Source organism: Mesorhizobium sp. WSM4989, assembly GCF_029625795.1.
Lineage (GTDB): Bacteria > Pseudomonadota > Alphaproteobacteria > Rhizobiales > Rhizobiaceae > Mesorhizobium.
In genome coordinates this window covers 687,300-742,044 of the sequence record NZ_JARTVN010000002.1, presented here as the reverse complement: position 1 = coordinate 742,044, position 54,745 = coordinate 687,300, and the positions used below count along the sequence as shown (strand labels likewise).

The following is a 54,745-nucleotide window of genomic DNA, read 5'->3' as shown; positions in this document are numbered from 1 at the left end:
GGGTCGACGCCGATGTCGCGGAACCGGTCGAGGATGTCGGCATGCATGTATTCCAGGGTGAAGAATACGGCGCGACTGCCCTGCTTCATGGCCGCCACGGCGAGTTCGAGGCTCATCAGCGTCTTGCCCTGACCCGGCCGGGCCGCCACGAGGACCATGTCGCCGGGTATCAGTTGCGCCAGCAGCCTCCCGGCGGGTGCGGCCTCGGCGGCTTTCGCCGCAAGCAGGCTCCAGCTGCCAAAGCCTTCCTTGAAGGCCATGCGGTCAAGCGCCTCATGAAGGGGAACATTTTCCTTGCGCGACAGCAACCTCGCCTGGCGCTTCAGATGATAGACGGGTGCGGAAAGCCGCATCGAAAAACCTCCTATTGCGAGCAGTCTTCGCAATCCCTCCTTATGCCGATGCTCGAACAGTCGGTTTAGCGATCGAATGCCCTGCATGAACAATGCTTTCCCAACGGAGGGAGGAGGCGTGGGCGCGCCGGAATCAGATAGTAGCCAACTTCTTGCCTGTCGAAAATCGCAGATGCGCCAGCTTCGGCAGAGCGCACTAGACAAGAAGTGTTTCGCCCATCGACGCTATGCTCTTATGATTGGCGCAGGTGATTCACCACAAGCGATACCAGTTCGAGGGGGGATTAATCCGGTGCGGTTGATATCTGTTCCGCTTGGTGCCGCCGTCCTCTTCGTCCTCGCCGCTCTGACGGCATCGGTCGGCTCGTTCGCGGCGTTGCGCCCATCGAACATTCCGGACTGGCTGCAGCGCCATGTCGGCGACAACGAAGGTCAGATCTCGCAGGTCGTGCTGGAGCGGGCGCGCGCCCTCTACCAGAAGAAGGTCAGTGAAGGTTCGGTCAGCAACCCCTGCTACTTCGCCATGGATGCAACGCGGCCCGGCGACCTGGGCAACAGTGTGCTTGGTCAACGCTACTATATCATCTGCGAGGCCAAGCAGCTCTTTCGAGCGGTTTCTTCGGGCCATGGCGGCGGCCGCAATCTCAAAGGCGTTGCCGATTTCTCCAATGGCAGGCGTTGCGCGAAAAACTTCGGCAACGCGATGGATTCGGAGCTGACGGCAGGCGGAGCCTACATGACCGCCGAGACCAAGACGTCCTTCAAGGGCTATTATCGCGTCGGTGCGCAGAACGCGGTGTTCATGCGTACCTTCATCCAGTTCGATGGCGAAGGCGAAGCGGCCAACGCCAGGCAGCGCGTGATCGGCGGCCATCCGGCAGCCTTGCTCAGGGGCATGTGCCTGCGCAAAGATCCGAACAGCTCCTACGCCGACCATGACGGCTTCGTCCCGTTCGGCAGGCTGGTGAATTATGCCGGCGGCCGCAGCAATGGCTGCACCAGCTGGTCGCCGGCCGATGCCGAGCAGATCATCCCGTTGGTGAAGAACAACCCGACCACGCTCTACATCTATCCTGAATCGCGCGACATCGCCGCTGTGGCGCGCGCCAAGGCCGCCGGCCAAGCGCTGTCGGCTGCGGGCGTCTATTGGAACGCTTCCTGCCTGAAGGAAATCGGCTCTCCGAAGTTCTGGCCGAAGAAGACCCTCGAGCCGATCATCGCGCAGTACAAGAAAGACCATCCGGCGCCGCCGCCGCAGCCGGCGCCGATCTGCAAGAACTGAGCCGGTCTTCTACTGGAGCAGCCCCTTGATGATGGCGCTCGCCTTGGCGAAATCCATCTGGCCGGCATATTTCTGCTTCAGCGCGCCGATCACCTTGCCCATGTCCTTCTGGCTGGCGGCACCCGTCGCCGCGATCGCCTCGCGCGCCGCCGCCGTGATCGCCACATCGTCGAGCTGTGCCGGCAGGAACTCGCGGATGATCTCCATCTCGCCGCGCTCCTGCGCCGCCAGTTCCGGCCGCTTGCCGTCCTCGAAGGCTTTGGCCGATTCCTCGCGCTGCTTCACCATCTTGGAAAGGATCTGCAGGATCTCTTCCTCGCTCGCCGCCGGCTTGCCCGCGCCGCGATTGGCGATGTCGCGGTCGTGGATGGCGGCCTGGATCAGCCTGAGCGTCGGCAGCCGATGCTTGTCCTGCGCCTTCATCGCGCTCTTCATGGATTCGGCGATTTTCTCGCGCATGATGCTTCTCCTTCGATCGCGGCGGACAATAGCTTCGCCGGACGCTCAAGGCAAATCCAGGCAAACCGTTGATTTTGCTCGGCGAAATAAAACGATTCCGCTCGGAGGAAGCGTCATTGACCGCTTTGCCGCCATCCCCTATGTACTGAGCCTCGCATGAACTGAAACTTTGGTTGCGCGCAGGCTCGCTAGTTCGCCGCCGCGCGTCGTTTGCTGTGCGGGCCGTCCCTCCAACGGAATGGTCCGGAAGCAGCCTCTAGGAGTGCCGCCATGGCCACGACCGCCCCCTGGACCACCGAAAAGCCGACCGCCCTTCTGGTGCTCGCCGACGGCACGGTGATCGAAGGCCGCGGCCTCGGCGCCACGGGATCGGCGGTCGCCGAAGTCTGCTTCAACACCGCCCTGACCGGCTACGAAGAGATCCTTACCGACCCCTCCTATGCCGGCCAGATCGTCACCTTCACCTTCCCGCATATCGGCAATGTCGGCACCAACAGCGAGGATATCGAGGATTTGCATCCAGCTGCCCGCGCGGGTGCTGTCGGCGCGATTTTCAGGGCCAATGTCACCGACCCCTCCAACTACCGGGCGGCCGGGCATCTCGACCAATGGTTGAAGAGGCGCGGCATCGTCGCGCTTTCGGGAATCGACACTCGCGCTCTCACCGTGCTGATCCGCGAGAAAGGCATGCCCAACGCCGTGATCGCCCATGCACCGGATGGCGTTTTCGACCTCGACGACCTGAAGCGGCGCGCCGCCGCCTGGTCGGGCCTTATCGGGCTGGACCTCGCCAAGGAGGTCACCTCGGGCCAATCCTCGGTCTGGCGCGAGACGCCTTGGGCCTGGAACAAAGGCTTCGGCGAGCAGGACGAGTCGTCGCTGCATGTCGTGGCCATCGATTATGGCGTCAAGCGAAACATACTGCGCCTGCTTGCGGGCCTCGGCGCCAAGGTCACCGTCGTGCCGGCAAAAACCGGCGCGGAAGAGATCCTGGCCATGCAGCCGGACGGCATCTTCCTGTCCAACGGTCCCGGCGACCCGGAAGCGACGGGCAAATATGCCGTGCCGGTCATCCAGGACCTGCTGAAAAGCGATCTCCCGGTGTTCGGCATCTGCCTCGGCCACCAGATGCTGGCGCTGGCGCTCGGCGGCAAGACCGAGAAGATGCATCAGGGCCATCACGGCGCCAACCATCCGGTGAAGGACCACACAACCGGCAAGGTCGAGATCGTCTCGATGAACCATGGCTTCGCCGTCGACGCCGACTCGCTGCCCGAAGGCGTCGAGGAAACCCACGTCTCGCTGTTCGACGGCTCGAATTGCGGCATCGCGCTGACCGGCCGGCCGGTGTTCTCGGTCCAGCACCATCCCGAGGCCTCGCCCGGGCCGCAGGATTCGCACTATCTCTTCCGCCGCTTCGTCAATCTCATTCGCGAGCGGCGCGGCGCGCCGGCCCTGGCCGAGCGCGCCTAGCTCAAAGCGCAACCCACTCCAAGGCGTATTGAGATTCGGGCCAGGCCGGGCCGGAGTCGAAGACGGGCGCGAAGCGACCACACTGGGCGGGGTCCGAGAACCGGAGCGGACCGTACTTTTGGGTCGTGCGCACTGGAAGCGCAGGAAGCCGTCATTTAACAGGCCGGCATCACCCGACTATCAACACGCCTTAAGCCGCGTCGGTCACCGCTTCCTGCGCGTGCATGCGCTCGACCTCCTTCGGTGTCGGCTTGGCGACCTTCGTCACGAAGACGATCACCGCCAATGTGAGGAAAACCGCGCCGAGCACATAGGGCGCGCCGCCGAATTCAATCGGCGCGCTTGGGCCGGTGAACCAGGAAAAGATCGCGTATAAAGCAGCGGCGTGATGATCGAGGTGATCGAGAAGATCGAGGTCATCGCGCCCTGCAATTCGCCTTGCGCCGAAGGCGGCACCTTGGCCGCCGCAAGGCTCCTCAATGGCGGGTCGGCGAGTGCTTCCAGGCAGCCGGCGACGATCACCGCGTAGATCATCCAGCCCTGCGTCGCAAACGCGTAGCCAAAGGCGCTGAGCGCGGTGAAGGTCAGGCCGATCGCGGCGGTCCTCCATTCGCCGAGCTTCGGGATGACGCGCGGCAGCACCGTCGCCATGACGATCGCGCCGCAAAGGCCGAAGGCGCCGAGCGAGAAGCCGATCTGCTGCTCATTCCAGCCATAACGGTAGCTTGAAACGAAAGACCAGACCGCCGGATACATCATGTGGCCGAGCGTCATCAGGAAAAAGACCAGCCCGATCCAGCCAATGCCGGGATAGTTGCGCATCTGGATCAGCGTGCCTACCGGATTGGCGCGTTTCCATTCGAAGCGGCGACGATGCTGCTCGTCCAGCGTCTCCGGCAGCAAGAACATCGCGATGAGGAAGTTCACGAAGGCGAGCCCGGCGGCGAAATAGAACGGCACGCGCGGCCCGAACGTGCCGAGCAGTCCGCCGAGCACCGGGCCGATGACGAAGCCGACGCCGAAGGCAATACCGAGCAGGCCGAAATTCTTGGCCCTGTTCTCGTCGTTCGAGATGTCGGCGATGAAGGCCGACGTCGTCGAATAGCTGGCGCCGGAAATGCCGGCGAGCACGCGTCCGATGAACAGCATCGGATAGGACCAGGCGATGGCGCAGATCAGATTGTCGATGGAGAAGGTGAGCACCGAGGCAAGCAGGATCGGCCGCCGCCCGAAACGGTCGCTTAAGCCGCCGATGACAGGCGCGAAGAAGAACTGCATCGCCGCATAGACGAAGAACAGCCAGCCGCCCTCGATAGCCGCCTCGCTTACGCCGGCGCCGGTCAGCTCCTGCAGATAGGCCGGCAGCACCGGCATGATGATGCCGAAGCCGATGACGTCGAGCAGCAGCGTCGTGAAAACGAGCGCAAGGCCCCGCTTGGCGGTCTTGGGGTCGATCATGGTGACAAGCTCCTCGGCCGCCTTGGACGGGAGGCTCTTATAGGCGAGCCAGCCGGCCGGAACAATAAGCGAACGACCGCAACTGCCTCATCCTGACATCAGTTCCCGGCAGCCCGCCGCGGTGCCGCAGCCCTGCGTCGCCGCTCAGACCGGATTGTTGAATGTATCGCAGTCCGAAAGCTTGCCGCTCTTGTAGCCGCGCGCCAGCCAGGTCTGCCGCTGCGCCGACGTGCCGTGGTTGAAGCTTTCCGGAACCACATAGCCCTGCATTTTTTTCTGCAGCGTGTCGTCGCCGATCTGCTTGGCGGCATTCAGCGCGCTTTCCATGTCGCCCTGCTCCAGAATGCCCTTCTGCGCGGTATAGTGCGCCCAGACACCGGCGAAGCAGTCTGCCTGAAGCTCGACCCGGACCGACATCTGATTGGCCTCGGCCTCGCCCATGCCCTGCCGCATCTGGTTGAATTTCGACATGATGCCGGTGAGGTTCTGCACGTGATGGCCGACCTCATGCGCGATCACGTAGGCGCGGGCGAATTCACCCGAGGCGCCGAACTGCTGGTCGAGCTGCTGGAAGAAGGTCATGTCGAGATAGACCTTGTGATCGCCCGGGCAATAGAACGGTCCCGCCGCCGAAGAGGCAAAGCCGCAGGCCGACCGGATCTGGCTGCTGAACAGCACCAGTTTCGGGTCCTCGTAGGTGAGGCCATTGGCCTTGAAGATACCGCTCCATGTGTCCTCGGTCTCGGCGAGCACGGTCGCCACGAACTGTTTCATCTCGTCCGAGGCGGGCGCGCCGCTGTCCGGCGAACTGCTGTCTTCGGTAATCTGGCCGCCGCCGCCCGGCACAAGGCCACCACCTTCACCCAGGATCTGCGATGGATCGAAGCCGAAATACCATCCGGCGAGAACCACCAGAATGACCAAGATGATGCTGCCGCCGCCGCCCGCTCGCCCCCCGATCGGAACGCGGAACTGCCGCGGACCGCCACCGCCGAACCCGCCGCCGCTGTCGCTGCGCTCGTCCTCGATATTGTCGCTCTGACGGCGGCCTCTCCAAAGCATGGCAACTTCCTCGCAATGCAGATGTTCTGGAAGGTCCGGCCGAAGACCGCCCCCTTCAGACAATTATCGCAACGGTCACGCCGAGTCACAGCATTTTTGCTGACCAAAAGACCGCGCGTCCGGCTCCAGATGGGAGGAGAATTCAGAGCTTTTGTTTCGACCGGTTTCGGCCTCGGTCTTTGCGCTCGTCACGAGCCGCCGCCTGTCTCAACCCGTTGGCCGCTTGCTAGCCCTTCGTGGTCCGTGCCTGTTCAACGCCCGTCGCTTCCTCCCTTCCACGCGATCATCGCGCAACGTCAGGAGCAACGTGCGTACCGTTCGGCGGTTCCAGCGACTCGTCGGTCGGGAAGTTTAACGCTGGCGGGGCTCAGCGTGTCGTCATCGCCCTGCGAAATGCATCCAGCGTCTCGGCGCTGACATGGTGCTCGATGCCCTCGGCATCGATCCGTGCCGTCTCGGGGCTGACACCGAGCGAGCGCAGGAAGGCTTCGACAGTCTCGTGACGGATGCGGCTCTCCTGCGCCACCTTGCGACCGGCGTCCGTGAGAAACACCCCGCGATAGGGTTTCCTGGACACCAGCCCGTCGGCGCAGAGCCGTGTCAGCATTTTTGCCACGGTGGGTTGCGCGACGCCAAGCCTGGCCGCGATATCGACCTGACGGGCCTCGTTTCCGTCCTCGATCAGATCGGCGATCAGCTCGACATAGTCCTCGACAAGCGCGCTGCGGCGCGCTTCGCGGGTCTGCCTGAACCCTTCCGAATGGATTTCGGCATCAGGAAGCGGCTTTTCGCGTCGAACTGGTCTGTTCCTCAGCGCCAATACGCGCTCCTTCATGGCTGAATCGGCTCCGCACTCATAGCACGGACCGTAGTGCTCTGGCCGTTTATTTGCATTCCCGGGTCGGCGCAACCCGGCGTTTGCTGCTGCACGCGGCGCCTGTCGGCTTGCATCACAAGAGCTTGAACAATGAAGTATAGCCTGTTGCATAATGTTCAGCCTTAGCATACATAGTGGCGATCCTCGATACCCTTCCAGCGGACCCCCCGATGTCAGAAGCAGTGTCCCGTCCCTCGTGGCAATTTGCCCGCTCCGATGAGACTGAGCAGCCCAGTCTGCGCGAGGTCAATGCCTCGATCAGGGTGCCCGACACCGGTCTCTGGTTCCGCCGCCTGTTCGCCTTCATGGGTCCCGGCTATATGGTCTCGGTCGGCTATATGGACCCGGGCAACTGGGCGACAGACCTCGCCGGCGGCGCCCAGTTCGGCTACACGCTGCTTTTCATCATCATGCTGTCGAACCTGATGGCGATCCTGTTGCAGGCGCTGGCCGCCCGCCTCGGCATCGCCACCGGCCGCGACCTCGCGCAGGCCTGCCGCGCCTATTATCCGCGTCCGGTAAATTTCCTGCTCTGGATCGCCTGCGAACTGGCGATCATCGCCTGCGACCTCGCCGAGGTGATCGGCACGGCGATTGCGCTGCAGCTCCTGTTCGGCATCCCGCTGATCGGCGGCGCCGTCCTCACCGCGCTGGACGCCTTCCTTGTGCTGCTGCTCATGAACAGGGGCTTCCGTTATCTCGAGGCGTTCGTCGTCGCGCTCCTGATCATCATCTTTGGCTGCTTCGCCATCCAGATCTTCGTCGCCGCCCCGCCCGCAGGCACAATCCTGCATTCGATGTTCGTGCCGTCGTCCGAGATCGTCACCAACCCGACGATGCTCTACATCGCCATCGGCATCATCGGCGCCACCGTGATGCCGCACAATCTCTACCTGCACTCCTCGATCGTGCAGACCCGCGCCTATGACCGCACCGATGCCGGCAAGCGCGACGCCATCAAATGGGCGACCACGGACTCGACCATCGCGCTGATCCTGGCGCTGTTCGTCAACGCGTCCATCCTGATCGTCGCGGCCGTGGCCTTCCACGGCACCGGGCACCAGGATGTCGCCGAGATCGGTCAGGCTTTCGAATTGCTGTCGCCGCTGTTGGGCTTGAGCATCGCCTCGATCCTGTTCGCGGTCGCGCTGCTCGCGTCCGGGCTCAACTCGACGGTCACCGCCACGCTCGCCGGCCAGATCGTGATGGAAGGCTTCCTGCGTCTGCGAATTCCGCAATGGGCGCGCCGCCTGCTGACGCGCGGCCTTGCCATCGTCCCCGTCGTGATCGTCACCGCGCTTTACGGCGAAAAGGGCACGGCCCAGCTCCTGGTCTTCAGCCAGGTCATCCTGTCGATGCAGTTGCCCTTCGCCGTTGTGCCGCTGGTGCAGTTCGTCTCGGATAAGAAGAAGATGGGCAGTTTCGCCATCTCGCGCGGCGTCGCCGCACTCGCCTGGGTAGTCGCGGCGATCATCCTGGTGCTCAACTTCAAGCTGCTCTTCGACACATTTGCCGGCTGAGTTCGAGCCGCGACATCCCGGCCGGCCGCGCTATCTTCTGAAAGCATGACCGTTTCGGACGACGCCCGAAAATTCTACGCCAAACTGATGGCCGCGCATGCGCGCTCCGCCGATCCCCGCATCGAGGAGGCGTTCGCCTCCGTGCCGCGCGAGGCCTTTCTCGGCCCTGGACCTTGGACAGTCTTTGCCGGCGACGGAGCGTTCAAAACCCCGACTGCCGATCCAAGCTACATCTACCAGAACGTGCTGGTGGTGCTCGATGCCGACAAGGGCATCAACAACGGCGAACCGATTCTGCACGCCATGTGGATCGGCAAGGTCGAACCGAAACCCGGCGAAGCCGTCACCCATATCGGCGCCGGTACCGGCTACTATACCGCGCTGCTGGCAAGGCTGGTCGAGCCCAGTGGCAGCGTCACCGCCTTCGAGATCGAAGCGGATCTCGCCGCGCAAGCCAAGGTGAACCTCGCGGCCTATGGCAATGTCGAGGTCGTTGCCGGCGACGCTGTCGCCGGCCCGCTACCGCCCTCCGACATCATCTATGTCAATGCTGCCGTCATTGCCCCGCCCCCTGCGTGGCTGAGGGCGCTCAGGCCCGGCGGCCGGCTGATCTTCCCCTGGCGGCCGGCGCAGCGTATCGGCCTCGCCGTGCTGGTCACCCGCATGCAGGCGGGGTTCGCCTGCCGGCCCTTCATGGGTTCCTGGTTCATCCCTTGCGTCGGCGCCTCCCTCGCCGGCCCGGAGGCAAGAGTGCCAACCCGCGAACGCGCCAGCCGCACGCGCTCGATCTGGCTGACCGAAGACAAGGCGCCCGATCGAACCGCCACCGCCGTGTTCGGCGATGTCTGGTTCTCGTCCCGCGCCATGCGCGCCGACAGCGAACGATAGAAATCTGCGGAAGCCTGTGTCGGAACGCAGGCTTGTCGCCCGTCCTTAGGACGAAATCCGGCCGCGACGGCGCGGATCACGAAAAGGGAGAAGACAGATGCGCAAGATCATCGCCGCCACATTCGTCAGCCTCGACGGCGTCATGCAGGCGCCAGGCGGCCCGGAAGAAGACCCGGTCGGCGGCTTTCAATTCGGCGGCTGGACCTTCCATTACTTTGACGAGGTGGCGGGCGAGGCAATGGACGAATTGTTCTCCAAGCCCTTCGCCCTGCTGCTCGGTCGCAGAACCTATGACATCTTCGCCGCGTACTGGCCGTATCAGAAAGATCCGATCGCAGATGCCTTCAACCCGGCGACCAAATATGTCGCGACGCATCGGCCGGATAGCCTGACCTGGCAGAACACGCAGCCGCTTGGACCAGACGTCGTTGCCAGGCTCAGGCAGCTCAAGCAGGAAGACGGACCCGATCTGCTCATCCAGGGTTCGGGCAATCTGATCCAGACCCTGCTCGCCAATGGGCTGATCGACGAGATCCGGTTGATGATCTTCCCGCTGTTGCTGGGCAAGGGAAAGCGCCTGTTCGGCGATGACGCGATGCCCGCCGCCTTCAAGCTCATCAAGTCGCAAACCACCAGCACGGGTGTCATTATGGCGACCTATGAACGTGGCGGCGACGTCAAGACCGGATCTTTTGCGACAGAGCAGCCTTCCGAAGCCGAGCTCGAACGGCGCAAGAACTGGAAGTAGCGCCAAGGTTCCTCGCCCCCAAAGCGGGGGCGAGGAACGAAAAGTGTCGCTCACGCTGCCCGGCGATGCCGCGCCAGACCCTCGCGGATATGAGTGGCGAATGCCTCTGCCGTCCGCGTCACTGCATGCTTCGGCAGGTGCAGGTTGACGGAAAAATTCGGCAGCGCCGGTAAGTCGGCGTCGGACAGGATGTCGAGGTCGGCCGGAACCGTCGAGGCGAGCCAGGTGGTCACCGCAAGGTCCGACCGTACCGTTGCGGTCGTTGCGTCGATGTTGCCGTTCTCGAACACGGTGCGCCAATCGAGCCCGTGCGTGCCGAGCGCCGCCAGCACCGCGGGACGGAAGGCGCAGCTATCCGCGACCATGGAGACCGGCAAAGGCAGCTTCAAGCGCGCCGAGCCGCCTCTGGCACCGACCCAGACCAGCCGGTCGACCAGTAGGCACTCGCCGGCCGTCGGACCGGCCCGCTCCTCGATGACGGCAAGGTCGATCGTCCCTGCCGCCAGCGCCGCCGCGAGTTCCGGCGAAGAGGCGCAGACCAGCGAAATCTCCACCTGCGGATAGGCTTCAGCGTAGGTTTTCAAAACAGGTTGCAGCAATGTGCCGACAAGATCGTAGGGCACGCCGATCCGCACCCCGCCGGCGACCGCCTTGCCGCTTATCTCCGCCAGGATCTCGTCATTGAGCCGCAAGAGACGCCGGCCCTTGTCGAGCAGCCGTTCGCCCGAACGCGTCAGTCTCAAGCCGCGGCGGTCGCGCTCGAACAACATCTGGCCAAGGATCTCCTCCAGCCGCTTGATCTGCTGGCTGACGGCGCCCTGGGTCAGATTGAGGGCGTTGGCCGCGGCCGTCATGCTGGCTTTGTCGGCCGTCGTCACGAAGGTGCGGACAAGTGTGGTGTCGAGATCGCGGAACATCGCTGCATTATAATCACTAATGCAGACCATATCCAACATTGCATTTACTGATAGCGCCCAGCGCCTAACATGCAGGCTCCTTCCACCGTGGAGGCTTTGGATGTCCGAAACCATCATCCCCCTTGTCCTGTTCGCGTTGATCTCGACCTCGACGCCCGGCATCGCCACGACGCTGTCGACGGCATCCGGGGCGCAGTTCGGCTTTCGCCGATCGGTGCCGCTGATGGCCGGCAGCGCCGCGGGACTGGCGTCAGTAGCGGCGGCGGGTGCTGCCGGCCTGGCCGGGCTGATCGCCGCCGTCCCCTCGCTCCAGCTTGCGATGAAGATCGCCGGCTCGCTCTATCTGATCTGGCTGGCGATCAGGATCGGCCGCAGCGGCCCGCCCAAGCTCGACGTGAGCATGGCTAGGCCGAACAGCTTCTTCGGCGGCGCCGGGATTCAGTGGATGAATCCCAAGGGTTGGGCAATGGGCCTGGGTGCGGCCGCTTCCTTCGCGGCGCTTGCCGACGGCCCCTTGCAGTTGGCATTGCTGCTCGGCGCCGTGTTCGGCCTTGCCGCGGCCGTCTCGCTGTCGCTCTGGTGCGTAGCCGGCACGCTGCTGGCACGTTTGCTCCGAACCGAGCGGCAATGGCGCGCGCTCAACATCGTGCTTGGCCTGCTGCTGGCCGCCTCCATCCTGCAGATGTGGCGGCCAGCCTGAGACCGGCAAGTCCTTCAGGTTTGCGAAGTCTATTCCGCCGGCATGGCGACCGGGCGGGCGAGCGCGCGACCCGCGAGCACCACACCCAACCCGACGATCGGGAATACAGCCGCGACCAGACCGAGATCGGCCGGCGCGCCGAAGCGCAGCACCGCACCGCCGACCACCGCGCCAAGGGCGACCCCGAAATAGAGCGCCGAGGCGTTGAGCGAGAGCACGATCGGGGCGGCATCGGGCGCTATTTTGATGATCCGGCTCGCCTGCGCCGGCGGGAAGGCCCAGCCGACGATGCCCCACGGCACCATCATGCCCATCAGCGCCGGCCCGGCGATCGAATGCGGCAGGAAGGTCGGGATCAGCGACAAGGTGACGAGCATCGCCGCGCTCAGCCCCAGCGACCAGCAAACCGTGCGCGCCGCGCCGAAACGGTCCGCCGCCTGGCCGCCGGCGATGTTGCCGATGACGGCGCCAACGCCGAAGGCAAGCAGCATGCCGGGAAGCGCCAGCGGGCTGAGGCCGCCGCCCTCGATCGCCAGAGGCGCGATGAAGGCAAAGACGGTGAAGGCGCCGACCAGCGCCAGCGTGGTCGTGACCAGGATCGGCAACACGCCGGGACGGACCGCCGCCGCCAGCCGCGCCTTGAGCGGCAACCTGGTGCCGACAATGCCGCGCGGCAGCCGCCACCACAGGATCGCGCCGGCAAGCGCGCCGAGGCCGGCAATGGCAAAGAAGGTGCCGCGCCAGCCGGCAATCGCCGCCACCAGCGCGCCGAGCGGTGCGCCGACCGCGACCGCCACCGTGGTGCCGCCGACCACGACCGCGATGGCGCGGGCCCTGTGATGGTCGTCGACCAGCGCCACGGCGGTGCCTTGCGCAGTTGCCGCGAACAGGCCGGACGACAGCGCCATGACGATGCGTGCGATGAGCAGCAATTCGAAGGACGAGCTTAGCGCCGCGACGATATTGCCGATGACGAAGAACACCAGCGTCCACAGGATGACGCGCCGCCGGTCCCACTCGCCGGTCAGCGTCGCCAGGATCGGCGCGCCGATCGCATAGGCGAGCGCGAAGGCGGTGATCAGCGAGCCGGCGAGCGGAACGGAGATGCCGGCATCCGCGGCGATATCGGGAAGAAGGCTGGAGATGACGAAGCCTTCGGTCGAGATCGCAAACGATCCGAGCGCAAGCCAGAAGATCCGCTTGTCCATGGGATATGTCCTTTGTTCAAAAGTTATTGAACAATTGGACATGAAGGGGCATGATGTCAACGGAACTTGGGCAAATTAGCGGAACCCTGCTGACAGCTCTGTGTCAGGACGGCGTAGAAACCGGGAAGCTGCGCAACCAAGCAAGAAGCGGAGACGCGTTGAAGTTGGTGCCGTTTGCGCTTAATTCTCAACCATGACCTTGCCTCATCCGACCGCCGATCAGATCAGCCTGCCGATCGTGCTTGCCGTGCTCGGCGACCCGACCCGGCTGGCAATCGTGCGCTTTCTCGCCAGCAAGGAAGGCGTGCCGATGAACTGCGGCAAGTTCCTCGACCTCGCCTCCAAGACCAATCTCAGCTACCACCTCGCCAAGCTGCGCGAGGCTGGCGTGACGCGCACCGAAGCGGTCGGCACCAGCCGGCTGATCACCCTGCGCCGCGACGACCTCGACAGGCGCTTCCCCGGCCTGCTCGACAGCGTGATCGCGGCCGCCGGCGAGGACAAGGCGCTTCCAGCGGTCGGCACCGCCGATGCGGAGATCGACGCCTGATGCGCATTGCCGTTCTGGCCGATATCCATGGCAACGTGCTGGCCCTCCAGCCTGCCGGATCGCGTTGTGCGGCAATAGCCATCGCAGCGAGCTCATCCGCATTCCCGCCGGCGCATGTCTCTGAGCAGGACAGCCGGCATGCGCGCTACGGCATCGTCGAGATGGATGCCTCCCGGCCGCTCCGAGGCGATCGCCATCGCCTACGACCATGAAGCTGCCGCAAAGCAGGCCGAACAAGCGGACGACTGGAATGGGCGCACGCGCCGCGGACCGGATTTATAAAGATTGAGCGAAGCTCATATCCATGATTGAGCGAAGCTCATAATCTGATTGAGCGGAAACGCCAGGATTGCAGTGCATTAAGGATGAAGCGTAAAGTCACGCTCCGATCGACATTGCTGATCGCCGCTCCTTTGCTGCTGGCCGCCGTGCCGGCTTTGGCCCAGGACGCGCCAGCCACGATCATTTCAATCATCGGCGGCCTTGCGCCGGACGATCTCCTCAACATCCGCGCCACCGCTTCACCAGATGGAAAGGTCGCGGCGCGCCTGCCCAACGGCGCAGCCGTGAAGAATTACGGCTGCAAGACCGTCAATAACTATCCCTGGTGCAAGGTCGAGGACACGCAGGACGCGCATATCGTCGGATGGGCGCCGGCCCGCTATCTCAGCCCCAACAACCCGGCCCCGGCGCCCGAGGATGCAGCCGTGCCGGCAACTGACGCCGGCCCGCCACAGGAAGCGAACGCGCCCGAGCCCTCTGAAGAACCGCAGCCGGACATCGCCGCGCGCCTGGGTCGCAGCGAGCCGGCCGATCCGCCATCCGCGGCCGATATCAGCGCCGTCGCCATGCAGGATGCCTACGCCCTCGCCTTCGCCGCCTCGGTGATCACGGAGTCCGACACCCCTGCCCCAGACGCCGCCGACGGCATCCCCTGCGCGCGCCGGATCGGCCAGCCGATGACCCGCTGCCTGATCAGCGTCGCACATGAGGCCGGCGACAGCGTCGTGACCGTGACCTGGCCGGACGGCGGCACGCGCATCATCCACTTCCATGACGGCAAGCCGGCCGGCTCGGACTCCTCCGACGAATTCCGCTTCACCCGCGAAGGCAGCCTGAACATGATCCGCATCGGCGTTTCGGAGCGCTTTGAGATCACGGATCAGCTGGCCCTGGGGAAGCGATAGGCTGAAGACGCCGGCGGGACAGCGCCCCCCTCTGTCCTGCCGGACATCTCCCCACTTGGGCCCACTTGGGGGGAGATCGGCTGTTTTGGCGCCTCGCTTTTTCTTCACCGTCGAAAATTGGCGAAAGCAGTCGTGACGTCCAATCTCCCCCCTCGTGGGGGAGATGCCCGGCAGGGCAGAGGGGGGCGCGAAGGAATGAGACGCCTGGTTTGTTCCGTCACGCCAACCCGCAAACCCTCATTTTCGGGGTTACATCCGCCAAAACTCTTCCCTATAAGGCCCTCCTAGCCTGATACCAGAATCGCAAGCACAACCGGCCGGGTCCTCCCCGCCCGGTTTTTCGTGCAAGCCGCTCGCCGAACGGAATCCATAGACCATGCCAAGACGCACCGACATCAAGTCGATCCTGATCATCGGGGCCGGCCCCATCGTCATCGGCCAGGCATGCGAGTTCGACTATTCCGGCACCCAGGCCTGCAAGGCGCTGAAGGAAGAGGGTTTCCGCGTCATCCTGGTCAACTCCAACCCGGCCACGATCATGACCGATCCGGAGCTGGCAGACGCCACCTATATCGAACCGATCACGCCGGAAGTGGTGGCGAAGATCATCGCCAAGGAGCGCCCCGACGCGCTGCTGCCCACCATGGGCGGCCAGACGGCGCTCAACACCGCGCTGTCGCTGCGCCGCATGGGCGTGCTCGACCGCTACAATGTCGAGATGATCGGCGCCGATGCGCATGCCATCGACAAGGCCGAGGACCGCGCGCTGTTCCGCCAGGCGATGAGCAAGATCGGGCTGGAGACGCCGCGCTCGATGCTGGCCAACGCCACAGAAGTCAAGGACGCCGACCGCAAGATCCACGAGGCCGAGCGCGCCGCGCTCAAAGCCGAGAACCCCGAAAACCTCGATGCCGCGCTCGATGCTTTGGAGACGCGCTGGAATCTCGGCGAAGGCGACCGCAAGCAGCGCTATATCAGCCACGCCATGGCGATCGCGGCGCAAGCGCTCGACCATGTCGGCCTGCCGGCGATTATCCGCCCCTCCTTCACCATGGGCGGCACCGGCGGCGGCATCGCCTACAACCGCGCCGAATTCTACGACATCGTTCAGTCCGGCCTCGACGCCTCGCCCACCACGGAGGTGCTGATCGAGGAGAGCGTGCTCGGCTGGAAGGAGTATGAGATGGAAGTGGTCCGCGACAAGGCGGACAACTGCATCATCATCTGCTCGATCGAGAACCTCGACCCGATGGGCGTGCACACCGGCGATTCCATCACCGTCGCGCCGGCCCTGACCCTGACCGACAAAGAGTATCAGATGATGCGCAACGCCTCGATCGCGGTGCTGCGCGAGATCGGCGTCGAGACGGGCGGCTCCAACGTCCAGTTCGCCGTCAATCCGGCCGACGGCCGCCTCGTGGTCATCGAGATGAACCCGCGCGTCTCGCGCTCGTCCGCGCTCGCCTCGAAGGCGACCGGCTTCCCGATTGCCAAGGTCGCGGCAAAGCTTGCCGTCGGCTACACGCTGGACGAGCTGGAGAACGACATCACCGGCGGCGCGACGCCGGCCTCGTTCGAGCCCTCGATCGACTATGTGGTGACCAAGATCCCGCGCTTCGCCTTCGAGAAATTCCCGGGCGCCGAGCCGGTGCTGACCACCGCCATGAAGTCGGTGGGCGAGGTGATGGCCATCGGCCGCAGCTTCCAGGAATCGCTGCAGAAGGCGCTGCGCGGACTGGAAACCGGCCTCACCGGCCTCGACGAGATCGAGATCCCCGGCCTTGGCTCGGCAGACCACGTCGACGACCGCAACGCCATCCGCGCCGCGCTCGGCACGCCGACCCCCGATCGGCTGCGCATGGTGGCGCAGGCGATCCGCATGGGCACCTCGCTCGAAGACGTGCACGCCATGTGCAAGATCGACCCGTGGTTCCTCGAGCAGATCGCCGGCATCATCGCCATGGAAGAGCGCATCCGCGAGCACGGCCTGCCGCAGGACGCGGCGAACCTGCGCATGCTGAAGGCGATGGGCTTTTCCGACGCACGCCTGGCGTCGCTGACCAGGACCGACGCGGAAGTGATTCAAAAGACCAGGCAAAAACTCGGCGTTCACCCGGTCTATAAGCGCATCGACACCTGCGCCGCCGAGTTCGCCTCGCCGACCGCCTATATGTATTCGACCTATGAGACGCCCTTCGCCGGCGAGCTCGCCAACGAGGCGCGCGTCTCGTCGCGCAAGAAGGTCGTCATCCTCGGCGGCGGCCCGAACCGCATCGGCCAGGGCATCGAGTTCGACTATTGCTGCTGCCATGCCGCCTTTGCGCTGCGCGACGCCGGCTTCGAGGCGATCATGGTCAACTGCAACCCGGAGACCGTGTCGACCGACTACGACACGTCCGACCGGCTCTATTTCGATCCGCTGACGCCGGAGGACGTGCTGGAGATCCTGCGCGCCGAGCAGGCCTCCGGGGAACTGGTCGGCGTCATCGTCCAATTCGGCGGCCAGACACCGCTGAAGCTGGCCGACGCGCTGGAGAAGGCCGGCATCCCGATCCTCGGCACTTCGCCCGACATGATCGATCTTGCCGAAGACCGCGACCGCTTTCAGAAGCTGTTGCACAAGCTCGGGCTCACCCAGCCGAAGAACGGCATTGCCTATTCGGTCGAGCAGGCGCGCCTCGTCGCTGCCGAGCTCGGCTTTCCGCTGGTGGTGCGCCCGTCCTATGTGCTCGGCGGCCGCGCCATGCAGATCATCTACAACGAAGGCATGCTGCAGACCTATCTGCTCGACACCGTGCCCGGCCTGGTGCCGGAGGACATCAAGCAGAAATACCCGGCCGACAAGACCGGCCAGATCAACACGCTGCTCGGCAAGAACCCGCTTTTGTTCGACACTTATCTCACCGGCGCCACCGAGGTCGATGTCGACTGCCTCTGCGACGGCAAGGAGACCTTCGTCTCCGGCATCCTGGAGCACATCGAGGAGGCCGGCATCCATTCGGGCGACAGCGCCTGCTCGCTGCCGGTATATTCGCTGCAGCCGGAGCTCGTCGACGAGCTGGAACGCCAGACCGCCGCACTTGCCCGGGCGCTCAATGTCGGCGGCCTGATGAACGTGCAATACGCCATCAAGGACGGCACGGTCTATGTGCTTGAGGTGAATCCCCGCGCCTCGCGCACCGTGCCCTTCGTCGCCAAGACCATCGGCCGTCCCATTACGAAAATCGCCGCCCGCATCATGGCCGGCGAGACGCTGGAAAACGCCTTCGCGAATTACGGCGCCATGCCTGACGCGCGCAATCCCGGCCATATCGCGGTCAAGGAAGCCGTCTTCCCCTTCGCCCGCTTCCCCGGCGTCGACATATTGCTCGGGCCGGAAATGCGCTCGACCGGCGAGGTGATGGGCCTCGACCGCGACTTTGCGCTGGCCTTCGCCAAGAGCCAGCTAGGGGCGGGTGTTGATCTCCCCCGCGCGGGCACGCTGTTCGTCTCGGTGCGCGACGAAGACAAGAAGGGGATTCTGCCCGCCGTAAAACGCCTCGCCGAGCAGGGCTTCAAGGTGCTTGCCACTTCCGGCACCGCCCGCTTCCTCGCCGAGAACGGCGTGACGGCGGAAAAGATCAACAAGGTACTCGAAGGCCGCCCCCACATCGAGGACGCCATCCGCAATCGCCAGGTCCAGATCGTCTTCAACACCACCGACGGCCAGAAAGCCGTGTCGGACTCGAAGTCGCTCCGCCGCGCGACGCTGATGCAGAAGGTGCCGTATTACACCACGCTGTCGGGTGCTGCGGCCGTGGCCGAAGCAATCGCGGCGCTGCGGGCGGGAAACCTCGAGGTTCGGCCGTTGCAGGAGTATTTTGGGTAAGGCTATTGGCGCTACGAAGCGCACCAGCCACGGTGCAATCTCTGTCTAATGAACCGTCTTGCCAATCTTCGGCGGCAGGCGACAAGGCAACGCTCATTCGGGCGGCCCATTCCAGCGATTGGCTGACTATTAATGAACCGTTGCCGCAACCGCTGGCCTATCGACTGAGCGCCCGTTTCGCCTGCTTAGGATTGCGCCGTAGAGCGCGACTTCGTGCCCTTTCATCTCAGGGCATTGGTACCGGCACCGATTAGCAACTTCGGAACTCTGCTTCCCCGCATTCTGCTCGTAGACTAAAAATCTGCGATGGATGAGATGTCCGCAGACGAAATCGACCTGCGCTGCCCGCAGACAGTCGCCGAAAACGCCGCCAAGGGGCTGCGCCTGCGCAAGCAGTTCGGCCGCGGCGGCACCGAGATCGGCATCGCGAGGGCGACGGAGCTGAAGAACCGTAAGAACCTTTCACCCTCGACCATCCGCCGCATTGTCAGCTATTTCGCCCGCCATGAGGTCGACAAGCGCGGCAAGAACTACGGCAACGAGGAAAATCCCTCTGCCGGCTACATCGCCTGGCTGCTGTGGGGCGGCGACGAAGGCCGCGCCTGGGCGCTGGAGATGAAGAAGAAAGTCGGCAACGCGCCGGACATCTGAGCAGCAGCCGGCTCTTCGTGGAACTGCTTCACAAAAACCCTATGAACCGCCCGGCGAAAAGCACGCAGGTCCACAGGCCGAGCGAAATCACGGCCAGGACGGCCGCGATGCCCCCGGCCGACTCGGCCACCCCGCTCGTGCGGGTCAAGCGCGTGAAGGCGAGGAAATTGGCCCCCGCCAGCAGGATCAGTGTTATCTTGGCAACGAAGATCGGCATCGCCGCATAGGTGCCCGCCTTTACCGAAAACAGCAGCGCCCCGGTGATGATCGCGCCGCCAAACGCCCCAAGGGCTACGCGGCGCAGCAGCGCGACGAACGGCGCGTGGGGCAGCGAGCGGAAGGCGCCAAGGACGCTGAAATCCATGAGGCCGACGCTGGTGAGCAGCGCGCCGACCGCCATGATGTGCAGCGCATTCACGATCGGATAGGCGACGAAGGAGGCTTTCAGCCCGCGCACCAAGGCAAGCTGCTCGATGCCGGCCAGAAACTCCGCCATCTAGGCCGGCGGCAGTCGGTCGGGATAGACGTCGTAGCGCTTGCCGCCGACGATGATGCGCACCGCCTTCATGCGCTTTTCCGCCTCCTCGCGCGAGCGATGGCCGATCGCGGTCACCGCGTCGCCGACCTTGGCGACCTCCTCGGTGAAGCCGGCGGCGATGGTGCGGGCCGGCGGCGCCATCTCCACCCGCCACACCTCCCCCTTCGCATCGACGTCCAGCGTCGCATGCGGATTGCCGATATAGATCGCCGCGATCTTGCCCTTGAGCTCGAAGAAGTCGTCCTGCGTCCACGACCAGCCGTGATGGGCATAGGCGGCAGTGCCGGCAGCAAACATCAACGCCGCCGTCAGCACGACGCCCTGCATATCGTTCAACGGTGACTTCATCGCCCGTCTCCTCCACTCCTCCTGCCAGGTCGAAAGTAGGCTACGGCCCGGCCAGGTCAAATCACATCGGAGCTTCGGCCCGGCATGGCACGAATTTCGGGTCCGCGGCGTCCACACCACGATCAGGCCTTGCTACAGGCCTTCATGCTCCCCATTTTCGCTTCTCCAGGCCGCTCTTCGCATGCATCGGAGGCGGTCGAACTCACGTCCGAGCGAGGCAAACCATGAGCAGCATGAGGGACCGTCAGGAAGGCTTCGAAAAGAAATTCGCAATGGACGAGGAGACGAAGTTCAAGGCCGTGGCGCGCCGGAACAAGCTGCTCGGCCTGTGGGCCGCCGAAAAGCTCGGCAAATCCGGCGTGGATGCCGACGCCTATGCGAAAGAGGTGGTGCGCGCGGATTTCGAGGAAGCGGGCGACAACGACGTGTTCCGCAAGGTCCGTGCCGACTTCGACGCGGCGGGCGTCGCCCAGTCGGATGCCCAGATTCGCCAGGCCATGGACGAGTTGCTGGCAACGGCGGTCGAGCAGATCAAGGCGAGCTGAGGATCCGCTCGGGGGCAGAAACCACCCTCACCCGTGATACGCCACCGCCAGTTCCTTCACATGCTTCTCGTGCATTTTCAGCACCGGCAGAGTCTTCTTGGCGAACTCCTTCAGCGCCGGGTCGTCGCCGGAGTTGGCATAGGTGCTGAACAGCGCGACCGCGTCCCTGTGCGCATCCATCTGCATCTTGATATACTTCCGGTCGAACTCTGTGCCGCTCGCCTGCTTCAGCTCGCCTAGCATCTGCTGTTCCTTAGGCCCCAGAGCGGGGCCGGCAGGCTTGATAGAAGCCGTCGTCTGGCCCTGGCTCATCGCCGCCTTGAAATCCTCCCCGGCCTTGATGTGGTCCCTGACCATCTCGTCGGCAAAAGCCTTGACTTCGTCCGACTGCGACTTCTCCTCGGCCAGCCTGCTCGCCTGGATTTCGAACTCGTTGGCATTGGGTACGGTGGTGACGAAAGTCTGCGTGTCGACCTTGTTGTCTGTCGCCATTGGCGCGACATCGTTGCTGTCGCTCGACTGAGCAAGGGTGGCCGGCGCGCCGGCAAGGAGCGCCATGGCGGCCGCGGTCAGAAGCGTTTTCATCTGGAATCTCCGATCAGCCCCTTGCACTTCCAACGCGAAATGGCGCTGCCGGTTGCGTTGAGGGCGTGAAGGAGGCCGTGTTGAGTCAGGGTCAGGCCGAGCCGAGGATGGTCGTACCGAGAATACCGGAGCGTGCTTGAAGTACGTGAACACCGAAGCGCAGGACACCGCCATTCGCAGCCCGGCATCACCTGAACATCAGCACGGCCTATCCCTTCACGCCGCCGGCGGTTAGGCCGGAAACGATCTTGCGTTGGAAGATCAGCACCAGCACCACCAGCGGCACCGTGACGATCACCGAAGCGGCCATGATGTTGCCCCAGGGGATCTCGAACTGCGAGTTGCCGGAAAGCAGCGCGATCGCCACCGGCACCGTGCGCTGCGCGTTGTTGGAGGTGAAGGTCAGCGCAAACAGGAACTCGTTCCATGCGCCGATGAAGGCGAGCAGCCCTGTCGTCGCCAATGCCGGCCACATCAGCGGCAGGAAGACGCGAGTGACGATGATCCATGGCGTCGCGCCGTCGAGGATCGCCGCTTCCTCGATTTCGACCGGCAGGTCGCGCACGAAGGCGGTGAGCACCCAGACGGTGAACGGCAGCGTGAAGATCATGTAGGAGAAGATCAGTGCGATGAGCGAATTGTAGAGGCCGAAGGCCCGGATGATCTCGAACAGGCCGGCCAGCACCGCGACCTGCGGAAACATCGACACCGACAATATGGCAAGCATCAGCGCCGAACGGCCGCGGAACCGGACGCGTGCCAGCGCGTAGGCGGATGTCACGCCGAGCAGCAGCGAGATGAGCACGACGGCGCCCGAGACGACCAAGGAATTCAAGAGATTGCGCAGGAAAGGACCTTCGACCAGCACGTTCCTGTAGTTGGCGAGGCTTAACGCCTGCGGCCAAAGGCTCGCCTCGAACAACTCGGTGCCGGATTTCAGGCTGGTGACGACGGCGTAATAGAGCGGAAACACCGCGACGAAGACGATTGCCCCCACCAGGAGGAAGAAGCCTAAACGCTTCAACATCGCCATCTCAGCGGCCTCCTTCCAGCTCTATCCGGCCGATGCGGATGTAGGAAATGGTGAGCAGCGCGACGATCAGGAAAAGCAGCGTCGAGGCGGCCGAGCCATAGGCGAACTTGTCGAACTCGAACAGGTTCTCGCGCACGAACACCGACATCGATTTGGTGTGCACATTGTTGGGCGTCAGCACGTAGATCAGGTCGAAGATGCGTAGCGCGTCGAGCGCGCGGAAGATCACCGCAACCATGACCGCCGGGCGGATGAGCGGCAAGGTCACCTTCCAGAAGATCTGCCACGGATTGGCGCCGTCGAGCCTGGCGACCTCGACAACATCGCGCGGCAGCATCTGCAGCGCGGCGAGGAAAAGCAGCGCCATGAACGGCGTCGTCTTCCAGATGTCGACGATCAGCACCGCGATCATCGCCGTGTCGGCGCTCGCGGTCCAGGCGATTTTCGCGTCGATCAGGCCGAGATTGAGCAGCACCGCATTGATGATGCCGAACTGGTCGTTGAGCATCCACTGCCACATCTTGGCCGAGACGATGGTCGGGATCGCCCATGGAATGAGGATCGCCGCCCTGACGAAGCCGCGGCCTCTGAAATCGGCGTTGAGAACGAGCGCCACGATCATGCCGAGGACCGTTTCGCAGCTCACCGACACCACGGCGAAGAGCAGCGTGTTCCACACGGCGCGCCACCAGACCGGATCGGCGAGTAGCCCGTCATAGAGCACGCGGCCGCTCGGCATGCTGAGCATCGAGAAATAATTGTCGAAGCCGACCCATTGGCGGGCGTCGAGATCGGCCAATGAGGCGTCGGTGAAGCTGTAGTAGAAGGTGCGCAGGAGCGGCCAGCCGGCGACGGCGGCAAGGACCAGAAGCATCGGCGCCAGAAACAGCCAGGCCGAGCGCACGCGTTGCCGCATCAGGCGCGAGCGGCTCACAGGCATCGCCCTCACCAGCCCTTGCCCTTCAGCCTGGTCAGCCTGGCTTCGAGATCGGCCAGATTGTCGGCGGCGCTGCCGTCGCCCGACATGGTGTTGTGGACGGCCGTCCAGAACTGGCTCGAGGCTTCGTTGTACTTGATTTTGGCGACCGCCGAAGGGCGCGGCGCCGCGTTCAGAAATATCTGCTTCCATCGCGGGACGATCGGCTGTTCCCTGGCGATATCGGGATCGTCATAGAGCGCCTTGATGGTGGGCAGGTTGGACGTCCTCAGCGTCCGATATTTCTGCATCTCGGGCGAGGCGATGAACTTCACCAGATCGATCGCCGCGTCCTGGTGCTTGGAATATTTGGAAACCGCGAGGTTCCAGCCGCCGAGCGTTGCCGTCGGCCGGGCGTCTTCGCCGGTTCCTGCCGGCAGCGGCGCCACATCGAACTTGCCCTTGATCGGTGAGGTCTCGCTGTTGCCGAGCGCATAGGCATAGGGCCAGTTGCGCATGAAGACGGCATTGCCGGTCTGCCAGACGCCGCGCGATTCCTCTTCCTGGTAAGCGAGCACGCCCGGCGGCGCAATGGTGCCGATCCAGCCCTTGACCATGTCGAGCGCGGCCGCGGCTTGTCGATTGTTGATGGAGACCGTGCCGTTGGGCTCGATGATCTGGCCGCCGCCATTCGACCTCACCCATTCGAGCGCGTCGCAGGTCAGCCCCTCATAGGCGTTGCCCTGGAAGACGAAACCCCACAGGTCCTTGTTGCCGGCGGTGCGCTCCTTGTCCATGACGAGCTTGGCGGTGTCGGCCAGTTCCTGCCAGGTGGTCGGCACCTTGGCGCCATATTTGTCGAGCAGATCCTTGCGGTAATAGAGTGCCGGCGCGTCGGTGAAGATCGGCAGCGCCACCAGCTTTCCGTTCACGGTCTGCGACTGGATGATCGACGGGAAGTGCTCGGCCACGATATCCCTGGTCGCCGCAGTGAGATCGACGAGTTGGCTGGCAAGCTGCGGCGCCCAGATCACGTCGGTCTGGTAGACGTCGATGTCGCTGTTTCCCGCCGCGAGCCACAATCTGAACTGACCGAACTGGTCGGTGCCCGACGGCGGTATCACCACGATGTCGACCTTGTTGCCGCTCTGCTTCTGGTAGCGGTCGAGTATCTCGCGCAAGACCTTGATGCCGTTGCCCGTGTCGCCCGACACGATCGACAGCTCGACCGCGCGAGCCGGCGCCACCGCGAGCATCGCGCCGACGGCAAGTGCGAGGAATGCGCGGTAAAATTTCATGCTGGTGGGCCTCGCCTCGGAACCGTCCACGCGGACCTTGCCGCGTCGGCTGATGATGACCCTCCGCCCGCATTGAATGCGGAGCGACGCTTCGGAGTTCCCGACATGGCCATCGGGGACGGTCCGGGAGCGGACTGACCCCAGTCACTCAGTTAAGGGAGATCTCGCGATTGGCCGCAGGCCCAAAGCGGGCGGGCTCCGAAACCCGCCGCCCCGGAGCCCGCCTTGGAGTGGCTGACGCATGCCGGCACAGCCTCTCCGACGCCTTGCCAGCGTCGATCCGCCGATCGGCCGCCCTGCACCACGACGCATTAGCATGTCCTAACGTCAGCTTGTGTGAAGCGGTTCACAATGCGCCCTGCATTCGGTTGTGTCGCTGAAGGCGAATGCTGCGAAGCGCCTAGCCTTCCCAGGCCACCGGAACCATGCCGAGCCGCTCGTAAAGCCTGAAGGCTGCGGGGTTCTTCACCGTGTTGGTCTTAAGGTCGACATGGGCTGCACCCCTGTCGCGGAAAGTCAGGAACACGTGCCGCATCAGCGCCTCGCCGATGCCGTGCCTTCGCGAGTCCGGATGAACCGCCAGATCCTTGACGAAGCCCGACGCCCAGCAAAGCGCGGCGCCCGCCAGCAGCCCCTTGCCGTCGATGACGAGGAAACAGAGGTCCGGACCGAACTCGGCATCGCCTGAGATGCGCGACCACCATTCGTCGAACCGACCTTCGGCGCCGTCGTCGAGCGCCTCTTCCAGCAGTGCGTGCAGGGCCTGCGCATCCCTGTGCTCGAACGGGCGCATGACGAAGCCTTCCGGCCAATGCGGCGCGGTCAGCGCATCGTCGAGAAGCTTGCGAAGGCGGACATCGTCTGGAGTCGGCGGCCGGCGGCTGTCAGTGTCACGCATGCAACTGCCCCAAAGACCGATGGGACGCGCCTCGTTGCCGGCGCTCAGGCGCCTGGCTGCAGGCGGCGGCGGTCGACGCCGAGACCCGTTTGATCGAGCAGGCCCTTGCGCTTGGCGTCGTAATAATAGCCCGTCTGATAGAGCTGGTCGGCCCGCTTGGCATTGCCGCCCGAGACCAGCCAGGCGCCGCGCAGGTATTTGACAGCGTATTTGAGATTGGTTTCGGCGTCGAACAGGCCGGCTGCCGGCCCGTCATAGCCCATGCCGCGTGCGGTCGCGTGCTTGATCTGCATCAGTCCCCAATGACCGTGATTATAGGCCTTCGGATTGAAGGTGCTCTCGCGGTTGACGACATGGCGCACCAGATCGACCGGCACTTCGTAGATCGCCGAATATTTCTCGATCAGCCGCTCGATCTCGGCGCGCGGACCTGTGGCATGCTGTTCGGGCTGGCCCGGTTGGGCAAGCAGCGCCGGGTTCTGCGGCATCACATAGGCGACCTGCTGCACGCCCGGCATGGGAGCCACCTTCGCTGATTGGCCGGTGACCGGCATGGCAACAGCGGCGCTCTTGTAGGCGGCGGCCTGCTTGAGCGCACCGGGGCCGGTCGGCGATGCGCCGGCCAGCAGCACCGGCGGCGGCGGAAACTGCCCGGCGACGGGTGTCGAGCCGGCGAACGCGGCAGGTTGCGCCGGCGGCGGAAGGGCGGCGCCGGGTTGCGCCGGCGGCGGCAACGGCGCGCCAGCCGTCGTCGCGCCAGGCGCCGTCGCCCCAGGTGCCGTCGCCAGGGCCACGGCATCGCCGGTCAGCGCCGCCGTTTGCACCTGAGCGAGGCCGGAAGGCTCCGGCAGCACAGCAACGGTTTCGGGCAGCGCGATGGTCGGTGTGTCGTCCTCGGCGGCCGGCGTCGATGCCGCCGCAAGCGCCGGCGAGGGTTTCATCTGTGAGGTCGAGGTACAGCCGCTGAGGCCGGCAGCGGCAACGAGCACGCCGATCGCGGTGAGGATGATTTTCGCTGCCAAGCCCTGCAGGTCCGATTGTCGGTTGTTGAAAAGTCCTTACACCAGCGATTCCAACCGGGCAATCAGGGCCAGTGTGCAGCTTTCGGGTGGCGAGACTCGAAGCAAACTGTGATATTGTTCCCCATCTGTACTGGAGATGTACCCGTTTTTCGCAGTTTGCGGAAAGGAGCGCACCCATGGAAAACGCATTGCCGATCACGGCCGGCCACGCAGTGTTAGAAACAGTGATCGGCTTCATGGGCATCGCCTGGAGCGAAAAGGGCCTGATCCGGCTCTGCCTGCCCGAGCGTAGCCGCGAAGCGGTCGAGCGCCGCGTGTTTCGCCATGCCGGCGTCTCTACCTCCACCGAACAGCCGCAATGGGTGGTCGAACTGATCGCCTCGATGAAGGCCTATGCGGCCGGGGAGGATGTCGATTTCTCCGGCGTGCCGGTCGATCTCGACGGCGTCGACGATTTCCGCCTCGCCATCTATGACGCCGCGCGCAAGCTCGGCTTCGGCGAGACGACCACCTATGGCGAACTGGCCAAGCGGGCCGGCCATGCCGGGCTTGCCCGCGAAACCGGTGCAGCCCTCGGCGCCAATCCGGTGCCGCTGGTCATTCCCTGCCACCGCATCCTTGCCGCGGGGGGCAAGATCGGCGGCTTCTCGGCTACCGGCGGCTCGGCCACCAAGGAGAAGATGCTGGCCATGGAAGGCGTGCGGGTCGGTCCGCCGCCGGCCGCTCAGGCATCATTCGCGTTCTGACACAGCTTGCCGAAAGGACTCTAATGGCGTGGGAAGATCCGCCGTCGGAAACGCCGGTCGAAGTCCGGCCGTTTGCAGATATAGACGGGGCAGGATTTAGTATCGGCGCTCGGCACATAGGCCCGCGCTCTCACCTCGCCCATGTTGCAGAAGCGCTCGTCCCGCACATAGCGGTCATAAAGCGGCAGTCCCGGCACGCGCGTCGACTGATAGCGCAGGATGACCGCGCCCTGCCTGGCGATCGTCGCCCGCACGCGGTCGCAGCTCATGCGCGTCGGGTCGTAGCGCGAGACGGCCTGCGCCTCGGCGGCCACCAACATCAGGCAGGCGGCAAGCAGAATTGTCCTCATGATCTTCTCCCGCAACAGCAAGCGCATCTTCCCTCCACAACGCATCCCCGGCGGCAAACCTTCCAAGCGCAGTGGGCTCCGTTGGACGCTATCGCGGCACATGCCGGTAACGCCATCTTGTTTTCGTTCGCGAACCATACTATATCCGGCGCATTGAATTTGGCCGATCGATCGGGCCGCGATCTTCGCGTTTGCTGACGTCTATCTCCAAAATTTCGATACCACCGGCCGGGCTTTGGTCCGGTCAAACGAAGCAAATGTGAAGGACTCTACATGGCAACTGGTACGGTTAAGTGGTTCAACGCCACCAAGGGCTACGGCTTCATCCAGCCCGACAATGGCGGCGCGGACGTTTTCGTCCACATCTCCGCCGTCGAGCGCGCTGGCATGACCACCCTCGTTGAAGGCCAGAAGATCAGCTTCGAGATCGAGCAGGACCGCCGCACCGGCAAGTCCGCTGCTGGGTCTCTGAGCAAGGCAGCCTGATTTGGCGCTGGCATTTTGCAGCCGGGCGTGATCGCCTGGCATTGCACAATGCGCCTAGTTAGCGACGCGCACCGGGCGAGAGCCTGGAGCGGGCGGCAAGTCACGGATGTACTGACGGTCGTGCGATAAGCGCGCCGGAGCGAAAGGACCCGACAAGCTGGAACAGCAGATAGCTGCCGGCCCGGCCCCAACGCTTCCGATCAGGCTACCGGCATAGGAAGGCGGGCATTGTCCCGCCTTTTTTGTTGCCTGAATTGGCAAGCCGCCGCCCGCGCTTGTGGTCCCACTTTGCTGCCGGCAAACTGCGTGACCAAAGGCCGTTCGCCGTACCGGCCGACAAGAACTTCACTTCGATGAGACCAATCCGCGACATCCATCCCTCCATTTCAAAAGGTGGGAGAGCTTTGGTCGGCCAGGATAGACGACACTTATCGGGCCTTGGCCCTCGAAAGCGCTGATGCTTCGACTGGATCTGGATCGGCACCCCATGCCGAATACGATCGTCTCATCAAATAGCCAGCATTCGGCGGCTGCAAAATGCTGCGGCATAGAAACAGACTACCCCACCCACTCGATCGGCACGTGCCCCTTGTCCGTCTCGACCCGCTTCAGCCACTCCACCACGGCCGGATAGGCGTCGAGCTGGAAACCGCCCATCTCGGCGGTGTGAGTGTAGGCATAGAGCGCAATGTCGGCGACGCTGTAGCTGGCGCCGGCAAAAAAGGCGTTCTGCTCCAGATGCTTGTTCATCACGCCGAGCGCCTTGTTGCCGCGCTCCAAGGTCAGCGCCAACCGTTCCGGCGTCGCATCCTTCGCCCTCTCGGGAAATGTGAGCAGCGCCTTGCGCACCGCGATATAGGGCTCGTGGCTGTACTGCTCGAAGAACAGCCACTGATACGCCAGCGCCCGCTCATATCTGTCGGCCGGCAGGAAGCGCGTGCCTTCGGCGAGATAGAGCAGAATGGCGTTGGATTCAGCGATGCGTCGGCCGTCGTCGAGCTCGAGCAGCGGCACCATCGCGTTGGGGTTCTTGGCGACATAGTCGGCCTTGCGCGTCTCGCCGGTGTGCGAGCTCACTTCGATGCGGGTGAAGGGAATGCCGAGCTTTGCCATCAACAGACGCGGCTTGTAGCAATTGCCGCTGTCAATCATGTCATAAAGGATCATGGCCCCTCTCCGCGCGCGACGAACGATCGGCAGCCTCTAACTCGCCTGTGCGGAGTTCATCCAGTGATTTGTTTTTGAGTGAAAGCATCAGCGGCGCTGATGCAAAGGCACTACCTTGTTGTCCATGCCGAGCAGCGCATCGATCGCCAGCGGCTCTTCGTTGAAGATGGTGCCGGCGAGCGCCGGGCGGGCGAGGTGATATCCTTGCAGGAGGTCGACGCCGCCATCGAGCGCGACGCGCAGATGCGTGGCATGCTCGATGCCCTCGACCAGCACCTTGGCGCCGCGGTCGTGCAGCGTCGAAACCAGCGGCCGGAAGAACCGCTCGGCGGCGGCATGGCGGCAGAACTCGGCGAACCAGCCGCCGTCGATCTTGACGATGTCGGGCGACAGCAGGCTGATGCGCGCTTCGGTCGAATGTCCGGTGCCGAAGTCATCGATGGCGATGCGGACACCGCCACGCCTCATCTCGCGCACGAGGCGGGCGAGCACATGCTCGTCGGCTGCCTGCTCGGTGATCTCGCAGACCAGCATGGCCGGCTCGAGGCCGAAATCGCCGAGATGCCTGGCCATCAGCCGGATCTCGGCGAGCGCCCGTCCGAGATGATCGTTGATCATCGGATTGTAGTTGAAGAACAGGGTAAGGTCATCGACGCCGATGTTGCGGTAGTTGCCGAGATGCAGCATCCGGCACATCGTCTCGACGAACAGACGGTCCTTTGCCGCAACGCTGTCGAAGAAAACTTGCGGCGCAACCGGCGTCGCGACGCGCCGCGGCTCGATCAGCGCCTCGACGGCGACGGGTTGCAGCGATCTGCCACGCGGCGCGAAGATCGGCTGGTAGGCGCTCCACAGCCGGAACTCGCCATAGACGCCGAATTGAAGGCCGATCTCGTCTTCGAAGATCGCTTCGGCGACACTTCGCCGCCTTTCGGGGCGCTGCCTGTCGGGCCGCCCGATCATGGCGTCACCTTGCGCCCAAACGCCTTGGTCGGGCGAGCTGACGCCACCGGAGCGGGACTGGCGGCCGCGATCGTTTTGCCCTCCCCGGCCGCGGGCGCCTGCACGCTCTTGCCGAAGACGCGAAGACTGGTCGAGGCCAGCTCCGGCCGGGCAAGCACATAGCCTTGCACCATCGACGCCCCGGATTTCTCGGCGAGCTCGAGCTGCCAGCCTTCCTCGATGCCTTCGAAAACCGTGCGGATGCCCTGACTTTCGAAGCTCGTCACCATCGTTGTCAGCAGCGCGAATCCGGCTCCGGACTCCATCAGCTGCGTGATCCAGTTGGCGTCGAACTTGACGATGTCCGGCCGCAATTCCTTGATGCGGTTGATGTCGGATTCGTCGGCGCCGTAATCGTCGACGGCGATGCGGAACCCGTTGGCGCGCAGCGCCTCGACGAAGCTGTAGAGCGTTTCCTGCGAAGCCGATTTCTGCTCGGTGACCTCGCACACGATACGGCGCGGGTCGATGCCGGCCTCGTGCAGCACCAGCCGCATGTCGCGCAGCGCCTTGTCGACGATGGCGCGGTCGGTGAACACCGACGGATCGAAATTGACGAAAATCGACGCCTCTTGCGGCAGACAGCCGCCGGCGTTGAGCAGATGCAGCGTCCTGGTCAGCGCCTCGATATGCAGCCGGTCGCCTGCGGGGCAAGTGCCGAAGAAGCTCATCGGCGATTGCGGCTCACCGTCGCGGAACGGGCGGATAAGCCCCTCGAAGGCGACGAGCGAAAGCTTGCCTCCATCGAAGGCGAAGATTGGCTGGAAGGCGCTCTGCAGCGTGTAGATTCCCCAGACACCGCTTGAGGTGCCGTCATCATGACGGATGATATGGGCAAGCCCGATGCTGCGCGACAAAGGTCCCTCGCTCCGCAGAATAAGCGGAATTCGATCTGCCATCCTGCCAGCCAAGGGTTTACCGCTCGTTGATGAATTTATAGTTGCCGCTCACGCCACCTTGACCTCTGGATCACCCGACAATGCTTGCGCTTGGCCCGATGATGCGACATGAGAGGCGCCGCGGCCGCTCCTGGCCGCGCCCTTCTCTTGGAGACGCTCTGTCATGGCCTTTCTTGCCGACGCCCTTTCCCGCGTGAAGCCTTCCGCGACCATCGCGGTGACGCAGAAAGCGCGTGAGCTGAAAAATGCCGGCCGTGACGTCATCGGCCTCGGCGCCGGCGAGCCGGACTTCGACACGCCCGATAACATCAAGAACGCGGCGATCGAGGCGATCCGGCGTGGCGAGACCAAGTACCCGCCGGTCTCCGGCATCGCGCCGCTGCGCGAGGCGATCGCGAAAAAATTCAAGCGGGAGAACAATCTCGACTACCGACCGGAGCAGACCATCGTCGGCACCGGCGGCAAGCAGATCCTGTTCAACGCCTTCATGGCGACGCTGAACCCCGGCGACGAGGTCATCATCCCGCGCCCCTATTGGGTGAGCTACCCGGAAATGGTGGCGATCTGTGGCGGCACGTCCGTCTTTGCCGACACCTCGATCGACAACGGCTTCAAGCTAACGGCTGAGGTGCTGGAAAGGGCGATCACGCCGAAGACGAAATGGCTGCTGATGAACTCGCCGTCCAACCCATCGGGCGCCGCTTACACCGAGCGTGAACTCAGGGCCCTGGCCGACGTGCTGCTCAAGCACCCGCATGTCTGGACGCTGACCGACGACATGTATGAGCACCTGACCTATGGCGACTTCTTCTTCAAGACCATCGCCGAGGTCGAACCGAGCCTCTACGAGCGCACGCTGACCATGAACGGCGTGTCGAAGGCCTATGCCATGACCGGCTGGCGTATCGGCTACGCCGCCGGCCCGGTGCCGCTGATCAAGGCAATGGACATGATCCAGGGCCAGCAGACTTCCGGCGCCTGCACCATCGCGCAATGGGCGTCCGTCGAGGCGCTCAACGGCCCGCAGGACTTCATCGCCAAGAACAAGGCGATCTTCCAGGGCCGGCGCGACCTCGTCGTGTCGATGCTCAACCAGGCGCGCGGCATCTCGTGCCCATCGCCGGAAGGCGCCTTCTACGTCTATCCGTCCTGCGCTGAGCTGATCGGCAAGAAGACGAAGGCCGGCAAGGTCATCGACAATGACGAAGCCTTCTGCTCGGAGCTGCTCGACGCCGAAGGCGTTGCCGTTGTGTTCGGATCGGCCTTCGGCCTCGGCCCGAACTTCCGCATCTCCTACGCAACATCGGAGGCGCTGCTGGAGGAAGCCTGCACCCGCATCCAGCGCTTCACTGCGTCGCTGACCTGATCGGCAACGCCGCAATCCACAAAAACCCGGCTTCGCGCCGGGTTTTTTGTTGGACGGCAATCAGCCGCCATACTGTTCGTCGGAGACCGCCTCGAGCCACTCGGCATGGACGCCGTCCAGCGCTTCCTGCATGGCGACATGCGTCATCGTGGTCTTCGGCCCGGCGCCGTGCCAGTGCTTTTCGCCCGGCGCGAAGGAGATGACGTCGCCGGCCCTGATCACCTCGATCGGCCCGCCCCACGTTTGCGCAAGCCCGGCGCCGGCCGTGACGTAGAGCGTCTGGCCGAGCGGGTGCGTGTGCCAATGCGTGCGGGCGCCCGGTTCGAAACTGACCAGGGTTGCCCTCAGCCGCGCCGGCGCCTCCTTCTCGATGATCGGCGTCTGCAGCACCTTGCCGGTGAAATACTTTTCAGGCGCGATGATCGTCGGCACGCTGCCGCACGCAATGATCTTCATCGTAGAAACTCTCAAATCGTTAGGGACCGTCGCCGCAGCGGGAGGTCAGTTTCTTGCTATATGGCGACCGACGCAATCGCCTTTGAGCGCTTGAGCCACCGGGCTGTTCGAAACCGAGCACAAAACCAAAGCCGGCGCATTTCCTATTTTCCTTGCCCTCTCCGCGAACCCGTGTGACGATGGCCTTGGCAGGTGGTGAGCAACAACCCCGCCCGCGACGGCTGAACAGGCCGGCCGCCGCTCCCAGGGAAACGCCTGAGTGGAGGTCAGCCATGGGTAATCGCGCCGGAGGACGACGCACGGGACCGAAATGCATCGCCATAGTCGGTCCCTTCGCAAGCGGTAAGACGACACTTCTCGAAGCTATCCTCGCCCGCACGGGCGCCATTCCCCGCCAGAATCCCGTCTCATCGGGCAACACGGTTTCCGATCATTCGCCAGAAGCCCGCGCCCACGCCATGAGCGTCGAGGCGACCTTTGCCACGACGGAATTCATGGGCGAGCAGTTCACCTTCGTCGATTGCCCCGGTTCCATCGAGTTCGCCTTCGAGGCGGAGCCGGTGCTTGCCGCCTGCGATGTCGCCGTGGTCGTGGCCGAAGCGGACGAAAAGAAGATACCCGCGCTTCAGCTCATCATGCGCAAGCTCGACGATCTCGGCGTGCCGCGCATCCTGTTCCTCAACAAGGTGGACAAGGCGGTCGCCGGCGTGCGCGAGACGCTAAAGATGCTGCAGCCGGCCAGTTCGGCGCCGCTGCTGCTGCGCCAGATTCCATTGCGCAAGGATGGTGTCGTCATCGGCTCGATCGATCTGGCCTTGGAGCGCGCCTATGTCTACCGCGAATATGCCGAAAGCCAGGTCGCCGAGATTCCGGACGACGACAAGGCGCGCGAGCTCGAGGCACGGTTCTCGATGCTGGAGACGCTGGCCGACCATGACGACCAGCTGATGGAGCAGTTGCTGGAGGAGATCGAGCCGCCGAAGGACGCGATCTTCGATGACCTTGCCGCTGACCTGCGCGCCGGCTCGGTGACGCCGGTGCTGATCGGTACCGCCGAGAAGGGCAACGGTGTGCTGCGCCTGTTGAAAGCTATCCGCCACGACGCGCCTGACGTCGAGGCGACGCGCAAGCGCCTTGGCGCGCCTGATGGCAGCCAGACGGTCGTGCAGGTGATGAAGACCATCCACACCGCGCATGGCGGCAAACTGTCTATTTCGCGTGTGCTTTCCGGCCAGGTGGCCGACGCGGCCGAACTCTTCCTCTCCAGCGGCGACACGACGAAGGTCTCCGGCATCTACAAGATGCTTGGCAAAGACCAGTTGAAGCTGCCGTCGGCCAAGGCTGGCGATACCGTCGCGCTCGGCAAGCTCGACAATGTCAGGACCGGCCAAACGCTGAGTTCGGCCAAGGGCGGCATCAAGCCGCTGATCGCCCTGGAGCCCCCGCAACCGGTGTTCGCATTCGCTCTGCGCCCCAAGGAGCGCAAGGACGAGGTCAAGATGTCGGCAGCGATCCAGAGGTTAGCCGAGGAAGACCCCTCGCTCAGCCTGCACCACAACCAGGATTCCGCGGAGACCGTATTGTCGGGCCATGGCGAAATGCACCTGCGCGTCGTGCGCGAGCGGCTGGAGGGCAAGAACCAGATCCCGATCGATGGCCATTCGCCGGCGGTGCCCTATCGCGAGACGATCCGCAAATCCGCGCAGCAGCGCGGCCGCCACAAGAAACAGTCGGGCGGCCACGGCCAGTTCGGCGACGTGGTGATCGAGATCAAGCCGCTGCCGCGCGGCACGGGTTTCCAGTTCACCGACACCATCACCGGCGGCGTCGTGCCAAAAACCTACATCCAGTCGGTGGAGACCGGCATCCGCGACTATCTGAAATCCGGTCCGCTCGGCTTCCCGGTGGTCGATGTCGCCGTCAACCTTTCGGACGGCTCCTATCATGCCGTCGACTCGTCCGACATGGCCTTCCAGATGGCGGCCAAGCTGGCGATGAAGGAAGGCATGGCGGCCTGTTCGCCGGTTCTGCTGGAACCGATCATGAAGGTCGAGATCGTCACGCCTTCAGATGCGACCTCGAGGATTATCGCTTTGATCCCGCAGCGGCGCGGCCAGATCCTTGGCTATGACGCGCGGCCCGGCTGGCCGGGCTGGGACGTGGTCGAAGCGACCATGCCCCAGGCCGAGATCGGCGACCTGATCATCGAGCTGCGCTCGGCGACGGCAGGCGTCGCCAGCTACAAGGCCGTCTTCGACCATATGGCCGAGCTGACCGGGCGCCTCGCCGACGAGGCGATGAACGCCAACGGCAAGGCCGCCTGATCGGATCTTGTTGAAGACGCGAAAACGGCGCCCGGATCGTCCGGGCGCCGTTCTTATTGCGGACTGTCTTCCTTGGGAGGCAACGGCAGGTCCGCCGCATCAGGAAATGGATCGGACGCGGTAGCTGCCTGAGCCCGGCCTGTCCGAGTGATGCCCCCATCTCCCGGACCGCCCAACCGCGTCCTATGATCTACCTAATCGATAGAGTGCGTCTGCGACATGTTACCCGATGTTACATGTCACTGTTACGCGGGCCGCGCGCACGCATTTCTGGTGTCGGCGTGACTTCGGCGCAACAAAAAAGCCGGATCAATAAAGATCCGGCTGAGTTTGATTGGAAGTGCCGATTAGGGCTAACCTCCAGAGGGGAACACTCGAGGGCGCTAATGGGAGGAGAACGCGCCCTGGAGATGAACTATATATGTGCTCATCATGCTCAAGAAACAAGCATCTATTTTGCAACACACGCATGCAAAAAGAGGTAGGCTGTGGTCTAATCCGTCGCGAGAACCGATAGGACCAGAAAAAATCGCCGAATCCAGAGCCGTTCCGGACTGAAAGCGATCGCTGATATGCAAACCGGGTCAGATTCCGGTGCCGAAATACGCTAAATTCACAATGATGCGAACTTGGGCTGGTCGCGTTTATTTCTGCGGCAGGAGAGCCCGATGCGAACTTTTTCGGCAATTGCCGGCAGCGCCTTGTTCTTTGTCTCCGCCCCGGGCGCGCTGTCTCCGGCTGGCTGCCCCACGCCATGGCGCGCTTAAGTCCCTGTCGTGGGCCAGGTCAGGCCGGCACCACCCGAATATCGGCAGGTCCTGCTAGTAGGACCAACTGCGCGCCTTGGCGATGATGAAATCGCGGAACACGTGCAGCTTCGCCTGGTTCTTCATCGCGTCGGGATAGGCGAAATAGGTGTCGAAGGACGGCACCTCGGTTTCGGGCAGCAACTGGACGAGGTTCGAGTCCTTGTTGATGACGTAGTCGGGCAGCATGGCGATGCCGGCGCCGCCCTGGACCGCGCGCTTGATAGACAGGATGTCGTTGATCTGCAGCGTCGGCACCCTTTGCCCGCCCTCGAAATCGCCGACCGTCTCCAGCCAGTTCAGCTCCGACAGATGCGAGGGCACCGGCACGCCGAAGGTGACGATCCGGTGGTTCCTGAGCTCGGCGATCGAGGCGGGCTTGCCGAACTTCGCCACATAGGAAGGCGACGCATAAAGGTGGAAATGCACCGTGAACAGCCGGCGCTGGATAAGATCCGGCTGCTGCGGCTGGCGTAGGCGGATGGCGCAATCGGCCTGACGCATGGTGAGGTCGAGTTCCTCGTTGGCGAGGATGAGCTGCAGGCTGATCTCGGGGTAGAGCTCGATGAATTCCTGCACGCGCTCGGTCAGCCAGCCGGCCCCGAGCCCCACCGTTGTTGTGACCCTCAGCACGCCGGACGGGCGATCCTTGGTCTCGGTCAGCCGCGACTTGATCGTCTCCAGCTTCATCAGCACGTCATGTGCCGTGCGGAACAGCATCTCGCCCTGCTCGGTCAACACGAGGCCACGCGCGTGGCGATGGAACAGCGCCACGCCGACGTCATGCTCCAGTGCGCTGACCTGCCGCGAGATCGCCGACTGCGACAGATGCAGCGTTTCGGCGGCATGGGTAAACGACCCAGCCTCCGCCGCAGCGTGAAACACGCGTAGCTTGTCCCAGTCCAGCGCCATGATTCCCCTCGTGTTGCCCTTGGCGTCTGAATGAAAAATCAGGCTTTTAAACGGCTTTTTTCAGCCGATCGATTATTCCGCCGCTTCGCGGTGAACCTCGATCCCCGCCAGATATTTCTCCGCCTCGAGCGCGGCCATGCAACCGAGCCCGGCAGCTGTAACCGCTTGCCGGTAGACATCGTCGGTGACGTCGCCGGCGGCGAAAACGCCGGGAACGTCGGTACGGGTCGAATCGGGCGCCGTCCACAGATAGCCGTTCGGCTTCTGCTTCAGCTTGCCGATGAAAAGCTCGACCGCCGGCGCATGGCCGATCGCGACAAAGACGCCATCGACCTGCAGCCGCGACACTTCGCCCGTCACCACATTGCGCAGCTTCAAGCCGTCGACCGAAGGCGGCAGCGGTGCCTTGCCCGGCTGCCCGGTGATCTCGTCGACGACGGTATCCCAGATGATGCGGACATTGTCCTTCTTGAACAGCCGCTCGCGCAGGATACGCTCGGCGCGGAAATCGTTGCGGCGGTGAATGACGGTGACGCTCCTGGCGAGGTTGGCGAGGTAGAGCGCCTCCTCCACCGCCGAATTGCCGCCGCCGACCACGGCGACATCCTTGCCGCGATAGAAGAAGCCGTCGCAGGTGGCGCAGGCCGAGACGCCGAAGCCCATGAACGTCTGCTCGGACGGGATACCCAGCCACTTGGCTTGCGCGCCGGTGGCGATGATCAAAGCGTCGGCGGTGTAGACGGTGCCGGAATCGCCGGTGGCGCGAAACGGCCGCACATTGAGGTCGACCTCGGTGATGATGTCGTTGACGATCTCGGTGCCGACATTTTCGGCCTGCTTGAGCATCTGCTCCATCAGCCAGGGGCCCTGGATCGGATCGGCGAAGCCCGGATAGTTTTCGACGTCGGTGGTGATCATCAACTGACCGCCCTGCTGCAGGCCGGCGACAAGCATCGGCTTCAGCATGGCGCGGGCGGCATAGATCGCCGCGGTGTAGCCGGCCGGCCCGGAGCCGATGATGAGAACGGGCGCGTGTTTGGTGTTCATGAAAAAGTCCCCTGCGGCGCGAGGGCCGTGGTTTTGTTGCCGGTAATGTAAGTGCTGCCCGCCAAGCCAGCAAGGCAGCTTGGCCTTCGTCCCCGGAAAGCTTCATAGCGGTATACAGGGCCATATCGCAGCCAGTTGCAGAAAAATCATCGCAAAGGGGTGGCCTCGTGCGCGAAACCAAATTACAAAATCGCGAAAGATTCTTGCGCGAAAGCCGATCATGCCGCTCAAAGCCGATCTCGACGCCATCGACTGGAAGATCCTGCGAGAGCTGCAGAGTGACGGTCGTATGACCAATGTCGAGTTGTCCGGCCGCGTCGGCATCTCGGCGCCGCCTTGCCTGCGCCGCGTCAGGCGACTGGAAGAGGCCGGCATCATCCGCGGTTACCGTGCGCTCCTCAATGCGCCGGCGCTCGGCATGGATGTCGTCGCCTTCTGCCTGATCGGCCTGCACCATCAGGCCGACGCCGAGCTCAAGGCTTTTGCCGAGCGGACGAGGGGCTGGCCGCTCGTTCGCGATGCCTGGATGGTGTCGGGCGAGTCCGATTTCCTGCTGCATTGCGTGGCAAGCGACCTTGGCACCTTCCAGACCTTCGTCATCGAGGAGCTCGCCTCGGCGCCCAATGTCGACACGGTGCGCACCGCGCTGACCATCCGCCGGGTCAAGGATGAGGGGCTGGTCGCCTTTCCGGCTTAATGCGCCGGCTTCCGATGAAGCCGCTGGAAAAACAGCGGCTTGGCGTTCAATTTTGAATCAATCCGCGATCAGCGCGATTGTATCGCGGTCAGCAGGCTCTCCAGGTCCTGCGCCCCGCGCAGGGGCAAAACCGAAAGCCCGCCCATCGCCATGGCTTCACCATCGACAAGCCAGCCGCGTGTGAGGCCGGCGCGCTGGCCTGCTTCCATGTCGGCCGGCTTGTCGCCGACGATCAGCGATCGCTTGAGATCGAGGCCGAGTTGACGCGCGGCCTGGACCAGCATGCCCGGATTGGGCTTGCGCATCGGATGATCGGCGATCGCCAGCGGCCCCGAACCGGCTTCGTGGTAGGCGCAGGCCAGCACCATGTCGACGGCTGCGTTCTTCTCGGCAAGCAGGTCGAGAACCCGCTGATTGACCCGGGCGAAGGCATCCCAGCCAAAATAGCCGCGCGCGATACCGGACTGATTAGTGATGAGGATGACCGGAATGCCGCGCCGATTCGCGGCTTCTATGGCAGGCGCGATACCGTCGCGCAGCACCATGGCGTCCGGATCGTCAGGATAGCCGGTATCGATATTGATGGTGCCGTCACGGTCTAGAAACAGTGCCGGCAGGCCAGCCGGAAACGCCTTGGCGCCAATCCGCTCGATCCACAGGCCGGGCTCGACGAGCGGAAAATCCCCTTCGCGGTCAGCCATTGCTGAGACGCGCTTCGACCGCCTCGCACAGGTGGTGATAGAGGCAGAGATGCCCCTGCTGGATGATCGGCGTCAAGGTCGACGGCACGTTGAGCAAGATGTCCGTGAGCGGCTTGAGCTTGCCGCCGGTGTCGCCGGTGAGGCTGATCACCGTCATGCCCATGGCCCGCGCCTGCTCGGCGGCGGCAAGGATGCTCGGCGAATTGCCGCTGGTGGAGATGGCGAGCAATACCGCGCCTTCCGACCCATGCGCCTCGACCTGGCGTGAGAAGACGGTGTCGAAGCCGTAGTCGTTGCCCCAGGCGGTCAGCACCGCCGCATTGGCCGGCAGCGCGATGACATTGTAGGCCTTGCGCTCTTTAAGGAACCGGCCGACCAGTTCGCCGGCGATGTGGATGGCGTCGCTCGCCGAGCCGCCATTGCCGCAGATCAGCAGCGCCTTGCCGTGTGACAGCGCCTTCACGACCGCGCTCACCGCGCGCTCCATCTCGCCGGTGAGATCGCGCTCGACCATTGCCGAGATCGCCGCCGCGGAGCGGACCAGATAGTCGTTCAGCTCGGACATGAAACCCTCAATTCGCGCCGCCGGCGCGCAGCTTGCCGATGGTTTTGGTGGTGCTCTTGCCGGCGACGAGGTCGACCAGCACCACACGCCCGCCCGCGTTCTGCACCACGTCGGCGCCGACCACGGTCTCGATCGTGTAATCCGCGCCCTTGACCAGGATGTCGGGCAGAAGCGCCTCGATCAGCTTGAGCGGCGTGTCTTCCTCGAAGACGACAACGGCATCGACCGAGGCGAGCGCCGCGAGCACGCAGGCGCGGTCGTGCTGGTCGTTGACCGGACGTCCGGGCCCTTTCAGCCGGCGCACCGAGGCGTCGCTGTTCAAGCCGAGCACCAGCCGGTCGCATCGGCTGCGCGCGGCGTGCAGCAGGCTGACATGGCCGGCATGCAGAATGTCGAAGCAGCCATTGGTGAAGCCAACCGACAGCCCCTCCTCTTTCCAGGCCGCCACCATCCTGGCCGCCGCATTGGCGTCGAGAATGGCGTCCTTGTGGGCGACCGGTCCATGCGAGCGGAACAGCGCGCCGGAAAGCTCCTCCACTGTCAGCCGCGCCGTGCCGCGCTTGCCAACGACCACGCCGCCGGCGGCATTGGCGATTGTAGCAGCCTGCACCCGGTCGGCGCCCGCGGCGAGCGACAGCGCGAAGGTGGCGATGACCGTGTCGCCGGCGCCGGAGACGTCGAACACTTCGCGCGCCTGCGTGGAGATATGGCGGGCATCCTCCGCGGTGACCACGCTCATGCCCTTTTCGCTGCGCGTCGCGACGATGAACTCGAAGTCATGCGCGGCAATCAGGTCGCGTGCCGCAGCGACGATCTCGTCATCGCCGAAGACCGGGCGTCCGACCGCCTCGCCGAGTTCCTTGCGGTTGGGCGTGACCGCCGTCGCCCCGGCATAGCGCGCATAGTCGCGGCCCTTCGGGTCGATCAGCACCGGTTTTCCGGCATCGCGGCAGATCGCGATCAGTTCGGCCGCCACGCCGTCGAGCAGGATGCCCTTGCCGTAGTCGGACAGGATGACGATATCGGCACGCGCAAGGGCAGCCTGGAAATGCTCGACAAGCGTCGTCCGCTCGCCACTGGACAACGGTTTGATTTCCTCCTCGTCGAAACGCAGCACCTGCTGGTTAAGCGCGCTGAAGCGGCTCTTCGACGAGGTCATGCGGTCCTGCCGCTGTGCAAGGCCGTCCGTATCGGCGCCAAGATCGCCGAGCATGCGCATGAGATTGTCGCCGGCCTGGTCGGCGCCGATGACGGACACCGGGATCGCGGCGCCGCCCAGTGAAACGATGTTGGAAACGACATTGCCGGCGCCGCCCAGGGCCACCACCTCGCCCCGCCCATGCAGCACCGGGATCGGCGCTTCAGGCGAGATCCGCTCGATGACGCCGTTGACGAAACGATCGAGGATGAAATCGCCGACCACCAGCACCGTGACCTCGCCGAAGTGGGCGATGGTGCGATGCAAGGGCTCCGGGGAAGGCAGATGGTGCTTGATCATCTCACTGGCACGCGCCGAAAACGACGGTTCTTGATCGGGGTTGCAGCGCCGGAAAACCGGCGCTCTTCATTCTTCGCGATGCCGATATACCGCAATCGGGGCCAGCGCAACGGCGGCCGTATGCGCACGGCCAAGGCGCCGGACGGATCAGCTCTTCTGCAAGGCGACATGGACGCCGAGACCGACAAGCACGGCGCCACCTGCGCGTTGCATAAGGCGCTGCGCGCGACCGGAGCGCCGCAGGCGCGCAATCATGGCGCCGGCGAGAAAGACGCAAACGATGTCGGCCGACGAGAACATCAGGTTGACGACGGTTCCCAGCACCACGAACTGCAGCCAAACCGGCAAGGTCGCCGAGGCATCGATGAACTGCGGCAGGAATGCCATGAAGAAGATTGCTGTCTTGGGATTGAGCACCTCGACCGTGATGCTTTCGAAAAAGGCGCGACGCACCGATTTTCGCTCGATGGCAGGAAGCGTTCCGTTTCCCTGGATCTTGGCGCGGAACAGCGAAACACCGAGCCAGATCAGGTACAGCGCGCCGACAAGTTTGACCGCCATGTAAAGCGGCGGCACGGCGTGGAACAACACCGACAGTCCGGTTGCGGCGGCAAGGACATGGACATAGCCGCCGAGATGGATGCCGAGCGCCGCCGTCAGCCCCGACCAACGCCCGCGCGCCATGGTCTGCGCGGCGGCATAGAGCATGGCCGGTCCGGGAATGTAGGCGAAGATAGCCGTGGTGACGAAAAAGGCGATAAGCAGTTCGGTCGACGGCATCTTGATCCCTCACGATAGGAGCCGACTGAAGCGGGAGCTTTGCGGCCTCACTGTGGCGACGAACCGGTCTGCCCTGATTTGGCAAGAACACGCGCCATGAACTTGTCATGGTCGATGACCGCGCGCTCGTGGAAACCTTCGCCGATCAATCCATTCTCGTGGCTGCACGATACCTTGAAGCGCAGCTTTCGCCCCTGCACCGCGACAAGCTCGACATCGGCGGTGACGGTCATGCCGACGGGCGTCGCGGCGACATGGCTGACGTCGACATGCGTGCCGACGGTTCTCTCATGGCTGCTCAGGAACGGACGCAATGCCTCGACGCATGCCCATTCGATGAAGCCGACCATGAAGGCGGTGGCGAAAACCGGTGGCATGTCGCCGAAACCCGCAAAGGCCGTTGTCATGGCCGGAACCGTCAGGGAGTCGTCGACCCGCAGGGTTTGAACGTGGTGAAGGCCTGGCTTTAAATCGGATGTCATGGCTGATACCAACGGCAAGAACGCACACCGACGGCTCATGCCACAGCCCTCAATGGCACCATAGCTTGCTTCGATCGAAGACGTACCGTTCGGCGCGCCAGAGCTTATCTCGCGAGCCGTTCTGCCGATCCATCCCTACATTCGTCGTAGCCGATGCTCCACAGCCGGCGACCTTTTATCGACACTCGCTCGCGCCTCACCTATAAGGGCCGGAATCGGCAACGAAACAAGGCTCACCAGGATGATCATCGTCACGGGCGGCGCCGGCATGATCGGCTCCAACATCGTCGCCGCGCTGAATGCCGAAGGCCATGACGATATCTTGGTCGTCGACGATCTGACCGACGGCCACAAGATCGCCAATCTGGCCGATCTCCGCATTGCCGATTATCTCGACAAGGACGAGCTTCCGGCCCGGCTCGAGGATGGCGGGCTGGGCCGCATCGACGCCGTCTTCCATCAGGGCGCCTGCTCGACCACCACCGAATGGAACGGCAAGTTCATGATGGACGTGAACTACGCTTATTCGAAGCGCCTGCTGCACGCCTGCCTGGCGCTGCGGGTGCCCTTCCTCTATGCCTCCTCGGCTTCGGTCTATGGCGGCGGCAGCGAGTTTCGCGAAGAGCCCGAATTCGAACGGCCACTCAACGTCTACGCCTATTCGAAGAAGCTGTTCGACGACTATGTCCGCCGCAATGTCTTCGACACCGATCACTCGCAGGTGGCCGGCCTGCGCTATTTCAACGTCTACGGGCCGCGCGAGGCGCATAAGGGCGCCATGGCCTCGGTCGCCTTCCATTTGTTCAACCAGGTCGAGCAGGGCCAGAACCCGAAGCTGTTCGGCGCCTATGGCGGGTTCGGCCCCGGCGAACAGAGCCGCGACTTCATCCATGTCGGCGACGTCGCCGACGTCAATCTGTGGCTATGGAAGCGGGGCTCAAGCGGCATCTTCAACTGCGGCACCGGCCGCGCCCAGCCGTTCCGCGCCATCGCCGAGACGGTAATCGACACGCTCGGCAAGGGTGAGATCGAGTTCATTCCCTTCCCCGAACACCTGAAGGGCAGCTACCAGAGTTTTACCGAGGCGGATATGTCCCGCTTACGCACGGCCGGCTACAATGGCCAATTCCGCACCGTCGAAACCGGCGTCAGAGACTATGTCCAATGGCTGAAAGCCCAACGATCCTCGTGATCGGCCCACGCTGGGTGGGTGACATGGTCATGGCCCAGTGCCTGTTCGCGGCGCTGAAGGAAAAGCATCCGAATGCCGCGATCGACGTGCTCGCGCCGGCTTGGGCAGCGCCCCTGGTCAAGCGCATGCCCGAAATACGCTCCCAGATCGACTTTCCACTGATGCCCGGCACGCTCGAATTCCGCAGCCGCAGGCGCTTCGGCCGCCTGCTGCGCGGCCGCTACGACATGGCCTATGTGCTGCCGGGGAGCTGGAAATCGGCGCTGATCCCGTTCTTCGCCCGAATTCCGCGCCGCGTCGGCCATCTGAGGGAAATGCGCTACGGCCTGCTGACCGACATCGTCCCGCTGCCCGATGCGGTGAAGCGGCGCACGGCACGGGCCTATTTCGGCCTGGCGCGCGGCGGCACTTTTCGCCCGCCGAAGCTCACCGTCGATCTCACCAATCAGGCCGATCTGCTGACGCGGTTCGGGCTCAGCGCAAAAGAATTCGTCGCCCTGTTGCCGGGCGCCGAGTTCGGCCCGGCAAAGCGCTGGCCGAGCGAATACTATGCCGAGCTAGCCCGCGGGATGATGGCAAAAGGCCTGGGCGTCGCCTTGCTCGGCTCGAAGAACGACGCTGAGGTTACCGGCGAGATCGCGAGGCTTGCGCCGGGCGCCGTCGACCTTGCCGGCAGGACGAAGCTGGAGGATGCCATCGACCTGATCGCCGCGGCGAAGCTAGCCGTCTCGAACGACAGCGGGCTTATGCATGTGGCCGCCGCCGTCGACACGCCAATCGTCGCCGTCTATGGCTCGACCTCGCCCGAAAACACGCCGCCGCTGACCGATCGTTCGGAACTGATCTGGCTGCACCTCTCCTGCTCGCCCTGCCACAGCAAGGTCTGCCCGCTCGGCCATCTCAACTGCCTTAAGACGCTCGATGTCGCGCGGGTCGCCGCCGCCGCCGACCGGTTGCTTGAAATTCCTGCGACCGCATGAGGGTTCTCATCGTCAAGACATCATCGATGGGCGATGTCATCCACACCTTCCCGGCCGTCGAGGACGCGCTCCGCAATCGCCCGGACATAAGCTTCGACTGGTGCGTGGAAGAGGCCTTTGCCGCCGTCGTCGCCTTGCATCCGGCGATCGGAACCATCCACAAGGTGGCGCTCCGGCGCTGGCGCAAGAAGCCGTTCGACGGCGGCACATGGCGCGAGATGGCCGGCCTGCGACGTGCGCTTCGCTCGCGCCGCTATGACCTGGTTATCGATGCACAGGGGCTGTTGAAATCGGCCGTGGTCGCCAAGCAATCCGGCGCGCCGATCGCCGGCTTCGACCGCTCCAGCGCCCGCGAGCCCTCGGCGACGCTGCTTTACGAGCGCAAATACGCCGTGCCGCGCGAGTTGCACGCCATCGAGCGCACCAGACGCCTGTTCGGCCTGGCGCTGGGGTATCAGGCGGACCTCTCGACGCTCAGCTCCGGCATAGTGCCGCCGGCAGGCGGACTTTCCGGCGTCGAAGGTAAAACGGCTTTCCTGCTGCACGGCACCAGCCGCGAAGACAAGAAATGGCCGGTCGAAGACTGGGTCGAGACTGCGCGCCGATTGGTGTCGCAGCAATTTACACCGATCGTCACCTGGTCGAACGAAGCGGAGAAGCGTGTTGCCGAGGCGATCGCCGGCGCCGTGCCGGAAACGGTGCTGGTTCCGAAATCGCTGCTAGCGGATGTCACCGCGATCCTCGGCCGGTCGACGCTCGTCATCGGCGCCGACACCGGCCTCACCCATCTCGCCAGCGCTTTCGGCCTGCCGACCGTCGCCATATTCCTGGCGACGGAGCCCGGCCTGACCGGCCCGCGCGGGCCCTATTCATCGACACTGCTGGCGCCCGCCGGCGGCAAAGTTACGCCGGCTGAAGTGATGGCTGAAGCGGAGCGGCTGCTGGCGCTCAGATCGGAAACGCCAGTCTAGGCCTCAAATAAATTGCACCTGGACGATCTCGTAACCCCGTGCGCCGCCCGGGGCGTTGACCTCGATGGCATCGCCGACTTCTTTGCCGATCAACGCGCGCGCGATCGGCGAGGAGATCGAGATACGGCCGGACTTCACGTCCGCTTCCTGGTCGCCGACGATTTGATAGGTCTTCTTTTCCTCGGTGTCCTCGTCGACCAGCACGACCGTGGCGCCGAACTTCACCTTGTCGCCGCTGAGCTTCGAGACATCGATCACCTCGGCGCGCGCGATCAAGTCCTCGAGCTCGTTGATACGGCCCTCATTGTGGCTCTGCGACTCTTTAGCCGCGTGGTACTCGGCATTTTCGGACAGGTCGCCATGCGAGCGCGCTTCGGAGATCGCCTCGATGATGCGTGGACGCTCTTCCTGCTGGCGCCAGCGCAGTTCTTCCTTCAATGACGCGAACCCCTCGCCTGTCATCGGGACCTTGATCATGATGCCTGACCTTTCCTGCCACTACCCCCGCTTTTCGGGAATAGCCTTGTCGTTGGGTACAAAAAGAAAACGGTCCGGCAGCCTCGGGCTAACGGAACCGTTTCACCACAATTTCCCTGAATATAGCGATCTCCGCGCGATTTTCACGCTCAAAAATGAAGTTCAGTAAAATCACCACCGCTTTCGCAAGGCCATCCGGCGCTAAATCCGCAATGCCGGCAGCAAAAAACCGGCTGCGATTGCTCGCAGCCGGCCTCGAAAAGCATCTGAGAAGAATCAGCTCCTCAGGAAACGCTCGATCTGTTCTGACAACATGCCGTATTCGCGCGAGCCTTTGCCGGTCCGCTTCTCGATTTCCTTGAGCTGCTCCTGCGCGCCGGCAAGATCGCCGATTTGCAGATGGGCCTCGCCGAGATATTCGCGCACCAGCGTGTAGTCGGGGTCGATGCGCAGCGCTTCCTCGTAATAGCCGAGGCCGACCGTGACACGGCCGGAATGGCGATGCGAATAGCCGAGATAGTTGAGAATGCGCGGATCCTGCTTGTTGGCGGCGAGCGTCAGCACCGAGATCGCCTCGTCGTAGCGCCCGGCCATCGCCAGATCGTGGCCTGCCTCGTAGATGCTGTCGTCATCCAGCATGCCGTACTGCGGCACGACGCATTTCTTCTTTTTCTTGTCCCAGACCTGACCCTTCTTGCATTGAGTGGTAGTCTGGCTGCCACCGCCACCGCCCTCGCCGGCGGTGAATGCAGGCGCCGCGAACAGCGGCAGGCTAACGGCAGCAGCCAAGACCTGAACAAGCAAACGTCTGCGCATCGGAGCCTCCTTGAGCGTGACAACGGCAGATTAACGCCGCTTCGATGCGGTTTCATCCCGAAAACCTGTCAAAAGCCAAACTATTTGGAGGTCAGGCAGCGCATCGCCTCTGCGAACGGATGTGACGCGGGCCGCAAATCCGCTATCATCAGTCGAGCGCACGACGAGGAGAAAGGCCAGTGCAGCAGCGCCTCGAGAAGGAATGGGAGCTTTCCATCGACCCGGATACCGTGCGCCTGTTCATCCTGAAGGCCAAGGCGCTGAGCGCAGCCGTCAACGAGGACTACGACGACGGCGCCGAGCACGAGGTCGAGTTCGATGGCGACAGGCACGACAATCATCATCACGACGGCCTTGTCGAGGAGGCATCGGAAGACCTCACCGAGGAGGAATTCCGCGAGCTTATCAACGACCTCAATGTCGATGAAGCGGCCGAGCTCGTAGCGTTGGCCTGGGTGGGCCGCGGCGACTACGAAGCTTCCGAATGGGTCGACGCGGTGGCGGCCGCGCGCGAGCGCGCCAACAAGCGCACCGCAAAGTACCTGCTCGGACTGCCGCAGCTCGCCGATTGGCTGGAGGAAGGCCTGGAGGCGATCGGCGCGTAACGAACCGGTAACCGATTTTGATCGCAGCGCCGCAGCGTCCAAGGCAACCTTGCGATGCCGGGCCCGTTTCCGGCCGATGGCGAGGCTGAGCTTTTACGGATTTTGCAGACTGGCGCTGCCTTTGGCGGCGGGGATTTTGCTGGTCACGCCGGCCGATGCCAAGCATCGTCACAGGCAGCCGCTGACACCGCGCATGGAGCAGCCGTTGACGCAGCGGGCGGATCAACCACTGCGGCCGAGGAGCAAGCACCGCGTGAGACCGCGCGGCAAGCAGCAAGTCGCGCCAAAGCTGGCGCAACAGCAAACGCAGGACCAGCCGATCTTGCCCGCCGATGCTCTGGTGCCAGAACCACGGCCCGCGGAAGCGCAAAAGGCCGGCACCGCAACGCTGGAAGAGCAGAAGGCTGCCGGTCCAAAGGACGCTGACGCATCTGACCCGATCAATCAGGAAAAGTCTCGTGAGGGAAAGCGGCAGCATCCCGAGCCTTCGGCCACCGAGCCGTCAACCGACACGGAAGGCGAACCTGAGGCGCCGTCTGCGGTGCCGATTCCGACGCAACGACCCGACATCGCGGAACCGAAGCCGCCCGCTGCCGCACCGAAGCCACCTGAAAAGCCGGCTGATACCCACGACAACAAAATACTGCCCGATCCGCGCTCCGCTGAGCTGCCAGCCGACAAGATGCCGGCGGAGGAGGTTGCCTGCCGTGAGCGCCTCAAGACGCTCGGCGTCGAATTCGAGGAGCACAAGGCCGAGCACGACGCCGAGATCGGCTGCTCCATTCCCTATCCCATCGTCATGAAAACATTAGGAAAATCGATCAGTATCGGCGCCGGAGCCGAACTCAACTGCCAAATGGCGGAGGCTGCGGCACGATTTGCCGTCGAAGTCATCCAACCCGCCGCGAAGGCCGAATTTGGCGCCGATCTCAAATCGATCGGCCAGGCCTCCGCCTTTGTTTGCCGCCAGCGCAACGGTGGTGGAAAGCTTTCGGAGCACGCCTTCGGCAATGCGCTGGACATTGCGTCCTTCACACTCTCCGACGGCAGGACGATCGAGGTCGGCCCGGTGCCGCCCGAAAAAGATGCAAACTTCCTGAACACGATCCGCAAGGCCGCCTGCGGGCCGTTCAAGACGGTGCTCGGCCCAGGCAGCGATCCGGACCATGCGCTGCACTTCCACTTCGACCTCGAACCGAGACGGAATGGCGGAACGTTCTGCCAATGAGTGGGTGCGAAGAACAGATGCCGCAATTCGGCCCCAGGCGTGAATGCCGGCGCTGATCTTTCCTTTACTCTTGCCGACTAGACTTGTGCCATCCGGGGACAGGATGCCTTTCGATGGCCGCAATATTTGGCGCCAGCCTCGCCTTGGCGCGACTAAGCACTCGTGCGCGCTCCGTTGCCGTCAGAATGACAACGGGGCTCGCAATCACAGCGGTCTCGGCCTGCACCACCGGCGATGTCTTTTCGCTGCAGCCGGCCGTCGACGTCGGCAGCCAGACCTCCGCCATGCCCGAGGCTCCGCAATATTCCGGCATGCAGAGGCTTGTTCCGTCCGATCCCTACCTGACCCAGGCAGCCTATCCGCGCATGGATGAGCCCTTGTCTGCGCCCGAGCAGATGCCGGCCGGCGAGATCGACTGCCGCAATGAATTGAAACGGCTTGGCGTCGTTTACCAGGACATCCAGCCTATCCACGAAGGCCAGTGCGGCATCGACTTCCCGGTGAAAGTTTCAGCCATCGGCAGCGTCGAGATGAAACCGGCAGCGACACTGACCTGCAACATGGCCGCGACCTTCGCCGCCTGGACCAGGAACGAGCTCGTGCCGGCAGCCCGCTGGCGCTATTTCTCCGGCGTCAGGGCGATCCACCAGGGCTCGAGCTATTCGTGCCGCAAGATCGCCGGCGAGGGCGTCTTGTCGGAGCACGGCAAGGGCAATGCGCTCGACGTCATGAGCATCGAGCTCAACAATGGCAACGACATCGACGTTCGCAAGCCTGGCCTGTTTGCGTTCCGCACCCGCGGCTTCCTCAACAATGTTCGCGCCGACGGCTGCCAATATTTCAACACGGTCCTCGGCCCGGGCTACAATTACGACCACCGCAACCACTTTCACTTCGACGTCAAGAATCGCAAGAACGGCTACCGCGCCTGCCGCTGACCTTCGGCCTACTGCCCAACCGGCCCAACACCGCATAGAGTGGGCCGGGCACAGGCTTGGGAGTGGTCTCTCGTGGGTGAGCGAAGCCTTAGGCGACGCGCGGCGATCTGGCTGGTGGCTTTCTGTGCTTTCTATCTTGGCTTTGCCTACCTTGCCGCGCCGGAATTCTGGACGTGGCGGGAGCGCGGCTTCCGCACGCAGCGCTTCGAGATGGTGACGCACACGCCGCAGGGCATTCCCGGCGACCCGATCAATGTCGGACTTGTCGGCACCGAGAAGGAGATGGTCCGCGCCTTTGCCGTGGCCGGCTGGGACACGGCCGACGCCGTCACGCTCAGGACAGTGATCGACATCGGCGAGAGCGTCTTGTTCTCCCGACCCTATCCCGATGCGCCGATCAGCCGCCTGCTGTTTGAAGGCCGCGCCCAGGACCTCGTTTTCGAAAAGCCCGTCGGCGACAGCGCCGACCGGCGCCACCACGTCCGCTTCTGGCAGACAAATACCGTCGGCGACGACGGCCGCCCGCTCTGGCTGGGTGCCGCCAGCTTCGACCGCGGCGTCGGCCTGAGCCACGACACCGGTGCCATCACCCATCATATCGGCCCGGACATCGACGCCGAGCGCAACTTCTGATCGGCGACCTCAGCACCGCAGGCATGCTGACATCGACCAGCGAGATCCCGGGGATCGGCGCGACGAAAAACGGCAGGAACGGCGGCGGCGATCCCTATTTCACCGACGGTATGGCGGTGGTTGGCGTGTTGAAGCAATTGCCCTAGCGCATCCGGTATTCTCGAAGCAGCAAACCGCGCAATTCGAAAAACGCCCAACCCGCTATTTTCGAATGCACCGCAGCAATGCTATTGACGCCGCATGCTATACCTCGAAATCGCCGTTGTGGCCGCCCTCATCCTGGTGAACGGCCTTTTGGCCATGTCGGAGCTGGCTATCGTCTCGTCGCGGCCGGCCCGCCTCAAGGCGATGATCGACCGCAATGTCAGGGGTGCCGGCCGCGCGCTGGCGCTCGGCTCCAATCCCGGCAAGTTTCTGTCCTCGGTGCAGATCGGCATCACTCTGGTCGGCGTCCTTTCCGGCGCCTTTTCCGGCGCCACGCTCGGCGAGCGACTGGCTCAATACTTGGCCTCGACCGGCATCCGCGAGAACATCGCCGACCCCATCGGCGTCGGCATTGTCGTCGCGGTCATCACCTACGCCTCGCTGATCGTCGGCGAGCTCGTGCCGAAGCAGATCGCGCTCAGGGATCCTGAGCGCGTCGCAGTCCGCGCCGCACCGGCGATGACCATTCTCGCCAAGGTATCGGCGCCGCTCGTCTTTCTGCTCGACATTTCCGGCCGCGCGGTTTTGTGGTTGCTCGGCCAGGCCGGCGAGGCGGAAGAGAAGGTCACGGACGAGGAGATCAAGATGCTGGTCGCCGAGGCCGAGCATCACGGCACCATCGAATCCGACGAGCGCCGCATGATCGCCGGCGTCATGCGCCTTGGCGACCGCGCCGTGCGCGCCGTGATGACGCCGCGCACCGAGGTCGACTGGATCAACCTGCAATCCGACGAGGCGGCCATCAAGCGGCTTCTGATGGAGAGCCAGCATTCGCGCCTGCCTGCGGGCGACGGCAATGTCGATGCCATGATAGGGGTCATCCAGACGCGCGACGTGCTGGCCGCCCTTCTTGCCGGCAGAGTGTTGGATCCGCGCCAGCATGTCCGCACCGCGCCAATCGTCCATGATCAGGCCGACGCGCTCGACGTGCTGCAAAGGCTGCGGGAATCGGACGTGCCCATGGCGCTCGTCCATGACGAATACGGCCATTTCGAAGGCATCGTCACGCCGGCCGACATCCTGGAAGCGATCACCGGCGTCTTCCGCTCGGACCTCGACGCCGGCGAGGAAGAGAACGCGGTCAAACGCGAGGACGGCTCATGGCTGCTTGCCGGCTACATGCAGGCTGACGAGATGGCCGAGGTGCTGGGCATCGACTTGCCGGAGAACCGCGACTACGAGACGGTGGCCGGCTATGTGCTGTCGCATCTGCACCACCTTCCCGCTACCGGCGAATGCGTGGACGCGCAAGGCTGGCGCTTCGAGGTGGTCGACCTCGACGGCCGGCGTATCGACAAGCTGATCGCCACCCGCCTGCCCGACGGCCACCGTCCGATGGCGCGCCGATAGCGAGCCTGGATCTGCCGGGTTTTCCCAACGTCCATTCAGGCCAGTTCCTTGCGAAGAAAGACGCGGGCCTGCCGATCGAAGCCGAACGGAACGCGGCCGAACTCCACATAACCGTGGCGGATGTAGAATCCAGGCGCCTGAAAGCTGCTTGTCTCCACGACGGCGCGTCTGCAGCCCCGCGCCTTTGCCTCTTCTTCGACGGCGGCGAGCAGCTGGCCCCCGTAAGACAGACCGCGCAAATGCGCGGGCACGAAAAACATGTCCAAGAACAGAAGGCCGAGTTCGGTCCTTCCCCATAGGCCGCCCAAAGCTTTGCCCGAGCCAGCACACAATACGGCGCCTATGGGAATGCGGTCGTCCGTCCCTGTGATGGCGACGTTATAGCGGTAGAGCGCCGCGGCGGCCTCGGCTTTCGCGGCTTCGTCCGCAGACAGGATAATTGAGAATTCTTGAGTCATGCGGATTTGCACCTGCCCTGAACATGGCGAAAACGGATGAACTTCCAGCTTCGGCCGGCGTTCCGGAGAATGCTCGTCAACCTCTTCGTGTTCGGAACCTTGAAGAGAGGGTTTCCTCTTCACAAGGCGGGTTTGTCCGGGGCCGCGTGCATCGGTGCCTGCAGGACCCGTGAGCGTTTCCCGATGCTGATTGCCGGACCTCGCTTCGCTCCGATGATGTTCAATGAACCGGGTCTCGGCTTCCACGTCAGGGGCGAGCTCTACGCGGTCGACGACCGCGCCCTGGCCGGGCTTGACCGGATCGAATCCGTTGGCAAGCCCGGCAACCTGCGCGTCCCGATCGAGGTTGAGCCCATTGAAGGCGGTCCGCATGTCCTGGCGCAGGCTTACATGAAATCCCGCCGTCTCGCGGATCCCGTCCATTCGGGATATCTGGATTTCTACGACGATCGGCGTTTCAAACTTCACGCGAACGCCTAAGGTTGCGCCCGAAGGATGCCCAATTGAAATCCGACTTTCTCCAGTATGCCTGACATAAAAGCGGCAGCAGAGCGAAATCCTTGAGCGATCCTCTGTCGAACGACCGAGGCTTCCGCAAATAAAAGGGGCGGCGCAAGCGCCGCCCGTAGATGATATTTTGGGAGGATGAAGCGGCTTAAGCCGCCTGGGCTTCACTGGCGATCGCGTCGGCGGCGCGCGCCGCCTTCAGCACCTTCGCCCACCAGGCAACGTCATTGATGAGCGCCGCCGCCGCCTGGTTCAGATGTTCGATCTCTTCCAGCTTCTTGTCGCCCTGGCGGACCGCAAGGAAATCGCCCCAGGCGATGTGCACTGCCGACTTGACCGGCGCCATTTGTAGCTCGACGGCGATCAGGCGAAGCTGCTCGACGGCGCGCGCGCCGCCGACGCTGCCATAGCCGACGAAACCAGCCGGCTTCTTGTTCCATTCATTGGCGGCGTAATCGATGGCGTTCTTCAAGACGGCGGTCGGCGCGTGATTGTATTCGGCCGCGGTGAAGATGAAGCCGTCGAACTCGGCGACCTTCTTCTGCCAGCGCTGCGCCACCTCGTTCTGCGACGGCGCCCAGGCGGAGGATGCGACCTCATCGAAGAACGGCAGCGGCCAGTCGCGCAAATCAACGACTTCGACGTCGATATCGGCATGCGTCTTGGCAATCTTGGCGATCCACTGCGTCGGGACGTCGGCGAAGCGGGCGGCGCGCGTCGAACCGACGACAATGGCGATTTTGGGTTTGGACATAAGGGGGCTCTCCTTGCGGGGGAATTTCGGTATCGTTTGGATACCGGCGCTATATGTGATACTGACAAAGTGGCGCGCAAGGAGGCACATTTTTGTTACCGAGGCACCCGTACAACACTGAGGACTGCCGGGCCGTATCGGAAATCCTGCAACGGGTCGGCGACAAATGGACCGTTCTGGTGGTCGGCAAGCTGGGCGGCGGACCGATGCGCTTCAATGAATTGCGCACGGCCGTCGGCGGCATCTCACAAAAGATGCTGACCATCACCTTGCGCGGTCTGGAGCGCGACGGCTTTGTCACGCGCAAGGTTTTCCCGACCATTCCGCCGCGCGTCGATTACGAGCTGACCGAGCTCGGCCACGAGTTGCTGGTGCCGGTTGGCGCGCTCGGCGAATGGGCACGAAAGAATACCAATCGAGTACGCGCGGCGCGCGCGAAATTCGATGGCGAGCATCCCTGAAGGCCTTGAAGCGCAACGTGTTGCGAGCATCGCTCCGCAGCGTTGCTGACTGAGCAAGGAGTCTGCAGTTGTGTCTTTTTGACTTGTCGTATTCGAGGGCACATCAACCTTGATGCCCGCCCGACCCTGACGGCTTTGGTCGCGCCTGAGAGGAGCACTCAGGCTTTTGACGTGGTACTGCCACGGGGCGCCAAGGAGCAGACTGCGCACATCGCTCCCTGACTCTGGTCCGCCCCGAAACCATGCACCCACGCGGTGCGCGGGAGCTCTTTTTTCACTTCTGCATAGGCAGTTATGCCGAGCAAGCAGGTAAGTGCGAGAAGGGCTGCCACGAGCCAGCCGTTCAGCATATGTTGACGCATTGTCTTTCCTCCAGCGGCACGCACCCTCGGGCGCGGAAGCAACCATCGGATGTCGCCGGACGCACGTCCCGCGCAAGAGTTGTTACAAATTTGCCTGGCCGGAGAATCGTTCGCCGTCAGCTTTCGGCTGGGATCGGCTTC

The 54,745-nt window shown here is 63.8% G+C and carries 57 protein-coding genes and 2 pseudogenes (2 of these 59 only partly in view); 27 read left to right on the top strand and 32 right to left on the bottom strand.

All coding sequences use genetic code 11. The features are described from left to right. Positions 1 to 353, bottom strand: partial view of a DNA helicase gene (locus tag P9217_RS16305; protein WP_067326775.1) — the 5' portion only. It extends 358 nt beyond the left edge of the window; the window shows 353 of its 711 coding nt (coding positions 1-353); its start codon is at positions 351 to 353; the stop codon falls past the left edge of the window. 292 nt (positions 354 to 645) lie between these two features. On the opposite strand from P9217_RS16305, the gene P9217_RS16300 reads away from it, so the two are divergent. Continuing rightward, a complete protein-coding gene (locus tag P9217_RS16300; RefSeq protein ID WP_278087268.1) occupies positions 646 to 1,635 on the top strand; it encodes a hypothetical protein in 990 nt (329 codons plus the stop codon). A 9-nt stretch (positions 1,636 to 1,644) separates the two neighbouring features. Here P9217_RS16300 and P9217_RS16295 read toward each other — a convergent pair whose 3' ends face one another. Next, a complete protein-coding gene (locus P9217_RS16295; RefSeq protein WP_095779703.1) occupies positions 1,645 to 2,094 on the bottom strand; it encodes a GatB/YqeY domain-containing protein in 450 nt (149 codons plus the stop codon). 270 nt (positions 2,095 to 2,364) lie between these two features. Between P9217_RS16295 and carA the strand changes: the two genes are divergently transcribed. Next, entirely contained in the window at positions 2,365 to 3,567 is a 1,203-nt protein-coding gene (gene carA / locus P9217_RS16290) for a glutamine-hydrolyzing carbamoyl-phosphate synthase small subunit (protein WP_278087267.1), read from the top strand. Positions 3,568 to 3,757: 190 nt separating this feature from the next. On the opposite strand, the pseudogene P9217_RS16285 reads toward carA, so the two are convergent. From P9217_RS16285 to mntR, 3 genes and pseudogenes are all read right to left on the bottom strand, one after another. After that, positions 3,758 to 5,025, bottom strand: a pseudogene (locus P9217_RS16285) (TCR/Tet family MFS transporter). 144 nt (positions 5,026 to 5,169) lie between these two features. Beyond that, the gene (locus P9217_RS16280; protein ID WP_127215858.1) at positions 5,170 to 6,087 is read right to left on the bottom strand and encodes a neutral zinc metallopeptidase; all 918 of its coding nucleotides are present in this window, start codon (positions 6,085 to 6,087) and stop codon (positions 5,170 to 5,172) included. A gap of 367 nt (positions 6,088 to 6,454) precedes the next feature. Further along, complete coding sequence (mntR, locus tag P9217_RS16275; protein ID WP_067327157.1) at positions 6,455 to 6,907, bottom strand: manganese-binding transcriptional regulator MntR; 453 nt, start codon at positions 6,905 to 6,907, stop codon at positions 6,455 to 6,457. A gap of 227 nt (positions 6,908 to 7,134) precedes the next feature. On the opposite strand from mntR, the gene P9217_RS16270 reads away from it, so the two are divergent. The 3 genes from P9217_RS16270 (at position 7,135) to P9217_RS16260 (ending at position 10,120) form a co-directional block, all read left to right on the top strand. After that, a complete protein-coding gene (locus P9217_RS16270; protein WP_278087266.1) occupies positions 7,135 to 8,484 on the top strand; it encodes an Nramp family divalent metal transporter in 1,350 nt (449 codons plus the stop codon). A gap of 45 nt (positions 8,485 to 8,529) precedes the next feature. After that, positions 8,530 to 9,372 carry a protein-L-isoaspartate O-methyltransferase gene (locus P9217_RS16265; protein ID WP_278087265.1) on the top strand — a complete coding sequence of 281 codons (843 nt, stop codon included), beginning with the start codon at positions 8,530 to 8,532 and terminating at the stop codon, positions 9,370 to 9,372. A 97-nt stretch (positions 9,373 to 9,469) separates the two neighbouring features. After that, positions 9,470 to 10,120: a dihydrofolate reductase family protein gene (locus P9217_RS16260; protein WP_095779708.1), complete on the top strand. Its 651-nt coding sequence runs from the start codon at positions 9,470 to 9,472 to the stop codon at positions 10,118 to 10,120. A gap of 50 nt (positions 10,121 to 10,170) precedes the next feature. Here the strand turns inward: P9217_RS16260 and P9217_RS16255 are convergent, their stop codons facing one another. Beyond that, positions 10,171 to 11,037, bottom strand: coding sequence for a LysR substrate-binding domain-containing protein (locus P9217_RS16255; protein WP_082953961.1), 867 nt, complete (start codon positions 11,035 to 11,037; stop codon positions 10,171 to 10,173). Positions 11,038 to 11,137: 100 nt separating this feature from the next. Between P9217_RS16255 and P9217_RS16250 the strand changes: the two genes are divergently transcribed. After that, complete coding sequence (locus tag P9217_RS16250; RefSeq protein WP_066994945.1) at positions 11,138 to 11,737, top strand: LysE family translocator; 600 nt, start codon at positions 11,138 to 11,140, stop codon at positions 11,735 to 11,737. Between the two features lie 29 nt (positions 11,738 to 11,766). Here the strand turns inward: P9217_RS16250 and P9217_RS16245 are convergent, their stop codons facing one another. After that, positions 11,767 to 12,945, bottom strand: coding sequence for an MFS transporter (locus P9217_RS16245; RefSeq protein WP_067326740.1), 1,179 nt, complete (start codon positions 12,943 to 12,945; stop codon positions 11,767 to 11,769). A 193-nt stretch (positions 12,946 to 13,138) separates the two neighbouring features. Here P9217_RS16245 and P9217_RS16240 point away from each other — a divergent pair, with 193 nt between their 5' ends. The 5 genes from P9217_RS16240 (at position 13,139) to P9217_RS16220 (ending at position 19,201) form a co-directional block, all read left to right on the top strand. Next, entirely contained in the window at positions 13,139 to 13,495 is a 357-nt protein-coding gene (locus tag P9217_RS16240; RefSeq protein ID WP_067326737.1) for a helix-turn-helix transcriptional regulator, read from the top strand. Beyond that, positions 13,495 to 13,707: a hypothetical protein gene (locus P9217_RS16235; RefSeq protein ID WP_245307585.1), complete on the top strand. Its 213-nt coding sequence runs from the start codon at positions 13,495 to 13,497 to the stop codon at positions 13,705 to 13,707. Before P9217_RS16240 ends, P9217_RS16235 begins: the two co-directional genes overlap by 1 nt. 183 nt (positions 13,708 to 13,890) lie before the next feature. Continuing rightward, positions 13,891 to 14,682, top strand: a complete 792-nt coding sequence (locus P9217_RS16230; RefSeq protein WP_336618900.1) for an SH3 domain-containing protein — start codon at positions 13,891 to 13,893, stop codon at positions 14,680 to 14,682. Between the two features lie 376 nt (positions 14,683 to 15,058). After that, positions 15,059 to 18,550 carry a carbamoyl-phosphate synthase large subunit gene (gene carB, locus P9217_RS16225; RefSeq protein ID WP_278087262.1) on the top strand — a complete coding sequence of 1,164 codons (3,492 nt, stop codon included), beginning with the start codon at positions 15,059 to 15,061 and terminating at the stop codon, positions 18,548 to 18,550. A gap of 315 nt (positions 18,551 to 18,865) precedes the next feature. Next, positions 18,866 to 19,201 (top strand): hypothetical protein, encoded by a 336-nt coding sequence (locus tag P9217_RS16220; RefSeq protein WP_082953985.1) that lies wholly within the window; start codon positions 18,866 to 18,868, stop codon positions 19,199 to 19,201. Between the two features lie 28 nt (positions 19,202 to 19,229). Here P9217_RS16220 and P9217_RS16215 read toward each other — a convergent pair whose 3' ends face one another. Beyond that, the gene (locus P9217_RS16215; protein ID WP_067326725.1) at positions 19,230 to 19,697 is read right to left on the bottom strand and encodes a hypothetical protein; all 468 of its coding nucleotides are present in this window, start codon (positions 19,695 to 19,697) and stop codon (positions 19,230 to 19,232) included. After that, on the bottom strand, positions 19,698 to 20,087 hold the full coding sequence (locus tag P9217_RS16210; RefSeq protein WP_278087261.1) for a DUF6152 family protein: 390 nt from the start codon (positions 20,085 to 20,087) through the stop codon (positions 19,698 to 19,700). 224 nt (positions 20,088 to 20,311) lie between these two features. Between P9217_RS16210 and P9217_RS16205 the strand changes: the two genes are divergently transcribed. After that, a complete protein-coding gene (locus P9217_RS16205) occupies positions 20,312 to 20,632 on the top strand; it encodes a DUF1476 domain-containing protein (RefSeq protein WP_067326717.1) in 321 nt (106 codons plus the stop codon). Positions 20,633 to 20,659: 27 nt separating this feature from the next. Here the strand turns inward: P9217_RS16205 and P9217_RS16200 are convergent, their stop codons facing one another. The 6 genes from P9217_RS16200 to P9217_RS16175 form a co-directional block, all read right to left on the bottom strand. Continuing rightward, complete coding sequence (locus P9217_RS16200) at positions 20,660 to 21,217, bottom strand: DUF4142 domain-containing protein (RefSeq protein WP_067326713.1); 558 nt, start codon at positions 21,215 to 21,217, stop codon at positions 20,660 to 20,662. Between the two features lie 208 nt (positions 21,218 to 21,425). Further along, on the bottom strand, positions 21,426 to 22,250 hold the full coding sequence (locus P9217_RS16195) for a carbohydrate ABC transporter permease (protein ID WP_095823228.1): 825 nt from the start codon (positions 22,248 to 22,250) through the stop codon (positions 21,426 to 21,428). Between the two features lies 1 nt (position 22,251). Further along, positions 22,252 to 23,190, bottom strand: coding sequence for a sugar ABC transporter permease (locus tag P9217_RS16190; protein ID WP_278087260.1), 939 nt, complete (start codon positions 23,188 to 23,190; stop codon positions 22,252 to 22,254). A 5-nt stretch (positions 23,191 to 23,195) separates the two neighbouring features. Continuing rightward, complete coding sequence (locus P9217_RS16185) at positions 23,196 to 24,464, bottom strand: ABC transporter substrate-binding protein (protein WP_127241817.1); 1,269 nt, start codon at positions 24,462 to 24,464, stop codon at positions 23,196 to 23,198. A gap of 400 nt (positions 24,465 to 24,864) precedes the next feature. After that, on the bottom strand, positions 24,865 to 25,362 hold the full coding sequence (locus P9217_RS16180; protein ID WP_278087259.1) for an N-acetyltransferase: 498 nt from the start codon (positions 25,360 to 25,362) through the stop codon (positions 24,865 to 24,867). A 44-nt stretch (positions 25,363 to 25,406) separates the two neighbouring features. Next, a complete protein-coding gene (locus tag P9217_RS16175) occupies positions 25,407 to 26,384 on the bottom strand; it encodes a lytic transglycosylase domain-containing protein (protein WP_095826542.1) in 978 nt (325 codons plus the stop codon). Between the two features lie 176 nt (positions 26,385 to 26,560). Between P9217_RS16175 and P9217_RS16170 the strand changes: the two genes are divergently transcribed. Further along, entirely contained in the window at positions 26,561 to 27,130 is a 570-nt protein-coding gene (locus P9217_RS16170; RefSeq protein WP_278087258.1) for a methylated-DNA--[protein]-cysteine S-methyltransferase, read from the top strand. Between the two features lie 20 nt (positions 27,131 to 27,150). Here P9217_RS16170 and P9217_RS16165 read toward each other — a convergent pair whose 3' ends face one another. Beyond that, on the bottom strand, positions 27,151 to 27,480 hold the full coding sequence (locus P9217_RS16165) for a hypothetical protein (protein WP_278087257.1): 330 nt from the start codon (positions 27,478 to 27,480) through the stop codon (positions 27,151 to 27,153). Between the two features lie 273 nt (positions 27,481 to 27,753). On the opposite strand from P9217_RS16165, the gene P9217_RS16160 reads away from it, so the two are divergent. Beyond that, a complete protein-coding gene (locus tag P9217_RS16160) occupies positions 27,754 to 27,966 on the top strand; it encodes a cold-shock protein (RefSeq protein ID WP_066994534.1) in 213 nt (70 codons plus the stop codon). A gap of 558 nt (positions 27,967 to 28,524) precedes the next feature. On the opposite strand, the gene P9217_RS16155 is transcribed toward P9217_RS16160, so the two are convergent. The 3 genes from P9217_RS16155 to P9217_RS16145 all read right to left on the bottom strand — a co-directional run bounded on the left by P9217_RS16155 (position 28,525) and on the right by P9217_RS16145 (position 30,992). Then, the gene (locus tag P9217_RS16155) at positions 28,525 to 29,133 is read right to left on the bottom strand and encodes a glutathione S-transferase family protein (protein ID WP_095801628.1); all 609 of its coding nucleotides are present in this window, start codon (positions 29,131 to 29,133) and stop codon (positions 28,525 to 28,527) included. Between the two features lie 87 nt (positions 29,134 to 29,220). Then, complete coding sequence (locus P9217_RS16150; protein WP_278087256.1) at positions 29,221 to 30,096, bottom strand: EAL domain-containing protein; 876 nt, start codon at positions 30,094 to 30,096, stop codon at positions 29,221 to 29,223. Beyond that, complete coding sequence (locus tag P9217_RS16145; RefSeq protein WP_095823235.1) at positions 30,093 to 30,992, bottom strand: EAL domain-containing protein; 900 nt, start codon at positions 30,990 to 30,992, stop codon at positions 30,093 to 30,095. Before P9217_RS16145 ends, P9217_RS16150 begins: the two co-directional genes overlap by 4 nt. Before the next feature lie 205 nt (positions 30,993 to 31,197). On the opposite strand from P9217_RS16145, the gene P9217_RS16140 reads away from it, so the two are divergent. Continuing rightward, positions 31,198 to 32,400, top strand: a complete 1,203-nt coding sequence (locus P9217_RS16140; RefSeq protein WP_067326660.1) for a pyridoxal phosphate-dependent aminotransferase — start codon at positions 31,198 to 31,200, stop codon at positions 32,398 to 32,400. A gap of 60 nt (positions 32,401 to 32,460) precedes the next feature. On the opposite strand, the gene P9217_RS16135 is transcribed toward P9217_RS16140, so the two are convergent. Then, positions 32,461 to 32,856, bottom strand: coding sequence for a cupin domain-containing protein (locus P9217_RS16135; protein ID WP_066994518.1), 396 nt, complete (start codon positions 32,854 to 32,856; stop codon positions 32,461 to 32,463). Positions 32,857 to 33,128: 272 nt separating this feature from the next. Between P9217_RS16135 and P9217_RS16130 the strand changes: the two genes are divergently transcribed. After that, positions 33,129 to 35,180 (top strand): elongation factor G, encoded by a 2,052-nt coding sequence (locus P9217_RS16130; RefSeq protein WP_067326663.1) that lies wholly within the window; start codon positions 33,129 to 33,131, stop codon positions 35,178 to 35,180. Positions 35,181 to 36,001: 821 nt separating this feature from the next. Here P9217_RS16130 and P9217_RS16125 read toward each other — a convergent pair. Both P9217_RS16125 and trxB read right to left on the bottom strand, forming a co-directional pair. Further along, positions 36,002 to 36,898 carry a LysR family transcriptional regulator gene (locus P9217_RS16125; protein ID WP_095777339.1) on the bottom strand — a complete coding sequence of 299 codons (897 nt, stop codon included), beginning with the start codon at positions 36,896 to 36,898 and terminating at the stop codon, positions 36,002 to 36,004. A gap of 72 nt (positions 36,899 to 36,970) precedes the next feature. Next, positions 36,971 to 37,945, bottom strand: a complete 975-nt coding sequence (trxB, locus tag P9217_RS16120) for a thioredoxin-disulfide reductase (protein ID WP_278087255.1) — start codon at positions 37,943 to 37,945, stop codon at positions 36,971 to 36,973. Between the two features lie 220 nt (positions 37,946 to 38,165). On the opposite strand from trxB, the gene P9217_RS16115 reads away from it, so the two are divergent. Next, the gene (locus P9217_RS16115) at positions 38,166 to 38,642 is read left to right on the top strand and encodes an Lrp/AsnC family transcriptional regulator (RefSeq protein WP_278087254.1); all 477 of its coding nucleotides are present in this window, start codon (positions 38,166 to 38,168) and stop codon (positions 38,640 to 38,642) included. A gap of 68 nt (positions 38,643 to 38,710) precedes the next feature. On the opposite strand, the gene P9217_RS16110 is transcribed toward P9217_RS16115, so the two are convergent. The 5 genes from P9217_RS16110 to P9217_RS16090 form a co-directional block, all read right to left on the bottom strand. Beyond that, the gene (locus tag P9217_RS16110; protein WP_278087253.1) at positions 38,711 to 39,343 is read right to left on the bottom strand and encodes an HAD family hydrolase; all 633 of its coding nucleotides are present in this window, start codon (positions 39,341 to 39,343) and stop codon (positions 38,711 to 38,713) included. Then, positions 39,336 to 39,908 (bottom strand): SIS domain-containing protein, encoded by a 573-nt coding sequence (locus P9217_RS16105; protein WP_278087252.1) that lies wholly within the window; start codon positions 39,906 to 39,908, stop codon positions 39,336 to 39,338. Before P9217_RS16105 ends, P9217_RS16110 begins: the two co-directional genes overlap by 8 nt. A gap of 7 nt (positions 39,909 to 39,915) precedes the next feature. Then, positions 39,916 to 41,406: a D-glycero-beta-D-manno-heptose-7-phosphate kinase gene (gene rfaE1 / locus P9217_RS16100; RefSeq protein ID WP_082953958.1), complete on the bottom strand. Its 1,491-nt coding sequence runs from the start codon at positions 41,404 to 41,406 to the stop codon at positions 39,916 to 39,918. A 147-nt stretch (positions 41,407 to 41,553) separates the two neighbouring features. Then, entirely contained in the window at positions 41,554 to 42,186 is a 633-nt protein-coding gene (locus tag P9217_RS16095; protein ID WP_278087251.1) for a LysE family translocator, read from the bottom strand. Positions 42,187 to 42,233: 47 nt separating this feature from the next. Beyond that, entirely contained in the window at positions 42,234 to 42,593 is a 360-nt protein-coding gene (locus P9217_RS16090) for a thioesterase family protein (protein ID WP_278088296.1), read from the bottom strand. 316 nt (positions 42,594 to 42,909) lie between these two features. Between P9217_RS16090 and rfaD the strand changes: the two genes are divergently transcribed. The 3 genes from rfaD to waaC are packed head-to-tail and all read left to right on the top strand — an operon-like array spanning position 42,910 to position 45,811. Then, positions 42,910 to 43,860 carry an ADP-glyceromanno-heptose 6-epimerase gene (rfaD, locus tag P9217_RS16085; protein WP_095801637.1) on the top strand — a complete coding sequence of 317 codons (951 nt, stop codon included), beginning with the start codon at positions 42,910 to 42,912 and terminating at the stop codon, positions 43,858 to 43,860. Next, complete coding sequence (gene waaF / locus P9217_RS16080; RefSeq protein ID WP_278087249.1) at positions 43,833 to 44,840, top strand: lipopolysaccharide heptosyltransferase II; 1,008 nt, start codon at positions 43,833 to 43,835, stop codon at positions 44,838 to 44,840. Before rfaD ends, waaF begins: the two co-directional genes overlap by 28 nt. Then, positions 44,837 to 45,811 (top strand): lipopolysaccharide heptosyltransferase I, encoded by a 975-nt coding sequence (waaC, locus tag P9217_RS16075; protein ID WP_278087248.1) that lies wholly within the window; start codon positions 44,837 to 44,839, stop codon positions 45,809 to 45,811. The genes waaF and waaC overlap by 4 nt, the downstream gene beginning before the upstream one ends. 3 nt (positions 45,812 to 45,814) lie before the next feature. Here waaC and greA read toward each other — a convergent pair whose 3' ends face one another. Then, positions 45,815 to 46,288 carry a transcription elongation factor GreA gene (gene greA / locus P9217_RS16070; RefSeq protein WP_027168132.1) on the bottom strand — a complete coding sequence of 158 codons (474 nt, stop codon included), beginning with the start codon at positions 46,286 to 46,288 and terminating at the stop codon, positions 45,815 to 45,817. Between the two features lie 276 nt (positions 46,289 to 46,564). Beyond that, positions 46,565 to 47,104 (bottom strand): tetratricopeptide repeat protein, encoded by a 540-nt coding sequence (locus tag P9217_RS16065; protein ID WP_095781311.1) that lies wholly within the window; start codon positions 47,102 to 47,104, stop codon positions 46,565 to 46,567. A gap of 179 nt (positions 47,105 to 47,283) precedes the next feature. On the opposite strand from P9217_RS16065, the gene P9217_RS16060 reads away from it, so the two are divergent. The 5 genes and pseudogenes from P9217_RS16060 (at position 47,284) to P9217_RS16040 (ending at position 52,062) form a co-directional block, all read left to right on the top strand. After that, a complete protein-coding gene (locus tag P9217_RS16060) occupies positions 47,284 to 47,709 on the top strand; it encodes a DUF3775 domain-containing protein (RefSeq protein ID WP_067326696.1) in 426 nt (141 codons plus the stop codon). 193 nt (positions 47,710 to 47,902) lie between these two features. Then, a complete protein-coding gene (locus P9217_RS16055; RefSeq protein ID WP_095801828.1) occupies positions 47,903 to 48,937 on the top strand; it encodes an extensin family protein in 1,035 nt (344 codons plus the stop codon). A 185-nt stretch (positions 48,938 to 49,122) separates the two neighbouring features. After that, positions 49,123 to 49,875, top strand: coding sequence for an extensin family protein (locus P9217_RS16050; RefSeq protein ID WP_245433161.1), 753 nt, complete (start codon positions 49,123 to 49,125; stop codon positions 49,873 to 49,875). Positions 49,876 to 49,947: 72 nt separating this feature from the next. Then, positions 49,948 to 50,654, top strand: a pseudogene (locus P9217_RS16045) (LssY C-terminal domain-containing protein). 94 nt (positions 50,655 to 50,748) lie between these two features. Beyond that, a complete protein-coding gene (locus P9217_RS16040; RefSeq protein WP_067326646.1) occupies positions 50,749 to 52,062 on the top strand; it encodes a hemolysin family protein in 1,314 nt (437 codons plus the stop codon). A gap of 35 nt (positions 52,063 to 52,097) precedes the next feature. Here P9217_RS16040 and P9217_RS16035 read toward each other — a convergent pair whose 3' ends face one another. Then, positions 52,098 to 52,520, bottom strand: coding sequence for a GNAT family N-acetyltransferase (locus P9217_RS16035; protein WP_095801643.1), 423 nt, complete (start codon positions 52,518 to 52,520; stop codon positions 52,098 to 52,100). 36 nt (positions 52,521 to 52,556) lie between these two features. On the opposite strand from P9217_RS16035, the gene P9217_RS16030 reads away from it, so the two are divergent. Continuing rightward, the gene (locus tag P9217_RS16030) at positions 52,557 to 53,000 is read left to right on the top strand and encodes a gamma-glutamylcyclotransferase family protein (protein ID WP_095801644.1); all 444 of its coding nucleotides are present in this window, start codon (positions 52,557 to 52,559) and stop codon (positions 52,998 to 53,000) included. Positions 53,001 to 53,175: 175 nt separating this feature from the next. Here P9217_RS16030 and P9217_RS16025 read toward each other — a convergent pair whose 3' ends face one another. Next, positions 53,176 to 53,781, bottom strand: coding sequence for an NADPH-dependent FMN reductase (locus P9217_RS16025; protein WP_067326641.1), 606 nt, complete (start codon positions 53,779 to 53,781; stop codon positions 53,176 to 53,178). A gap of 92 nt (positions 53,782 to 53,873) precedes the next feature. Here P9217_RS16025 and P9217_RS16020 point away from each other — a divergent pair, with 92 nt between their 5' ends. Beyond that, entirely contained in the window at positions 53,874 to 54,242 is a 369-nt protein-coding gene (locus P9217_RS16020; protein ID WP_066994462.1) for a helix-turn-helix domain-containing protein, read from the top strand. A gap of 478 nt (positions 54,243 to 54,720) precedes the next feature. On the opposite strand, the gene P9217_RS16015 is transcribed toward P9217_RS16020, so the two are convergent. Beyond that, positions 54,721 to 54,745: the end of an acyl-CoA thioesterase gene (locus P9217_RS16015; protein ID WP_278087247.1), read on the bottom strand. 371 nt of this gene lie beyond the right edge of the window; the window shows 25 of its 396 coding nt (coding positions 372-396); its start codon lies beyond the right edge, outside the window — the gene reads right to left on this strand; its stop codon occupies positions 54,721 to 54,723.

What these genes read in the sequence shown, in the direction of transcription:
- P9217_RS16280 (WP_127215858.1), bottom strand. Translation starts at nt 6,087, where the DNA reads ATGCTTTGGAGAGGCCGCCGTCAGAGCGACAATATCGAGGACGAGCGC.
- P9217_RS16185 (WP_127241817.1), bottom strand. Translation starts at nt 24,464, where the DNA reads ATGAAATTTTACCGCGCATTCCTCGCACTTGCCGTCGGCGCGATGCTC.
- rfaD (WP_095801637.1), top strand. Translation starts at nt 42,910, where the DNA reads ATGATCATCGTCACGGGCGGCGCCGGCATGATCGGCTCCAACATCGTC.
- P9217_RS16190 (WP_278087260.1), bottom strand. Translation starts at nt 23,190, where the DNA reads ATGCCTGTGAGCCGCTCGCGCCTGATGCGGCAACGCGTGCGCTCGGCC.
- P9217_RS16130 (WP_067326663.1), top strand. Translation starts at nt 33,129, where the DNA reads ATGGGTAATCGCGCCGGAGGACGACGCACGGGACCGAAATGCATCGCC.
- P9217_RS16240 (WP_067326737.1), top strand. Translation starts at nt 13,139, where the DNA reads ATGACCTTGCCTCATCCGACCGCCGATCAGATCAGCCTGCCGATCGTG.
- P9217_RS16245 (WP_067326740.1), bottom strand. Translation starts at nt 12,945, where the DNA reads ATGGACAAGCGGATCTTCTGGCTTGCGCTCGGATCGTTTGCGATCTCG.
- P9217_RS16195 (WP_095823228.1), bottom strand. Translation starts at nt 22,250, where the DNA reads ATGGCGATGTTGAAGCGTTTAGGCTTCTTCCTCCTGGTGGGGGCAATC.
- P9217_RS16095 (WP_278087251.1), bottom strand. Translation starts at nt 42,186, where the DNA reads ATGCCGTCGACCGAACTGCTTATCGCCTTTTTCGTCACCACGGCTATC.
- P9217_RS16150 (WP_278087256.1), bottom strand. Translation starts at nt 30,096, where the DNA reads ATGATCGGGCGGCCCGACAGGCAGCGCCCCGAAAGGCGGCGAAGTGTC.
- P9217_RS16055 (WP_095801828.1), top strand. Translation starts at nt 47,903, where the DNA reads ATGGAGCAGCCGTTGACGCAGCGGGCGGATCAACCACTGCGGCCGAGG.
- P9217_RS16040 (WP_067326646.1), top strand. Translation starts at nt 50,749, where the DNA reads ATGCTATACCTCGAAATCGCCGTTGTGGCCGCCCTCATCCTGGTGAAC.
- waaC (WP_278087248.1), top strand. Translation starts at nt 44,837, where the DNA reads ATGAGGGTTCTCATCGTCAAGACATCATCGATGGGCGATGTCATCCAC.
- P9217_RS16215 (WP_067326725.1), bottom strand. Translation starts at nt 19,697, where the DNA reads ATGGCGGAGTTTCTGGCCGGCATCGAGCAGCTTGCCTTGGTGCGCGGG.
- rfaE1 (WP_082953958.1), bottom strand. Translation starts at nt 41,406, where the DNA reads ATGATCAAGCACCATCTGCCTTCCCCGGAGCCCTTGCATCGCACCATC.
- P9217_RS16180 (WP_278087259.1), bottom strand. Translation starts at nt 25,362, where the DNA reads ATGCGTGACACTGACAGCCGCCGGCCGCCGACTCCAGACGATGTCCGC.
- P9217_RS16265 (WP_278087265.1), top strand. Translation starts at nt 8,530, where the DNA reads ATGACCGTTTCGGACGACGCCCGAAAATTCTACGCCAAACTGATGGCC.
- P9217_RS16250 (WP_066994945.1), top strand. Translation starts at nt 11,138, where the DNA reads ATGTCCGAAACCATCATCCCCCTTGTCCTGTTCGCGTTGATCTCGACC.
- waaF (WP_278087249.1), top strand. Translation starts at nt 43,833, where the DNA reads ATGGCTGAAAGCCCAACGATCCTCGTGATCGGCCCACGCTGGGTGGGT.
- P9217_RS16170 (WP_278087258.1), top strand. Translation starts at nt 26,561, where the DNA reads ATGGAAAACGCATTGCCGATCACGGCCGGCCACGCAGTGTTAGAAACA.
- trxB (WP_278087255.1), bottom strand. Translation starts at nt 37,945, where the DNA reads ATGAACACCAAACACGCGCCCGTTCTCATCATCGGCTCCGGGCCGGCC.
- P9217_RS16125 (WP_095777339.1), bottom strand. Translation starts at nt 36,898, where the DNA reads ATGGCGCTGGACTGGGACAAGCTACGCGTGTTTCACGCTGCGGCGGAG.
- greA (WP_027168132.1), bottom strand. Translation starts at nt 46,288, where the DNA reads ATGATCAAGGTCCCGATGACAGGCGAGGGGTTCGCGTCATTGAAGGAA.
- P9217_RS16255 (WP_082953961.1), bottom strand. Translation starts at nt 11,037, where the DNA reads ATGTTCCGCGATCTCGACACCACACTTGTCCGCACCTTCGTGACGACG.
- P9217_RS16035 (WP_095801643.1), bottom strand. Translation starts at nt 52,520, where the DNA reads ATGACTCAAGAATTCTCAATTATCCTGTCTGCGGACGAAGCCGCGAAA.
- P9217_RS16200 (WP_067326713.1), bottom strand. Translation starts at nt 21,217, where the DNA reads ATGAAAACGCTTCTGACCGCGGCCGCCATGGCGCTCCTTGCCGGCGCG.
- carA (WP_278087267.1), top strand. Translation starts at nt 2,365, where the DNA reads ATGGCCACGACCGCCCCCTGGACCACCGAAAAGCCGACCGCCCTTCTG.
- P9217_RS16025 (WP_067326641.1), bottom strand. Translation starts at nt 53,781, where the DNA reads ATGTCCAAACCCAAAATCGCCATTGTCGTCGGTTCGACGCGCGCCGCC.
- P9217_RS16220 (WP_082953985.1), top strand. Translation starts at nt 18,866, where the DNA reads ATGTCCGCAGACGAAATCGACCTGCGCTGCCCGCAGACAGTCGCCGAA.
- P9217_RS16050 (WP_245433161.1), top strand. Translation starts at nt 49,123, where the DNA reads ATGACAACGGGGCTCGCAATCACAGCGGTCTCGGCCTGCACCACCGGC.
- P9217_RS16030 (WP_095801644.1), top strand. Translation starts at nt 52,557, where the DNA reads ATGAACTTCCAGCTTCGGCCGGCGTTCCGGAGAATGCTCGTCAACCTC.
- carB (WP_278087262.1), top strand. Translation starts at nt 15,059, where the DNA reads ATGCCAAGACGCACCGACATCAAGTCGATCCTGATCATCGGGGCCGGC.
- P9217_RS16065 (WP_095781311.1), bottom strand. Translation starts at nt 47,104, where the DNA reads ATGCGCAGACGTTTGCTTGTTCAGGTCTTGGCTGCTGCCGTTAGCCTG.
- P9217_RS16115 (WP_278087254.1), top strand. Translation starts at nt 38,166, where the DNA reads ATGCCGCTCAAAGCCGATCTCGACGCCATCGACTGGAAGATCCTGCGA.
- P9217_RS16235 (WP_245307585.1), top strand. Translation starts at nt 13,495, where the DNA reads ATGCGCATTGCCGTTCTGGCCGATATCCATGGCAACGTGCTGGCCCTC.
- P9217_RS16110 (WP_278087253.1), bottom strand. Translation starts at nt 39,343, where the DNA reads ATGGCTGACCGCGAAGGGGATTTTCCGCTCGTCGAGCCCGGCCTGTGG.
- P9217_RS16210 (WP_278087261.1), bottom strand. Translation starts at nt 20,087, where the DNA reads ATGAAGTCACCGTTGAACGATATGCAGGGCGTCGTGCTGACGGCGGCG.
- P9217_RS16155 (WP_095801628.1), bottom strand. Translation starts at nt 29,133, where the DNA reads ATGATCCTTTATGACATGATTGACAGCGGCAATTGCTACAAGCCGCGT.
- P9217_RS16160 (WP_066994534.1), top strand. Translation starts at nt 27,754, where the DNA reads ATGGCAACTGGTACGGTTAAGTGGTTCAACGCCACCAAGGGCTACGGC.
- P9217_RS16260 (WP_095779708.1), top strand. Translation starts at nt 9,470, where the DNA reads ATGCGCAAGATCATCGCCGCCACATTCGTCAGCCTCGACGGCGTCATG.
- P9217_RS16105 (WP_278087252.1), bottom strand. Translation starts at nt 39,908, where the DNA reads ATGTCCGAGCTGAACGACTATCTGGTCCGCTCCGCGGCGGCGATCTCG.
- P9217_RS16270 (WP_278087266.1), top strand. Translation starts at nt 7,135, where the DNA reads ATGTCAGAAGCAGTGTCCCGTCCCTCGTGGCAATTTGCCCGCTCCGAT.
- P9217_RS16090 (WP_278088296.1), bottom strand. Translation starts at nt 42,593, where the DNA reads ATGACAACGGCCTTTGCGGGTTTCGGCGACATGCCACCGGTTTTCGCC.
- P9217_RS16295 (WP_095779703.1), bottom strand. Translation starts at nt 2,094, where the DNA reads ATGCGCGAGAAAATCGCCGAATCCATGAAGAGCGCGATGAAGGCGCAG.
- P9217_RS16205 (WP_067326717.1), top strand. Translation starts at nt 20,312, where the DNA reads ATGAGCAGCATGAGGGACCGTCAGGAAGGCTTCGAAAAGAAATTCGCA.
- P9217_RS16140 (WP_067326660.1), top strand. Translation starts at nt 31,198, where the DNA reads ATGGCCTTTCTTGCCGACGCCCTTTCCCGCGTGAAGCCTTCCGCGACC.
- P9217_RS16165 (WP_278087257.1), bottom strand. Translation starts at nt 27,480, where the DNA reads ATGAGGACAATTCTGCTTGCCGCCTGCCTGATGTTGGTGGCCGCCGAG.
- P9217_RS16135 (WP_066994518.1), bottom strand. Translation starts at nt 32,856, where the DNA reads ATGAAGATCATTGCGTGCGGCAGCGTGCCGACGATCATCGCGCCTGAA.